Below are 45,121 nucleotides of genomic sequence, written 5' to 3' on the forward strand. Positions count from 1 at the left end.
TTTGCTGTCTGGAGTAAAGATAAAAGGGACAACAACTATTCAGGTTGCGAGAGATAGCGGCGTGAGAAAGACTGTTATCAACTGGGTCAAAGGTGAAACTGGCATACAGCTTGATCCCTCAAAAGAACTTCAATTGGTGACTTCAATAGACACAATGAGAGTGCTTTTTGCTCAAATTTCACCTGACATGTTAGAATATCCAAAGGCCCTCCAGGGAGAATACCACATAGTCTTCGAAATTAAGACTCCCGGGAATACCTCTGTGGATCTCTCAAATGCAAAATTAATTCTACCGGGAAGAACATACGGATATCTTGGAACAGATGATAAAGGTAGAGACCTTTTCGCAGGAATAGTATGGGGTTCTAGAGTGTCTCTAACCATTGGTGTTGCAACAGCAGTGCTTACAGTTCTGGTTGGTATATTCTACGGTGTAGCTGCAGCATACTTTGGAGGATGGACCGATGAAATCATGATGAGATTCCAGGAGTTCATGGCGTCAATACCAACACTACCAATCCTAATCCTCCTGGGTACTTACTTTGGAGGACACATTCAGCTCTGGCAAATTGTATTACTGCTGACGGTTTTTGGATGGGTTGGAGTTGCGAGAGTTGCGAGAAGTATGGCCTACCAGATTAAGGAGCAAACCTATGTTGAGGCTGCAATAGCTTTAGGTGCTGGAAGTGGAAGAATAATCTTCAAGCACATGATGCCACAGCTCTTGCCATACGCATTTGCTCAGATGGCACTTAGCGTTCCAGGTGCAGTTCTAGCTGAAGCTTCACTTAGCTTCCTAGGTCTTGGTGATCCAACCCAGGTGACATGGGGACAGATACTTCACGATGCCCAGAACGCGAATGCAGCGGTCAACGGTTACTGGTGGTGGGTCATTCCACCAGGACTTGCAATAGCACTAGTTGCATTCACATTCGTACTGTTAGGTACTGCATTGGATAGGATATTGAACCCAAGACTCAGGAGATTGTGAGGTGGTTTACATGGCTAAGAAGATACTTGAGGTTAAGAATCTTAAGATGTATTACTTCACTTCGAGAGGTCCAGTTAAGGCAGTTGACGATGTCACCTTTGACTTAGAAAAGGGAGAAGTCCTTGGCCTAGCTGGAGAGAGCGGATGTGGAAAGTCATCTATTGGATTTACACTAATGGGAATGCCTCAACCCCCAGGAAGAATAGTGGGGGGAAGCATAAAGATTGATGGCAGGGAAATAGTTGGTTTGCCAGAAGATGTCTTGAGAAAGGAAATAAGGTGGCAGAAGATTTCAATGATATTCCAGGGTGCAATGAACGCCCTTAACCCAGTATATACCGTTGGTTACCAAATGATTGAACCTCTAATATACCACAAGGGAATGGAGAGGGAGGAAGCTCTTGACAGGGCAATGAAGTACCTTGAAATGGTTGGTCTCGACCCAGAGGTAGTTTACAGGTATCCACACGAACTTTCAGGTGGAATGAAGCAGAGAGTAGTCATAGCAATGGCCCTCCTCCTAGAACCAGATATAGTAATTGCCGACGAGCCTACAACAGCCTTAGACGTAGTAGTCCAAGCTCAGATCATAAACCTGATGAAGAGGCTAAAGAAGAAGCTGGGACTTTCAATGATATTCATTACCCACGATTTGAGCATTCTTGCAGAGATTAGCGATAGGGTGGCGATAATGTACGCTGGAAAGATAGTGGAGATTGGGCCGAGCGAGAAGATCTACTATGAGCCAGCACACCCATACACTCAAAAACTCCTGGCCGCAATTCCAAGGTTACATGAGGACGTGGAAAAGCTTGAATTTATCCCAGGGAGCCCACCAAACTTGATTAACCCACCCAGCGGCTGTAGGTTCCACCCGAGATGTCCATACGTCATGGATAGGTGTAAGCAGGAAGAGCCTAAGCTAATTGAGGTGGACAAAGACCACTATGCAGCATGCTGGTTGTTGTGAGGTGGTAGAAATGGCCGAGCCAATCCTAAAGGTTGAAAACCTCAAGAAGTACTTCCCCGTAAGAAGAGGGCTCCTAGGAGCACTTAGAGGGGAGCCTCAAAGGTTCGTAAGAGCTGTTGATGGAGTGAGCTTTGAAGTTTACAAGCAGCAGGTTTTCGCTTTAGTTGGAGAGAGTGGGTGTGGAAAAACAACAACAGGAAAGTTGGTGATGAAGCTTCTAGAGCCAACTGATGGTAAGATTTATCTTGAGGGGCAGGATGTTACCGAACTTAGGACAAAGGAGGAGATCAAGGCTTACAGAAGAAGAGTTCAGATGATATTCCAGGATCCATTCAGCTCTATGAATCCTAGGTTTAGGATATATGATATTCTTGAGGAGCCCCTCTTGATCCACGGAATTGGTGAGACTAGGGCTGAGAGGGAAGAGCTAATTTACAAGGCTCTAGAGATGGTTAAGATAACTCCACCTGAAGACTATGTAAATAGATTCCCACACATGCTCTCTGGTGGCCAGAGGCAGAGAGTTGCAATTGCTAGGGCATTAATCCTTAATCCCACATTCGTAGTTGCAGATGAGCCAGTCTCAATGCTTGACGTTTCGATCAGAGCTGAGATTCTAGAATTAATGAAGGAGCTTAAGGAGAAAATGGGTGTTACATACCTCTACATTACCCACGACCTCTCTACAGCAAGATACTTTGCTGACTGGATTGCAGTGATGTACCTGGGAAGAATAGTTGAGATGGGACCGGCTAAGGAAGTAATTGACAATCCACTTCATCCATACACAAGAGCATTACTGGCGGCTGTTCCAGAACCAATTCCAGAGAGAAAAGATGTAATTAAAGAAATCCCAATTAAAGGTGAGGTACCAAGCGCTGTAAATGTTCCACCAGGCTGTAGGTTCCACCCGAGATGTGTGTACTTCAAGGAAGGACTGTGTGACAAGAAGGAGCCTCAGTTAGTTGAGTATTCCCACAACCACTGGGTTGAGTGCCACTTGGCAGGAAAAATCTGAAGGGGCAAAAAATGGGGCTAAAGAAAGGTATAACTTATCCCCCTCTCTTTGTTGGTCTTTTACTTCTTTTGACTTCCCTTATTTTGGCGTATTTTTCAATGTATTCTACATTTACTAAGGAGAAATTTGAAGGAACACTTGAACCGGGGGAATCTTTACTTGGTCAGGCATCTTCAATAGTTCAGATAGTAGATGGAAACCTTACCCTCTTTTCAGAAGATGCGAAAGTAACCGTATCTTGGGGGCGTAAATACGAGTCGCTTGAGCTGAAAAACAATAGTGTTACGTTAACAAATATCACTGATTTCCCCAGGGTTATTACTGATTCCCAGGTTACTTATACACTTGAAATATCTGGTTACTCCTATCCTTACTCTTGGATATCTCTTATTGCCTTTGTCACAATGATAACTGGAAGCATGCTTTCACTCTTAGGCTTTGCAAGTTATCTCCAGGGTGAGATAGAAAAAGTCAAAAAGGAGAAAAAGAAAGACACCACTGGTGGTGACGATGTATAAGGAACCTTTTGGAGTGAAGGTAGACTTTGAGACTGGAATAATTGAGGGGGCAAAGAAATCTGTAAGAAGGCTAAGCGACATGGAGGGGTACTTTGTTGATGAAAGGGCATGGAAAGAGCTTGTGGAGAAGGAGGATCCTGTAGTTTATGAGGTTTATGCAGTGGAGCAGGAAGAGAAAGAGGGAGACTTAAACTTTGCAACTACAGTTTTATACCCAGGAAAAGTAGGGAAGGAATTCTTCTTTACCAAGGGTCATTTCCACGCAAAGCTGGACAGGGCTGAGGTTTATGTGGCCTTAAAAGGCAAGGGGGGAATGCTTCTTCAAACTCCCGAGGGAGATGCTAAGTGGATATCAATGGAACCTGGAACAGTAGTTTATGTTCCCCCCTATTGGGCTCATAGGACGGTAAATATTGGTGATGAACCATTCATATTCTTGGCAATTTATCCAGCTGATGCCGGACATGACTATGGAACGATAGCTGAGAAGGGGTTCAGCAAGATTGTCATCGAGGAGAATGGAGAAGTTAAGGTTGTTGATAATCCCAGGTGGAAAAAGTAGTTAACATAAAAATGTTAAAATAATGTTTTTAAACCTCTGCTTTTTTACATTTTCTTGGTAATGAAAGATGAGATGGAGGGTTAGGGTTCTTGTTAGATTGAAGGAAGGACTCAACGATCCAGAGGGAAGAGTCATCGGAAATGCCCTCAGGAATCTCGGCTACAGGGTTGAGGAGTTAAGAGTACCGAAGTGCTTCGAGTTCATTCTTGAGAGTGACAATCCAGAAAAAGACGTTGAGGAGATGTGTAGGAGGTTGTTAGCCAACCCTTTAATTCACACTTGGGAATACACCATTGAAGAATGGTGAGAATTATGGTAAAATTTGCCGTAGTGGTGTTTCCTGGGACTAATTGCGATTTTGAAACTGTCGAGGCAATAAAAAGAGCTGGTGGGAAAGCTGAGAGAGTTTGGTATAAAGATAGCATAAAAGATTATGATGGAGTTGTTATTCCGGGAGGATTTAGTTACGCTGATTATTTGAGAGCTGGAGCAATAGCTGCTAGGCAAAGGATAATGGAGGAAATAAGAGAGCTCGCCGAAGAAGGGAGACCTATACTCGGAATATGCAATGGTTTTCAGATTCTAACTGAGGCAGGCCTTCTTCCTGGGGCTCTTAGACCAAATAAAATACCAAGGTTTTTATGCAAGTGGGTCCACTTGAAAGTTGTTGATGTTAGGACTCCTTTTACGTACCTTTACGAGGAAGGAGAAGTAGTGAGGATGCCAATAGCACATGCAGAGGGCAATTACTACATCGATGATCCCTCAAAAGTTAGGATAGTGTTTCAGTACAGTGATGAGAAGGGAAGTATTACAGAGGAAGCTAATCCCAACGGTTCTGTGTTGAATATAGCCGGAGTTGCAAATATGGAGGGAAATATTCTTGGAATGATGCCACATCCAGAAAGAGCTAGTCACTACTTCCTGGGAAGTGAAGATGGGTTAAAAGTGTTTAAGGGCATGGTTGAGTGGGTTAGGAGTTGATATTTTTCTCGCCCTGAAGGAGGCTTTTAGATTTTAACATTTTTAAGTCAAAACAAATCTTAAAAATTTAAAATTTTTACATTTTTCTGACAATAAGGAGGTGTCAAGATGTTTCCCCATGAGGAAAAGTTAATTCGTGAGAAGCTTGGAAGAGAGCCTAACGATCTCGAAAAAGCCATGCTCGAGGTCATGTGGAGTGAGCATGTCTCCTATAAGTCGAGCAGAAAATGGTTGAAGCTGTTACCCACAAAAAATGAGCACGTCATTTTGGGCCCGGGAGAAGATGCTGGAATAATTAAATTTGACGATAAAACTTGGATCGTAATTGGAATAGAGAGTCACAATCACCCTTCCGCAGTTGAACCTTACGGTGGTGCTGCTACTGGGGTTGGTGGAATAGTTAGGGATATTTTATGTATGGGGGCCAGGCCAATAGCTCTTCTTGACCCGATAAGGTTTGGCCCCTTGGAGAAGGAGAAGAACAGATATCTCTTTGAATACGTGGTTAAGGGAATAGCTGATTATGGAAATAGAATAGGTGTCCCCACTGTGGGGGGAGAAACTGAATTTGATGAAAGCTTAGATAACTACACTTTAGTTAACGTTGCTTGTATTGGAATAATGAGACCCGAGCATCTCGTTCATAGCTATGTAACTGAGCCTGGTTTAAAGCTGGTTATAGTTGGGAATAGGACTGGTAGAGATGGTATTCACGGGGTCACATTTGCTAGCGAAGAGTTGGGTGAAAATGCTGAAGAGGAGGATAGGTCAGCCGTTCAGATTCCAGATCCATTCACTGAGAAACTCTTAATTGAAGCAACGCTTGAAGCCGTTTACACTGGAAAGGTCAAAGCTCTTAAGGACTTAGGTGGGGGAGGATTGACCTGTGCCGCTTCAGAAATGGTTGGCAAGAGAGGCTTTGGTGCAATAATATATGCTGACAAAGTGCCCCTTAGAGAACCCGGGATGACTCCTCTTGAGGTAATGATTTCTGAAAGCCAGGAGAGAATGCTCTTCGCCATTAAACCTGAGGACGTTGAAGAGTTGGGGAAGATATTTGAGAAGTATGAGCTAGAATGGAGTGTTGTCGGGGAGGTTATAGAGGAGCCTAAGTTTATAGTTTATTGGAAGGGGAGAAAAGTTGCAGAGCTCCCAATAGAGCTTCTAACAAATGTACCGACTATTGAATGGCCGATGAAAGAATATAGAATCGAAGAAGACGTTGAAACTCCTCAAATCTCCCTAGAAGAAGCCTTCGAAAAAGTTTGGAGAAGTCCCAATGTAGTATCAAAGAGATGGGTTTGGGAGCAGTATGATCATGAAGTTCAAGGTAGAACTGTTATAAAGCCGGGGTTTGACTCGGCAGTTTTGAAGATAAACGAAGAGTACGGTCTAGCAATTACAGCTGATGGAAATCCGACTCACTGCTATCTAAATCCCTATCACGGTGCAATGGGAGTTGTAGTTGAGGTAGTTAGGAATCTTGTTAGTGTAGGTGCAAAACCTTTAGCCCTTGTAGACAATCTAAATTTCGCTTCTCCAGAGAGACCTGAAGTTTATTGGAGCTTCGTCGAGACGATAAAAGGTCTAGCAGACGCAGCTAAAGCTTTTGGATTGGCATATGTTAGTGGGAATGTCAGCTTTTACAACGAGGTCGTAAATAAACCTGTAAAGCCAACCCCTGTAGTTGCGGGTGTTGGAAAGGTAAAGCTTGAAAAGATTCCGAGGGGGCCTAGAGAGGGAGATTTGATTGGTTTAATAGGGGAGACCAGAAAGGAATTAGGAGGCTCAGAGCTATACAGAGTTTTGGGGGTATCTAAAGGAATTGCTCCTAGGGTGGACTTGGAGGTTGAGAAGAGAAATGCAGAAAGTGTTCTTAAATTGATTGAAGAGGGTTTAGTGAGCTTTGTTCATGATGTTTCACGTGGTGGGGTAGCAGTTGCTTTGGCAGAGCTTTCTACATGGTTTAATGTAGGAATAAAATCCGAGATAACAACATCTCTCCTTCCACTGGACTTTGCCTTCAGCGAGAGCCATGGAAGGTATATAGTGACTTTTCCAGAAGAGAACCTTGAGGCTGTGAAGAAAATAGCTCCAATAACCCTCCTGGGAAGAATTGGAGGAGAGAAGTTTGAATTGAAGATAAATGGTGAAAAAGTTAGTAAGACAGTAAAGTGGCTGTCCGATGTGCACTGGAATGAGCTGTATAGGATTATGGATTGAGTCTCTCGTGCCATCTAAGAATCAAGAACAGAAAAATGAAGAATATTACAATGTAGTAGCTCAGTTCATAGGGGAGATATCCGAGGATTCCCAGGGTGTAGACTATCGTAAGGATTAGCACAATAACTAGGAGCAATCTGTACAGCTTTTTCTTTTCCATATTTCACATCTCCAAGATCTTCTTTAGTGCTATTGGTATCTTCTCTGCTACATCGGATGCTACAAAACTCTCCCCCTTCTCCTGGGCAACTAAGTCTCCAGCGAAACCTACGAGGAATGCTCCTGCAGCTGCACTCCTTAATAAAGAGTTCTTCAAGGCTAAGAATGCTCCGACAGTTCCCGCTAATACATCTCCTGTGCCTCCTGTTGTCATTCCCCTGTTCCCTGTTTTGTTATAGAGCCACACTTCTCCATCGCTGATTATGTCATACTTTCCCTTCAGAAGAACTACTCCCCCAATTTCTCTTGCTTTTTCAATTACAATCTTGGCCTTCTCTCTGAGCCCTCCTTCTGGTTTAACCCCAAAGAGTGTCTTAAATTCCCCTGCATGCGGAGTCAAGACAAATTCCTTTCCTTTCAGAATATCCAAGTTTTCACTTACTATCTTTAGTCCATCTGCATCTATTACCAATGGTTTTGAGACTCTCTTAACAAATTCTTTTACAAAGTCCTTTGTTTCCTCCTTAATCCCTAATCCTGGGCCAAGGACAACTGCATCTACTCTTTCTGAAAGCTCGAGAGCTTTATCTATGCTCTCCAAACTCAAGTTTTCTCCTTTCACTTCCCTAACAATTAAGTTGGGATCGCTTATCTTTTTGGCAACTCTTTCGGGGGTTAGGAGATATACTAAGTCAACGAGATAACTTGCTGATTTTGCAGCTAAGTAGGGAGCGCCGTAGTAGTTCTCGCTTCCCCCTATTATGAGGAGCTTTCCATTTTGTCCCTTATGCTCTCCCCTTCTCTGAAATGCGAATTTTACGTGAGCTGGTCCAGCCAAGTGGTAGAGTTCTCTTGGATATCCGATCTTCACCACTATCCTTTCAAAGCCTGAGTATTCTTCTTTATCCCATTGGAAAGTTACGGCAAAGTCAGCTTTTACCCTTAAATTGCTTGGATACCCTGAGGGTAGGTCTATACTAACTATCTTTGCTTTTCCAGCATACTCGTTGATTTTTTCTATGGCTGACTTTATGGGTTCCTTCGGCTCGCCCCTAGTTCCAGCCCCCAGGAGGGCATCAATTATCACGTCAAATTCTTCAAGATTTAGCTCCTTTATTTGGCTGGAGTCTTTTAGAATCTCGATTTTTATAAAATCAAGATTCTTTAGTATGTTCCAATTTAGTTTTGCCTCTTCGCTTCTGATTTTACTTTCATCACCTATTAGGAATACTGTAACATCGTTCTCAAAGCTCAAATGCCTTGCAGCAACAAACCCATCTCCCCCGTTGTTTCCAGTTCCACAGAAAACAGCTATCCTTAAGTTCTTTCCAAACTTTTCCTCTATTGTTTTTGCTACACCAGCCCCAGCGTTTTCCATGAGCTGATAGGGAGTAATTCCGAGCCACTTAGCATTTATATCCCAAATGTAAACATCCTCTATCTTCATATCACACACCAAAAATAAAATAGAAGTTAGGGTTTAGAAGTCTTAGCCCAACAGTTCTAACGCATACTTAAGTATTCCTCCATGCCTTATGTATTCCACCTCTATTGGTGTCTCCACTCTAGCAATTGTCTCAAACTCTATAACTTCTCCATTCGGCTTCCTCGCTATAACCTTGATTGTTTTTCCTGGGTACAAGTCTTTCAGCCCAATTATATCGTATACCTCCTCCCCAGTTAGCCTCTTCCTAACCTCTGGATCTTTGAATTGAAGTGGCACAATTCCCATTCCAACTAAATTGCTTCTGTGTATTCTTTCGAAACTCTCTGCAATTACGGCCTTAACGCCTAAAAGAGCTGGTCCTTTGGCGGCCCAATCTCGACTGCTTCCCACCCCATACTGCTTTCCAGCTATTATTATGAGGGGGATGCCTCTCTCTTTATATCTCATGGCAGCTTCATATACACTCATTTCTTCTCCTGTGGGCCAATAGATCATCTTAAATCTGGCAAATGTGCCCCTCATCATGACTTCATGGTTTCCTCTTCTGGCTCCATATGTGTGAAGCTCTTCTGGTTTCACCCCTAGGGAGAGGAGATACCTGCCAGCAGGACTCTCTGGGTCTATTTTTCCTGCAGGACTTATGTCATCTGTGCTAATTCTATCTCCCAGGACTATTAAGGCTCTTGCTCCTTTAATATCATCAGTTATGGGGGTTAAATCAAAGAAGGGTGGTTTTCTAACATATGTGGATTTTTCATCCCACTTAAACAGTGGGCTCTCTTCGGTCTCTATGTCTTTCCATATAGAGTCCTCGAATAAGCTTGAATAGGCCTCTTTGTAGAGTTCTTCTCCTATAACTTCTTCAAGCTTTTTGACTTCTTCTTTGGTTGGGAGAATGTCCGTAAGATATACAGGCTTGCCATTGGGGTCATAGGCTAAGGGCTCGCTTGGATCAATTGTTATTTTACCCGCTATGGCAAATACAACGACCAAAGGTGGGCTAGCGAGATAGGTGTAGTCGATTTTTGAGTTTACTCTCCTCCTAAAGTTTCTGTTCCCACTGATTACCGCAGCTACTTTTATTCCTTTATCTATAACTTCCTCTACTTCCCTTTTTAGTGGACCACTGTTCCCTATACAGCTTGCACATGCATATCCATTGACATGAAATCCGAGGGCTTCGAGGTAGCTTAGCAACCCAAGCTTTTCCAAGTACTTAACAACTACTCTACTTCCTGGGGTAAATGTGGTCTTAACCCATGGTTTGGTTCTCAGCCCGAGTTCAACGGCTTTTTTGGCAACTAATGCCGCAGCTAAGATGTTATAGGGGTTTGAGGTGTTTGTACAACTTGCAATTGCAGCCAACCCAATTATTCCGTCTTCAATCTCTACTTCTCCACCATTTATTCTAATTTTTGTTTTTTTCTCAACTTTAAATGAGTTTTTAAGATCTTTGAGTCTTATCCTGTCTTCTGGATGAAATGGGCCTGCCACAGAAGGCTCGACCTTTGAGAGGTCAATCTTAACAGTTTTGTCAAATTCGGGAGTTTCTTCTCTATAGAGCATGTTGAGTTTTGCATACTTCTCAACAAGCTTTGCTTTGCTCTCCCCTCTAGTCAATCTTATGAATTTTATTGTTTCTTCGTCAATTGGGAAGTATCCCACTGTGGCTCCATTTTCTGGTGTCATATTAGCTATAACAGTTCTGTCGAATGCTGATAATGCCTCGACATTTCCAGTATACTCAAGGAATTTCCCAACCACTCCCACTTTTCTAAGCTTTTCAGTTATCGTGAGAACGATATCCGTAGGTGTTATCTCAGGACTTGGTTCTCCTTCAAGAACGACTCCAACGACCTCTGGGACTTTCATAAAATACGGTAACCCTAAGAGAGCGGCCTCGGCCTCTATCCCTCCAACACCCCATCCCAGAACTCCAATTCCATTAACCATTGGTGTGTGACTGTCCGTTCCTAGGACTGTGTCTGGATATGCAATTCCCTCTTCTAAAAACACTATTCTAGCGAGGTGTTCAACATTTATCTGGTGGATAATTCCCTTTCCAGGAGGGATGATCTTTAGATTTTCAAAAGCTTTAGATGCCCACTTTAGAAGGGAATATCTCTCCCTATTTGCTTTTAGTTCCTCCTTCATGTTTTCATAGAGGGAGTACTTGGTTCCGTGATAGAGGACTATTAGGGAGTGATCCACAACAAGTTCTACAGGAATTTTTGGGTTTACTCTACTTGGATCTTTCCCCTTTTCTTTGATGTAATCTCTCATTGCGGCCAGATCAACTATTGCTGGCACTCCTGTATAGTCCTGCATTATTATGCGGGCGGGGTAGAAGGGAATATCCCCCTTTCTCTCAAAGATGTTTTCTATATGTTCATAACTTACCACTCCATTGTTGAGATGTCTGAGAATATTTTCAGCAAGAATTCTGAGAGAATAGGGAAGGGAATGAACATCAAACCCTTCCTTTTCCAACTTATTTAAGCTGTAAAATTTTATTCCATCCTTCTCTTCTAAATACATCTACTTATTCCCCCTCAATTTCTTTTATGACTTCCTGAATGAATTCTTCCGTTGAAAGAGCTTTTTCTCCTCTCGCTAGGTCGGGAGTTACTTTACCCTTCTCTATCGTTTTCCTTAGAGAAGCTCTAATTAACTCAGCCGCTTCTACCCAGCCGAGATATTCGAGAAGAAGTGCTGCACTTAAAATGGCCGCTGAGGGGTTTGCTATTCCTTTTCCAGCGATGTCTGGGGCCGTGCCGTGGACTGGTTCTGCTATTGCTATGTAATCTCCAACATTTATCCCAGCTGCCATTCCAACTCCTCCAACTAAGGCCGCAGCAGCATCACTGAGGTAATCTCCGTTTAAGTTTGGAGTCACTATAATGTCATACTCCCAGGGTCTGAGAATTATCTGTTGGAGCATATTATCTGCTATCTTGTCATCAACTAGAATTTTGCCTTCTTCTGGTTTGCCTATGCTTACGTATTCGGAAAACTCCTTTTCAGCAACTTCAAATGCCCAGTTTCTGAATGCTCCTTCTGTAAACTTCATTACATTTCCTTTATGCATTATTGTAACTCTCTTTCTTCCCTTTTCTATGGCCCATTTTATTGCTTTTCTCACTATTCTTTGAGTTGCAAACTTGGAAATTGGTTTTAGTGTAATTCCAGAGTCCTCTCTTATCTCTATTCCAAATTCATTTTTTAGGAACTCCCTGAGTTTTTGAGCCTCTCTACTATAAGCCTCCCATTCTATTCCAGCATAAACATCTTCCGTGTTCTCCCTAAATATTATTAAGTCCACTTTGTCGGCATATGGATAGACAGTTGGGACTCCATAGTATTTGATTGGTCTTATGTTTGCATAAAGATCGAACATCTTCCTTAATGCCACGTTTATACTCCTATGTCCCGTCCCTATTGGTGTCTCCATGGGTCCTTTGAGTGCGACCTTTACCTCCGCGATCCCTTTTACCGTTTCTTCAGGAAGAAGTTTTCTAACTTTCTGGAGGGCTTCTTTTCCAGCAAGTAACTTCCACCAAACAATTCTTCTCTTTCCTTTGTATGCAGTTTCGACGGCCTTGTCAACTACTTTAATCGCTGCTGGGATAACTTCTCTCCCAATTCCATCACCTTCTATATAGGCAACTATGGGCTCATTAGGGATCTTTAGAGAGCCGTTGACAACTTCAATAACTTTTCCTTCTTGTGGAAGTCTAATGCTCATTTTATCTACCTCCTTAATTCTATGGGTAGGTACTTCTTTCCTATTTCTCCTACATACTGCAACCTGGGTCTAATAATTCTATTGTGAGAAACATACTCAGCTAAATGAGCAGTCCATCCCGCAATTCTACCCATTGCAAATATTGTTGTGTAAAGCTCTATTGGAATCTTCATTCCATAGAAAACTAATCCTGACCAGTAGTCAACATTTATACTAATTCCTTTTTTGCTTAGGTATTCTTCTACTAACCTCTCTAATCTTTCAGCTATCTCGAAGAGCTTTTTATCTCCTAATTTGGAGGCATATTTTTTAAATATTCTAGCCCTTGGATCATAGGTTTTATACACCCTATGACCAGCACCCATTATTTTTCTCTTCTGCTGAAGAGCCTTAAAGAACCATTCTTCTACTTTCTCGGGAGATCCTATTTCCATAAACTGTTTTATGGCCTCCTCTACTGCACCTCCATGGATTGGGCCCTTTAAAGCTCCTATTCCCGCGAGGATGGCTGAATAGTAGTCGCTAAGAGTAGAGCCAACGGTCATTACTGCTAAAGTCGATGCGTTAATTTCATGTTCAGCATATAGAATTAGGGCCACATCCATGGCTTTCTCCCATTCTTTGGGGGGTTCTTCACCGTGGAGCATGTATAGGAAATTTGCTGCATGACTAAGTTTTTCTTTTGGAGGAACATATTCGAGACCATTCTTAATTCTATACCAATTAGCTACTATTGTTGGTATCTTTGCAGTTACACTAATTCCTATCCTGTAAACTTCTTCAGGGGTTACTGGAATGTCTCCACTATCGTCAATGTTTCCTAGATATGAGATTATGGTTCTTAAAGCGCCCATTGGGTGAGTATTTTTAGGTAGTGCTTCCATTATTTCTATAACTTCTTTTGGAAGGCCTCTACTTTTTGCTAGCTCTTTTTTGAAATTCTCTAGTTCACTTAGGGATGGTAATTTTCCCCACCAGAGGAGATACACCACTTCCTCAAACGTGCTTAACTCTGCTAGCTCTTCTACACTGTATCCTCTGTAGTATAGCTTTCCCTCTTTTCCATCGATATAGCATATATTTGTTTGATCTATGTAGACATCTTCTAGACCTTTAGCAAGGTATTTTTCCGTATTCATCACCTCTGAAAATGTTTCGTAGAGATATTATTTATAATGATATTGCAAAAATATCGGGACAATGTTCAACATTTGTGGACATATGTAAAACAAAATTTTGAATATGTGATAACTATTATGAGAAAACGATGAACAAATTTATTATTCGTTTTGATCTAAGTATATAGAAAATTTTTTGAAATTATGATGATTTTTTCTAAAAATTTTCGATATAGATGAACATATATTTGCTCAATGTATATGTATGAATAAAAGTGTAATTTTCCTAAAATATTTCAACATTATATAGAAAAACATAAAAGCACGTATGTATGCATTAGTGAGTTGGGACAAGGTAAGGGGGAGGGGATTTCTAGATGCTCAAATATAGAGATGAAAAGGACATCTCCGCCTGTGGAATATTTGGAATTATGGATAGGAAAGGGAGAAGGTTTAATGGCAAGTTGGTTATAGAGGCCATGTCTCAGATGAAAGTTAGGGGAAATGGGTTGGGAGCTGGTTTTGCTGTTTATGGATTGTATAAAAAGTTCAAGGAGTATTATGCTTTTCATGTAATGATTTATGACAAAGATGGGAGAGAGAAATTGGAAAAATTTCTCTCTACGAACTTTGATATTGTATACGTTGATGAAATTCCTGTAAATGATAAGGCAAAAGTAATTGATCCTCCTAAATTTATGAGATATTTTGTAGCTCCTAGAAAGAAGGGAACTGAAAAAGTCCTCAACGATGATGATTTTGTTGTCAAAAAGGTTATGTACATAAACAGGGCGATTCCTGGGGTTTATGTAATATCATCAGGGAAAAACATGGGAGTTTTTAAGGGAGTTGGATTTCCCGAAGATATAGCCGATTATTTCATGATCGAAGAATATAAGGGATATATTTGGACAGCTCATACTCGTTTTCCCACTAATACTCCCGGATGGTGGGGTGGGGCTCACCCATTTAGCATATTGGATTGGAGTGTAGTTCACAATGGAGAAATTAGCTCTTATGGAACTAACAAGAGATATTTAGAAATGTATGGTTATTACAGCACTTTGCAAACTGATACGGAGGTCATAACTTATATCTTTGATCTCCTAGTTAGGAGGCAAGGCCTTCCTATTGAAGTTGTTTCTAAAATCTTAGCTCCTCCAATGTGGGAAGAAATCGATAGAATGCCAGAGAAAGAGAAAAAATTCTACAAGGCACTTAGAATGGTATATTCTCCTATACTTCTCAATGGCCCCTGGGCGATAATAGTAGCGAGGCACGGGGAAATGATAGGACTTACCGACAGGATTAGACTTAGGCCTCTTACTGTGGCTGAGAAAAAGAGCTTTTTGATAATCTCTTCAGAAGAAGCCCCGATAAGGTATCTGTTTAGAGATGTTGACAGGATTTACACTCCCTATGGAGGTGAACTAGTAGTAGGTAAGCTAGAGGAAGACATTAAAAAATTTGTGGGGGAGAGCCAATGAGAACCCATGTTCTCCCAGAATTTCTGGTTGAAAGAGATGACAAGAGGTGTATAAAGTGTGGTGCGTGTATATACCAATGCCCCTTTGGAGTTTACAAATGGAATGCTGATAAAAGTGATATTACAATTGACTATACAAAGTGTGTTGGTTGTCAAAGATGCGTTGTGTTCTGTCCCACAGATGCTTTAATTGTGAGACCTTATCCGGGCTCTTATAAACCCAATGCGTATTGGAATAGAGAGGTTATATCTGATATAAAGAGACAGGCTGAGGGAGGAGGAGTTTTATTAACTGGGACAGGTAATGATAAACCTTACAAAGTCTATTTTGACCACATACTTCTTAATGCTTCTCAAGTTACCAATCCTCCTATAGATCCGCTAAGAGAACCTATTGAACTCAGAACGTTTATTGGGGGCAAGCCAGAAAAATTAGAAGTGGATTTAGAAAATATCGAGATAAAAACAGAAATTCCTCCTAACATAGAAATAGAGGTTCCAATTATGTTTGCAGGCATGAGCTACGGTGCTTTAAGCTACAACGCTTTTCTTGCAATAGCTATGGCTGCTAAGGAATTTGGAACTATGTTTAGTACAGGAGAAGGTGGTTTGCCCAGGGAGCTTAGGAGGAAATATGGTGATCATGCAATAGTTCAAGTTGCAAGTGGAAGGTTTGGGGTTGATCCTGATTACCTAAATTCGGCTGCAGCAATTGAGATAAAAATTGGCCAGGGAGCAAAGCCAGGAATAGGTGGTCATCTTCCTGGGGAAAAAGTTACAGAAGGAATAGCTAGAACACGTATGATACCTCCTGGGACTGATGCAATATCTCCAGCTCCCCATCATGATATATACTCAATTGAAGACTTAGCTACGTTGATACACGCAATAAAAGAAGCAACAAATTATGAAAAGCCGGTATTTGTTAAAGTTGCTGCAGTTCACAATATAGCAGCAATAGCAAGTGGAATAGCAAGGGCTGGAGCTGATGCGATAGTTATAGATGGATTTAGAGGAGGCACTGGGGCGGCACCAAAGAGAATTAGAGACAACGTTGGGATACCAATTGAGCTGGCCTTAGCTTCCGTGGATAGGAGATTGAGAGAGGAAGGAATTAGGAATAGGGTATCGTTAATAGTTTCTGGGGGAATTAGAAACGCTGCCGACGTTGTCAAAGCTATAGCACTTGGAGCGGATGCAGTGTACATTGGAACTGCAGCTTTGATTGCAATCGGATGTACAATGTGTCAGAAGTGCTATACGGGGAAATGTCCTTGGGGAATAACAACTCAAGATCCTATTCTTTCGAGAAGATTGGATCCAAATGAGGCCTCAAAGAGACTAATTAATCTTTTGAAGGCCTGGAGTTTGGAAATAAAAGAAATGCTTGGGGCTATGGGCATAAATGCCATAGAAAGTTTGAGAGGAAATAGGGAACATCTAAGAGGAATTGGGTTGGAGAAATGGGAGCTTGAAGTATTAGGAATTAAGGGGGCGGGAGAATGAGCACGGCCGAAGTTTTGAACCCTTATATATTTGGAGTTAGACCTATAGAGGTTCTTAAAAGACAGGTAAAGGTTGAAGGAGAAAGAGCAACTATTGATGCAAAAGGATTGAACCATAAAGAAATTAACGACTTGATAAGAGAGTGTGCAATTAGTGGGATTAAGGAGATAGTATTAAAAAACGTTTATGGACAGAGGTTCATTGGGACTAGAGTAAGCTTAAATGAATTTAGGCTAAGAATACTCATACATGGGTTCCCTGGGAATGATTTGGGAGCATTTTTAGCTAAACATGAAATAATAGTGTATGGTAATGCCCAGGATGGCGTTGGGAATACAATGGATAGTGGAAGAATAATAATTCATGGGAGGGCTGGAGACGTTTTGGGATTGGGCATGAGAGGAGGAGAAATATTTGTCAGGGATGAAGTTGGGTACAGGGCTGCGATACACATGAAAGGATATGAAGACAAGATTCCAACAATTGTCATTGGAAAAACAGCTCAGGATTTCTTGGGAGAATATATGGCTGGTGGAAGAGTAATAGTGTTAGGGTTGGGAGTAGAGAAGCATAGAATGAGGTACATTGGGACAGGAATGCATGGAGGGAAAATATACATAAGGGGAAAGGTTGAAAAACATCAGCTAGCAAAGGAAGTTACTTTTGGAGAAATAACTGATGAGGACTTAGAAATATTGGAAAAATACGTTACTGAATTCTGTAACATCTTTGGTTGTGAACAAGATGAAATACTTGGAGATAGCTTTACCCTCATCGTTCCGAAAAGCAAGAGGCCCTATGGAAATTTGTATTCTGGAGATTAGTTTCATTTGCAACTAATTTTTAATTTCTTGAAACATTAATTACAAAACAATTAAAAGACTGTTCTTAATGGATCCACTTGGTGATAAATGTGAGAATAGTGTTGGCTTATTCAGGTGGATTGGATACTTCGGTGATACTAAAACTAATGCAGGAAAAGCTGGGAGCTGAAGTAATAACTGTTACTGTTGATGTTGGGCAGAAGGATGACTTCGAAAAAATAGAAGAGAAGGCCTACAAGTTTGGTGCCGTGAAGCACTACTACATAGATGCCAAGGAGGAATTCGCCGAGAACTATGTTTGTAAAGCTATAAAAGCAAATGCTCTTTACGAAAATGCGTATCCTCTTTCAACGGCCCTAGCTAGGCCTCTTATAGTAGAAAAGTTAGTTGAGGTTGCAAAGAAGGAGGGGGCTGGAATAATAGCTCATGGTTGTACAGGAAAGGGAAATGATCAGGTGCGCTTTAACCTAGGAATTAAGGCCTTGATGCCTGAGGCTGAAATTCTCCAGCCAGTAGCTGAGTGGAACCTTACAAGGGATTGGGAAATGGAGTATGCAAAGAAGCATGGAATTCCTGTAAGTGACAAGATATATAGCATAGATGAAAACATCTGGGGAAGGAGCATTGAAGGTGGGGTACTTGAAGATCCATCAATAGAACCTCCAGAAGAGGTCTTTGAATGGACAGTATCTATAGAAAAAGCTCCAGACAAACCAGAATATGTGACTATTGGCTTTGAAAATGGAGTTCCAGTTTCACTTAATGGGGAAAAAATGAAGCTTCTCGAGCTAATTCTAAAGCTCAACGAAATCGCTGGTAAGCATGGGGTTGGAAGGATTGACCATATTGAGGATAGGAGTGTTGGGATTAAGAGCAGGGAGGTTTATGAAGCCCCTGCGGCTGTTACTCTAATAAAGGCTCATCAGGACTTAGAAAAGTTAACTTTAACAAAGTGGGTTATAGAATTCAAGAGTATAGTGGACTCTAAGTGGTCTTGGCTTGTATATAATGGCCTATGGTATGAACCACTTAGGTTAGCCTTAGAAGGGTTCATAGATGAAGCTGAAAAGGCTGTCAACGGCGAAGTTACAGTCAAGCTGTGGAAAGGAAATGCAATTGTCGTTGGAAGGAAATCGGACAATGCCCTCTACGATGTAAAGATGGCAACTTATGAAAAGTTCAGCACATTTGATCAGAAGCTTGCAAAGGGATTCATAGAGCTCTTTGGAATGCAGAGTGTTCTAGCTTATAATATGCTTCATGGAGTCCACTCCACCTCAAATATTTCGGAAATTAAAGAGGCAATAAAGACTTTGGAGTGACATGGTGGGAAATATGTACAGAAAGGCCTTGTTAGGGTCTACTAGGCTTGACATTCTCTCTTACATTTCTTCCATGGAGGAGGATAGGGAGATTGTTGAGGAGGTTATAGAGTGCCTTATTGCCCACGTTAAAGGTTTAATTCATTCAAAATTAATTCCCGAAGAAGAAGGAGAGAAAATTCTAAAGGCATTGGAGGAGTTGAGAGCTTCAAAAGAAGCTTTATTTTCAATCGAAGCAGAAGATATTCATGAAGCCATAGAGATTTACCTCAAGGAAAAGCTAGGAAAAACGGGAGGATACCTGCCCCTGGGAAGGAGCAGGAATGACCATGTGGTATGCGCTTTAAGGCTAAAAGCAAAGAAGGCTCTTGTGGAGGAAATTGGCTTAATTTTAGAGCTTAGGAAGGCCTTAATTAAGAAGGCGGAGGAAAACGTTTATACACTTATGCCACTCTTCACTCACCTTCAACCAGCTCAACCCTCAACTTTTGCTCACTATCTCTCAGCCATAATAGAAGAACTAGAAGATATCACAAAGATCTTGTTTAGTGGATTGGGGATTGTAGACAAATCCTCCTTGGGAGCTGGAGCCATTGGGGGAACTTCGGTTCTGTTAGATAGGGGGTATATGGGTGGAATTCTATTTTCCGATATTATCACTAATTCTCTCTATGCAACCAGTAGCAGGACATTTTTACTATATTCATGCTTTCTAAGTGTTCTTATCTCCATTGCTCTATCAAGGATAGCGGAAGATTTCGTAATATTCTCAACTCCAAACTTTGGCTACATAAAGCTTCCTAATGAGCATCTTTCGACAAGTAGTATGATGCCTCAAAAGAAGAACCCAGTAACTATGGAGGTTGCTAGGGCATGGGCAGGCGAGGCTATTGGTCATTTAGTGGCTATGATGAGCATATTAAAAGCCTTGCCTAGTGGATATAACTTGGATATGCAAGAAGTAAATAAGCACGCTTTTGCATTATTCAGCGGGACTATAAAAACCCTCAAAATCTTTGTTGATGCAATGAAAAGGGTTGAAGTTAATAAAGAAAACATGAAAAAGGACTGTGACATCTTTCCAATTTTAGCCACAGATTATGCAGAAAAAATTGCAATGAACACTGGAAGGCCCTATAGGGAGGTATACATGGAAGTTGCCTCGATAATTGGGGAACATGAGAGCACGGAAAAAATATATTCTGAGCTGTCTTCGAAATATGGCATCTCAATCTCCCTTGAAGAGGGAATAAAGAAGCCTGTTGTTGGTTCGCCGAATCCTGAAGATGTTCTTGAATTCTTAGAAAAAGCGAAAAAGAACGTTGAAAAAGATGAGAAAAAGCTTGAGGAGTTGAGGCAGAATGAAAATAGGGATAACGTTTACAATCCTTAGAAAAGAGGAGCTTATGTTGAAGAATAAGGCTAAAGAATTTGGGGAAGTTGTAATGATAAATGATAGAGAAGTTGTCTTCCCAGGTAGATACGATGTTGATGTTGTTATAATAAGAGATATAAGCCATTTCAAAGCTCTCTATATTTCAAAGTTATTTGAAGAAGCAGGTGTTCCAGTTGTTAATCCGCACTGGGTAATTTATGAGGCTGGAGATAAGTTGCTGGCAACCTTAAGGTTGGAAAAGAAGGTTCCAGTTCCCAGGTGGGCCGTGGCTTTTGATAAAGACTCCGCAATAAGGGCAACAAAAGAGCTTGGATATCCTGTTGTTGTTAAACCAGTCTTTGGTAGCTGGGGAAGATTAGTGGCGAAAATTCAAGATGAATTCTCTGCAGAAGGAATATTTGAGCATAGGGAGTGGATGGGGAATCCTCTCTACAAGATATACTACATCCAGAAATATGTCGAAAAACCTGGAAGGGACATTAGAGCAATTGTAATAGGAGGAGAGTTTATAACCGCTATATACAGGTATTCTGATCACTGGATTACAAATGCTGCAAGAGGAGCAAAGGCAGAACCCTGTAATGATGAAGAAGTTATGGATATAGCAGTTAAAGCCTGGGAAGCTTTTGGTGAAGGGGCTTTGGCGATAGACATATTTGAAAGTCCTGAGGGATTGTTGGTGAATGAAGTTAACCCAATCATGGAATTTAAGCTAGCTTACGAAACGACGAATGCTGATATTCCTGGGAAGTTAGTTGAGTATGCAGTTAACTATGCAAAGAGTTAGTATGCCTCGGCAAGTATTGGCCTTGTTGTCCATTTGTGCTCCTCTACTTCAATTCTAATGTCGAGAGGCTCGAGCTTTTTAACTTCGAATCCTCTCTTTTTCCCCCACTTCTCTATCTGCCTAAGCACGACCCTTACACCCAATCTTGCTAGTGGGTAAAACGGAATTAGGAATAAAGAACCTTTCATAACCTTTGGTAGTCCCTTAACTATTTCTCTAGCCATGTGTTTCCATGCGTAGTATAGGTGAAGGAACTGTCCATAAGTAATCATGTCTTCAACCCTATAGAATTCCTCTCCTTTTAGTACTCCCATTGGGACAAATGCGAGAGGGGTAACTGTGAAGTGAGCCCTGTTTCCAAGCTTTTCTTCTAGCTCCTTCTCCATGGTTATGATGAGTCTGGCTGTCATTATTTCAGCATCGTCATTATCTCCTGGGAGACCGAGAATTGTTGTGTATGCTGGGAACCAATAGTTTTTGTTAAATACATAAGTGGCATTTAATAATACCCAGGGCCACTCTTCTGGAGAGAATGGCTTCATTTTGTTGTTCATTAATTTTCCAATTATCTCTGGATCAGCTGTTTCCATTCCTACTTGAATTCCAATCCAATGGGTGTCACTTGCCTCGACAATTCTCGAGATCTCCTCGATCATTCCTGGGACTGCTAAAGCTCCTGAAGCTGTTCCGTGAGTTGGATTTACGTTTTTTGTATATTTCCTCGCCATTTCAAAAAGTTCGATTACAGCATCAGCATTCGGATAAAAGTTTTTCCTGTCCTCAACTTTGTAGAGAAAGATGTCCTCACTGTGGAGCCAGGCATGATCAATTCCAGCGTTTATGTTAATTTGAATTTCTTTTTCTATGTTTTCAATAGGAATGAATCTTGCCACTCTTAAGTTTGGCTCACAGAACCTGCAGCCTCTACCGCATCCTCTCATAACTTCTACCAGCCCTTTGTACGAAGGAGCAACTATAGTTGGAATTTCCTCTACTTTTGGCCAACCCTTAACGAAAATAGTGTCTTCTGCTTCTCCTTCCATAATCTTATTAACTAAATCACATATAACATGCTCAACTTCCCCAATTACTACATGATCTATCTTTAGCTTTTCTCTCTCTTCCCTCCTCATTTCTAATTGCCATGCTCCAGGTCCACCAACAACGATTTTGAAGTCTAACTTTTTCTTCTCTCTAATTTCGTTTATCTTACCGATTAGCTCCCTGAACTTAACTGATGTATAGTTCCTCCACTGTCCCCCATTAGTGAACATCATGCTAACGGGTCCTAGGCCTAGAGGATCCATTTCATAAAGTCCCACTATTTCTGTGTCTTTGTCCAAGAACATCTCAATCTTTCTGGGATGAGCTACAACAACCTCATTCCTGGGGAAGCATCTGAGTAGTGCCGCTTCTACTTTTCTCAACCCATATGGGGCTTGAGTGAGCACACCATTGTCGTCAGGTATTTGAGTGTCTAAAAGTCTGAACACCCACTTTGGAAGCTTATCATATGGAGCACAACCAAGGAAATCGAGGAGAGGAACGTTTCTGTATGTGCTCGTTAACGTTTCATCAGTTGTTAGCACAATCTTTGCCATCGTTATTACCTCCTCTATGAAAGAAAAATTTCATACTTAAAAACATTACGCTGGTAATGAAGTAAAAATGTCAAGAGTTGTCATAATTTGAGACAGTTATTTCTGTAAAAGTTAAAAAGAGACAAAACAATTTTTCATCTGTCATGAAGAAGAAGGAGCTTGAAATTATACTTTCCAGAGTTAAAGGATTCAAAAATCCCAAACCTTGGCTAGAGCAATACAAAACTCCCGGAAAGGTAGCATCTACTCTCCTTTGGCTTGCTTATACATTAGGAGATATCAAGGAAAAAATTGTAGCGGACTTGGGTGCGGGAACAGGGGTGTTATCCATTGGTGCGGCTCTGCTTGGAGCAAAAAAGATCTACGCTGTCGAAATTGACGAGGAGGCCGTTAAAATTCTTTTAGAAAATCTTGAAGAGTTCAAAGTTAGAAATGTTGTAGAAGTCAAAGTTTCAGATGTTTCTCAATTCTCTGAGAATGTTGATACTGTTGTTATGAATCCTCCCTTTGGCAGCCAGAGAAAGCATGCAGATAGACCATTTCTAACGAAGGCGTTTGAAGTGAGTGATGTTGTTTATTCTATTCACTTAGCAAAGCCTGAAGTTAGGGATTTTATTCGAAGATTCTCCCAAGAGCATGGGTTTTTAATTACCCATAAAATAACGGAAGAACTGGTAATTCCTGCTCAGTTCTTCTTTCATAGAAAAAGGTTAGAAAGAATAAAAGTTGATATCTATCGCTTTTCTAGGATTTTTTAATGTTAAGCCAGGAAGTTAGGCCGACTTGTCTTGTCTTTTGGTATCTGAGGTCTTCCTTTCTGTATCCAAATCCCTCCAATATCCTAAGTACCGCTGGAAGAACCTGGTTCTCAATGTAATATTCTGCGTCATACTTGTGCTTTTTGGGATCGTATTCCTCAGCTAGAATTGCCCTATTGCTAATTGGACCATCGCCTCTAAGTACTATGTATCCAATTACCATTCCTGGCTTTATTTTAACTCCTTTAGCAGCTAGTTTCTTTGCAACAGCTACGTGAGGACCTATCGCCTTATACTCATGTAATGGTCTTGTTATCTGCTCATATATTGCGAGCTTCTCTGGTGGAATTTCATAATTGGCAAGCTTTTGTATTACTTCTTTTACTATTCTCACAGCTTCTTCAACATCTCCGTGTTTTAGTATTGTCTCCAAAACTCTAGCTTGAGTTTCTTTTGCAATTTCACTCCAATCTCTCCTAACTATCTCTAAACCACGAGTAATGACTTTTCCTTCTTCATCTATTACTGCATACCTCTTCTTCGTAACGAAGAATCCCCTCTTATAAAACCCTTCATATTCAAGCTCTAGCAGTCCAGGGAGCTTTGAATTTATGTATTTTACAAATTCTAGAGCCTTTTTCTTTATTTCCTCACTTTCTCCTCCTGGGATAGTTGCATAGAGACCATCAGTGTCAATGTAGAGGACTTTAAATCCAAACTTTTCTTCGAGCTCCTTCCATACTAACTCGATGTACTTTCTTCCCCAGGCAGTAACGCTCTCAGCACACTCCTTACAGTACCATCTTGCTTTTGCATAGCCATAATATCCGTAGAAAGAATTTGCTAAGAGTTTTATCGCTTTTTGTCTATAGTCAAGGAGTATTTTTTCTATAGGATCTTGAGTTTCCTTCATTTTTGTCTTAATCTTTTGTCTTTCCTCTAACAAATGTCCCAAGAGACTTGGTATAAAACCAGGGATGTCCTTGCAGAACTTGTGGCCTACTTGAGGAGCGATATCATAGTTCTTGCATCCCTCAAGATTTAGAGTATCGGGAGAAACATTGTGGGTAATTATAATCGAGGGATATAGGGCTCTAAAATCTAGGTATACTATGTTTTCCCACAACCCCTTTTCTGGCTCTTTAACGAATCCACCTGTGTAGCTCTCCCTGAGCCTTCTTTGATACTCCTCTTCACTTGGCTTGTTTGGAGCTACTTCGTTTCTTTCGTAGGCTTTCCTAAGTAAGAACCACTCTACAAGGTTCCCTGTGCTTGACCTTGAAACATCCCATAAAGGTTGTCCAACTAATCTTGAAAGCTGAATTTCCATTGGAAGGAATTCTTTCCCGAGTTCATAAGTTGCCTTTGCATCTTCCATCGAGTATTTGGCAACTCTCTCAAGGTTCTCTCCACTTTCCCAGGCTTTTGCTATCTCGTCGGCGTATACCTTCTCCTTTGGCTTTCCAAAAATTGCTTCATATACAGCCTCTAGTGTGTATGTTGGGAGATTTATTGTCCTTGTTATTACATGATACAAGTCGAAATGTATTCTTCCCTTGACTTCTACAGCCGTCATATCGCCTATTCTCTGCATCTTGGGCTCGCTTCCATCTCTTCCAATGGTTAATTTAATCCCAAGTTTTTCTGCCCTTTTCGCTAAATATGGGAAGTCGAATGAGTCTCCATTATAAGTAACTATAATGTCAGGATCCTTCTCCCTGATAATCCTGAGAAATCTCTTTATCATCTCTCTCTCGCTTGATACAACCTCAACGTATGGAAGATCTATGTTTTTCCAAGTAATCACCTTTGCTTCATTTTCATCTGCATAACTAATCATTATAATTGGGCCTTTTCCAAACTCTTCTCCTTCGTGATAGAGGGTTTCTATATCGAAGGCAAGAATCTTTAGCTCTTCTTCCCCCTCCATTGGTATTAGGCCTTTGTCGATGAGGTATCTCTTTGCAAATGGAATATCGTATTCGAAGATGTCCACAACTGCTGGATGTTCTCTAACTTTTTCTCTAATAGTGGGAACATCTTGGGGATGTTCCAAATAAAGTTTCCACACGGTAATAGGCTTGCCGAGAAACTTTTTCTCAACCTTCTCTACATCAACAATTCTCACAATCTTTCCATGCCTTTCCCCCGTTATTTTCTTAACTTCTTCAATCTTTGAATCATCCCTGAGAAGAGCGTAAATGTATGGTCTAAAAGTTCTATCATGCTCTATCTTAAATTTTCCGTTCTCTTTTTTGAATAGCCTAATAACAGGTTTTCCTTCTTCAGTTATGTAATCCACATCTAAAATCATTATGCTCCCCACATATCTACTAACTCAGTTTGGAGTATAAAACCTTCTCTATAACTATACTTAAAAATCTCATAAGAGAGAAAATAGGGGAGGTGTAGAGTTGATAGAAATAACCTTCTTGGGCGGTGGTGGAGGAAGATTTGTCACTATAACCCAGGTTAGAGCGACTGGGGGATTCTTCATAAAGGCGAGTAAGAACATATATGTGGACCCAGGACCAGGGGCATTGGTTAGAATGTGGAGATACAAGATAGATCCACGGAAAGTTGATGTTCTCTTTATCTCCCATAGGCATACGGATCACTGCAATGATGCAGAAGTTCTTGTTGAGGGTATGACATATGGAGTTACAAAGAAGAGGGGAACTTTAATTGGGTCAAAGAGCGTTGTTCATGGTGATGAAAACCACACCCCTGCCCTAAGCAAGTATCACTTAGATGCTTTAGAGGAAGTTCATGCTCCAAATCCTGGGGATAGGTTCAAAATTGGGGAGGATGAAATGATAATAACTCCTTCACTTCACAGTGATCCAACTACGATAGGCTTTAGGTTAAAGACTTCTTATGGTGACATCTCCTACATCCCAGATACTGAGTACTTTGAGGAGTTGGTAAAGTGGCATGATGGAGCAAGAGTTATAATAGCAGCGGTCACAAGGCCAAGGGACATGAGAATTCCTTTCCACTTATCCTCTGAAGATGCAGTTTATCTACTTAAATCAATGAAGCAGAAGCCGGAAGTTTTCATCATGACCCATGCTGGAATGAAGATGCACTTTGCAGGGCCTTACAAAGAGGCTCAGTTTATTCAAAACTTAACAGGAGTTAAAACATATGTAGCGAAGGAAGGATTTAAGGTAAGTATTGGAAAAGAAATTAGCGTTAAGACCTTAAGGCCTGCGAGGTTTGTTTAGGCCCTTAAAATATCTATTATTAATTCCTTCGCAAATTCTTTTGGCAGTGCCCCTCCCCTAAGCTCTCTTAGAACTCTTTGGAGACCAAACTTCTTCAAGACTGGAGCTCTCTTGGCAGCTTCCTTCCAGAGGGGACAACCATATTTTAGCTCATATTTCTTCCATCCAAGTATCTCTAAGAGTTCTTTCTTGTCAAGAGCCAAAAAGGCAGGTAAATTAAGGATGACGATTCCATCTTTCTCGTATATTGACCCACTTCCCACCGTTAGCATGTCCCCACTTGCCACAATTTCGGCTCCCAACTCTCTTGCTCTTTCTTCTACTGCTCTCATGACCATTGAGTGACATCTTCCACAAATTGCAGTTCTCTTTCTTATTAAATCTTCCATCACTTCCATATATTCTGGAATTTCAACAAAAATAGCTCCTCCACTTTCTAATCTTTTTAGGACTTCATCTCTCATTTGGGGTAACTTTGCTGTAATTGGGTATACCTTGAAACCTGCCCAAGCTAGGATTTTATAAGTTGCTGAGCTGTCACTCCCTCCAGAAAATGCTACTGCAACTTTCGAGTTTAATTCTTTCTCCTCAATTTTTATTCCCTTTAATCTTATTAGAACAAGTTCTCTCAACCTTTCATAGCTCTCCTGGGAAAGAAAGTCTCTTACCCTCTCTAAAGCTCTTAAGCTACTTTCAAGCCTAAAGATCTTCTCAAACTTTTCAGCTTTTTTGAGCATGGTTAAGAAATAGTGAGAAAATTAAAAAGGTTAATGCTCAGAAGAAGACCTTCCTAAACCTCTTCCCAGCGTAGACTGCAACACCTTCAAGCTCTTCCTCAATTCTAATTAGCTGGTTGTACTTGGCATTTCTGTCGCTTCTGGCTGGGGCCCCCGTTTTTATTTGACCAGCATTTAATGCTACTGCTAAGTCGGCAATGGTAGCATCTTCCGTTTCTCCGGACCTGTGGGAGACTATTACCCCATATCCTGCTCTGAATGCTGTAAATGCGGCATCCATGGCCTCACTCAACGTCCCTATCTGGTTCACTTTGAGCAGGAGTGCGTTTGCAGCTCCAAGTTCAATTCCTTTTCTTAGTCTCTTTGGATTTGTGACGAAGAGGTCATCACCAACAATTTGAACCTTGTGCCCAAGTTCTTTAGTTATCATCACGAATCCTTCCCAGTCTTCTTCGTGGAATGGGTCTTCAATTGAGACAATTGGATATGTCGATGTTAGGTCTTTGTAAAGTTCGAGAAGCTCTCCTCTGTCGTATTCTTTCCCACCAACTACGTATTTTCCAGTCTCCTCGTTGAAGAGTTCGCTTGATGCAACGTCTAAGGCCAATGCAATCTCGTCTCCGGGTTTATATCCAGCTTCTTCTATTGCCTTAATAAGCACATCTAGGGGTTCGGTAACTTCCTTCATTGGAGGTGCAAATCCTCCCTCATCTCCAACGTTTACGGCATTCTTTCCGTACTTCTCCATAATGACTTTCTTAAGGACGTGGTAGGTCTCTGATACCCATCTAATTGCCTCTCTGAAGGAATCTGCCCCAATTGGCATTATCATAAATTCTTGGAAGTCTAAGTCATTTCCTGCGTGAACTCCTCCGTTTATAACGTTGCTAAGTGGGACTGGGAGAACGTAAGCGTTTACTCCTCCCAAGTATTGATAGAGTGGTAGTTCAAGGGAGTTCGCAGCGGCCTTTGCAACGGCAAGAGAGACTGCCAAAATGGCATTTGCACCCACGTTGCTCTTGTTTTCTGTTCCATCAAGCTCTAAGAGAAGAGCATCTATTTCTCTCTGCCATCTAACGTCCATTCCTATAAGCTCAGGAGCAATTATTTTGTTGACGTTTTCCACTGCCCTTCTAACTCCTTTTCCATGATACCTCTTTCCGCCATCCCTAAGCTCTAGGGCCTCATGAGTTCCTGTAGAAGCTCCACTTGGGACAGCGGCTCTGCCCATACCAACATGTGTATAAACGTCAACTTCTACTGTTGGATTTCCCCTGCTGTCTAGTATTTCTCTTGCCACTACACCAACAATTTCATAAGGGTTCTCCATTGTTAATCACCAGAGATGATAAGGGAGACGTTATTTAAAATATTCTCTTGAGTTTATGACCAAGCTCAATAAGTTTAATAATTACGATTATTGGAAGTCCCACTACGTTGTAATAATCTCCCTCAATATGTTCAACCAAGATTGCACCGAATCCTTGAATACCATACCCTCCTGCTTTATCTCTCCATTCTTGGGTTGATATGTACCACTCAATAAGATCATCTGAAAGTTCTCTAAATTTGACCTTGGTGATTTCTGCTCCTTCAATAATTTTATCACCAGATATTATACAATATCCAGTCACGACTTCGTGAGTTTTTCCACTTAATTGTTTTAGCATTTTTCTTGCTTCTTCAGAATCTTTGGGCTTTCCTAGGATTTTTCCGTTAAGTGTTACTATTGTATCTGCAGCTATGATTGTATCGGTAGGAAACTTCACTGCTAAATCAAATGCTTTCGCTTTAGCTATCTTAATCGCGGTTTCTGTGGGGTCTTTTTCTTTTATTTTATCCTCATTAACATTGCTGGGGTGGACTATTATGTCAAAGAACCTGCTTAAAATCTCCCTTCTTCTGGGGCTTGATGAAGCGAGGATTATTTTCTTCATGGTGGAAAAGTCCAACTAAAGATTTTTAAATATTCGATCTCCACAAACCAATGCAAAACCGATCATCAAGCATGGCTCGGGGGTGTCCGGATAGGAGCCCACCGGGCCCTGTAGGAGGGATGAAAATGAAGTATCCAAAGCAAATAAGGACTTATTGCCCGTTTTGTAAGAAACACACAATCCACAAGGTAGAAAGAGTAAAAAAGAGGCCGAGGAGTGAGCTTAGTGCAGGTCAGAGAAGGTTCAGGAGGATACTTAAGGGTTATGGAGGATTCCCAAGGCCCAAGCCAGAGGGCAGAGAAAAGCCAGTTAAAAAGCTAGACTTGAGATTCAGATGCACTGAGTGTGGAAAAGCTCACACTAGAGGAAGAGGATTTAGAGTAAAGAAGTTTGAGCTAGTGGAGGGATGAGCGAATGGCTAAGCCAATAATTCCAATGCCAAGATCAAGATTTCTAAGAGTGAAGTGCATTGACTGTGGAAATGAGCAGATAGTATTTAGCCATCCAGCAACTAAAGTAAGATGCCTAATTTGCGGAGCAACTCTTGTTGAGCCAACAGGTGGAAAGGGAATTGTAAAAGCTAAGATCCTTGAAGTTCTAGAGTGACCTCCGCATAACTTCTCGGGTCTTCCCAAACCCTAACCTTTATTTCATAAATGTTTTTGTCTGCTTTCTCTAATATTTTCTCTACAAACCATTCTGCTAGATATTCTGCAGTAACATTTGGTTTATCTATCACAACTACTTCACTCCTGGGAATCTCAAGTGTTTTTTGGTTTTTCTTAACGACTATAAATTCTTCTCTTTCCTCTATCCAATTTTTGCTAACTATAATCTTGTGATCTAACTCTTTTATAAGATCGCTTAAATGATTGAAATCAAAGATCATCCCTTGCTCGTTAATATCCCCATAAATCTCAATTTCAATCCTGTAGGTATGCCCATGAATTCTCTTGCACTTGCTTTCATATGGCAAGTCCAGTAGATGGCTACTATCAAATTCTTTGGTCCAGTAAATTTTTCTCTTTATTTTCATATTTATCCCCCTCTGATAATACTACAAATATAAAAACTTTAAAAGAGCACCCTCTAAAACAAAAACGGGTGTGTGTTATGATACTCCAAGTTGCACTTGATTTAACAGACATTGAGCAGGCTATTTCTATAGCAGAGAAAGCTGCACGTGGTGGCGCTCACTGGTTAGAAGTCGGGACTCCCTTAATTAAGAAAGAAGGAATGCGTGCGGTAGAACTAATGAAAAGGAGATTCCCAGACAGGAAAATTGTAGCAGATCTAAAGACCATGGATACTGGAGCCCTAGAAGTTGAGATGGCGGCGAGGTATGGTGCTGATATAGTTTCAATTCTTGGAGTTGCAGATGATAAAACAATAAAAGACGCCTTAGCTGTTGCAAGAAAATATGGTATAAAAGTAATGGTAGACTTAATCGGAGTGAAAGACAAAGTAAAGAGAGCAAAGGAACTCGAAGAGATGGGGGTTCATTATATTCTCGTTCACACGGGAATAGATGAGCAGGCCCAGGGAAAGAGCCCACTTGAGGATTTAGAAAAAGTGGTCAAAGCTGTTAAGATTCCAGTGGCCGTGGCTGGTGGGTTAAATCTCGAGACAATTCCGAAGGTAATAGAGCTAGGGGCCACAATAATAGTAGTTGGAAGTGCAATTACAAAGGCTAAGGATCCAGAAGAGGTTACTAGGAAAATTATAGATCTATTCTGGGATGAATACATGAGGACAATAAAAAAGGCCATGAAAGATATAACTGAACACATAAACGAAGTTGCAGATAAGCTAAAATTGGAAGAGGTTAGGGGATTAGTTGATGCAATGATTGGGGCCAACAAGATCTTCATATATGGAGCTGGAAGAAGTGGCCTTGTAGGCAAAGCCTTTGCAATGAGACTGATGCACCTCGACTTCAACGTCTATGTAGTTGGAGAAACAATAACGCCTGCATTTGAAGAAGGAGACCTGTTGATTGCTATTAGTGGTTCAGGTGAAACTAAGACTATCGTAGATGCCGCTGAGATTGCTAAGCAGCAAGGAGGAAAGGTAGTGGCAATAACATCTTATAGGGACTCAACACTTGGAAAATTGGCCGATGTCGTAGTTGAGATCCCAGGAAGAACTAAGACTGATGTTCCAACAGATTACATAGCTCGTCAAATGCTCACCCAATACAAGTGGACTGCTCCAATGGGAACTCTATTTGAGGACTCTACCATGGTATTTCTCGATGGCGTAATAGCCTTGCTAATGGCCACATTCCAAAAGACGGAGAAAGATATGAAAAGGAAGCACGCTACTCTCGAGTAGTTTCCTATTCCCAATTTTCCCCATTTTACTGGAGGTGGGACTATAAAAAGAATATACATTGGTATTGGGGGAGCCCCTAATAAGATAGTTATGTCTATAGGTGATGAACAGGGGAAACGTTTCTATATAAACCCAACTAGTTATGTTGTTGCTCGCTCTTTATTTATAAAGAAGTTAAAGGACATGTTCTCTACTTTAGATAGTGATTCTCACATCTGGACAATTTTAGAAAATCGAAAAGTAGATCTTGAGATTCTGGAAATTTTACTTGATATACTTCCTTCGAAAGCTCTTAAAATTGCTTATCTTCTAACACCTGGGAAAGAATTAGTTTTTGAAGAAAAGCCGGAATGGTCTAATGAGTTTGAGACAGTCTTTTACGACTCTCTCTGGGATTTTCTCGATGAGAAAAAACCTCTGTGGGAGGCCTATAACAAGGCTGCGTCTACAATAGGAGGCATGATATCTAGGCTCTATTACTATCTCGATAATCAAATGCTTGTTAACGTGGATTATGCCGACTTTCTTAACATTATAAGAGGGGGAAATGTGGGGATTTTGAGGAGTTTAAATAGTATAAATTTTGATTGGCACTGGGGCATTTGGGAGAGAGGCCTTATAACTATTCTAGCTGGAAATGATATGCCCTTGGAGGATGTAATTTCAATTCTTAAGAAGTTTCAGGAAGTATTAAAAGAGAAGGATATAATTTGGGGGATAATGTCGGACAATCGGGCTAAAAATATTGAAGTACTTGCGCTACTGGTGAGAAAATGGTGAGGGTAATATTCTTTGATATTGATGGAACATTGCTGACGGAATGGCCCCTTGTAAAGTTAATGTTGCCTCAAGTTTATGAAATGCTAGCAAAAAAGCTGGGCGTGTCTAAGAAAGAGGCAAGAGAAATATTTTTAGGAGAGATTGAAAAAAGGAAGGGGACTTATGAATGGTATGATTGGAATTTCTTCTTCTCTTACTTTAATCTACCTCTTCGTTATGAGGACTTCATTAGAAAGTATCCAGAGAAAATAGAACTTTACCCAGGAGTGAGGGAAGTTCTTAAAGAACTTTCCGGTAAATACAAGCTGGGAATAATTACAAGTGGCCCTCACTACCAGCTTCTCAAGCTCAAGGTTACGGATATAGATAAGTTCTTTGATGTCATAATAACGAGGGATGATGTTAAGGCAGTGAAGCCAAGCCCTAAAATTTTTCTTGCAGGATTGGAAAGAGTTAGAGCAAAGCCTACTGAAAGCTTGATGGTTGGGGATAGTTTGGAAAATGACATACTGGGGGCCAAGGCCCTCGGATTTAAGACCGTTTGGATAAATAGGGGAAGGGAGAAAGGTTTTAATTTACCCGACTTTGAAATCTATGAAATGAAGGAACTAATTAGAGTTGTGGAGGTGGCTGAAAATGAAAAAGATATTTGAAAAGGAGGGCATATTTGTCAACTATAAGGAGAAAGTTGTGAAGACAGCTAGAGATGATGTGTTAATTCATAGGGAAGAAAACCCTACAAGGCTGTGGTGGGAATTAAAAGAGGCCATTAAAGGTAAGAAAGTAAAAATAGTGGTATATGAGGTTGAAGATAAATGATAGAGCACCTCATTGCCACCGATGTTGGAAATAGAGGAGTTTCCAATTTCTATTTGAAGCTCAAGCATAACAATCCTAACTATTTTGACAATGCATTAAGTTTGATTGAGAAAAATAAGGAGAAAGTATTGATAGTTTCCGCTTTTCCTATCCCTCCTTTAATGATTCCTGAAACTGATGGTCCTCCAGGGGCTCTAGCTTTGGCTCTTGCCATAGAGGAAGTAGGGGGCAAGGCAATAATTCTAACAGAGGACATTGTGAAAGATGCCCTAAAATCTTTTTACAAAAATATAATAACAGAATTTCCTAAAGACCTAAACTATTCTCTTTTAATAAGCATTGAGACCCCTGGGAGGAATAAAGAGGGCAAATACTACTCCTTTTCTGGTTTAGAAGTTAATGTTAGACCTTACGATTCCCTCTTCATTGAAGGTAATAAGTTGGGAATACCGACAATCGGAATCGGCGATGGTGGAAATGAGATTGGGATGGGGAACTTGGAATTATCTGGGAAATATTATTCTGTAGTAAAGACTACAGAGCTAATAGTGGCAGGAGTGTCGAACTGGGGGGCTTATGGTTTGGTTGCAGCTCTTTCGATTATGGAAGGAAGAAACCTCCTAAGAGAATTTGACGAGGAGGAGGTTGTTAAGGCACTCGTAAATGAGGGCCTTATTGATGGGATAACAAAAAGGCGAGAGTTAAGTGTGGATGGCATTCCACTATCCTTTCATAAAAAATTCATGGAGCTTTTGAATGCCCTTATTGAGATTAAAATTAAATGAGTTCTTTCTTTAGTATATTTACAAACTCTTCTACAATTTTGTGCCTTTCCTGGGCAATCCTTTTCCCAGTCTCAGTGTACATTAAATCCTTAAGCCTTAGTATTTTCTCTTCGAAGTGTTTTATTGAATCTTCTATAGATCTCCCTTTTTCTCCAGCATACATAAATACACGGGCAATCCCAATGGCTCCTAGGGCGTCTATTTTGTCAGCATCGCTCAGAATCTTTGCCTCGAGAGTCCTTGGCTCTATATTAGTTGAAAACCGATGAGCTTCAATTGCATGGGCAACTTCATCAACGTGTGGATACCTAAGCTTTGAGAGAAAACTACGAACAATTCTTGCTCCCTCCTGAGCATGATCTTTTATCCTCCCCTTGTCCTCCAGCGGCCTAGCTATATCATGAAGGATAGCTGCCAGGGCTAAAACTTCTAGATTTGCTCCCTCCACTCTTCCAATTTGGAGGGCTAAATCTAGAACTCTTATCGTATGTGATAGTCCGTGGCTACCTTCTCCTAGCATTGATTCTGCAAGTTCACAGGCCTTTTCTATGATAAAGGGAACTTCAGCAAAATACCTTCTTAACACTTCTTCGCACCTTTTGTTCACATTGATTCCCTCCGATATTATTTTAAATATGAGTCAGGAGATTTCTCTGATGGTTGAGGTTAAAATTGAGAAGCTTAAAAATCTTGACGAGAAAACATTGAGGGAACTAATTGACGTTTATATGAGCGGATATAAGGGACTAGAAGAATATGGAGGAGAGGGCGAAGATTACGCTAGAGAATACATTCAGTGGTGCTGGAGAAGGGCTCAAGATGGTTTTTTGTTGCAAAGGTTGGTGATAAAATAGTGGGCTTCATAGTGTGTGACTGTGATTGGTATAGCAGATTTGAGGGTAAGATTGTGGGGGCAATCCATGAGTTTGTAATTGCTAAAGAGTGGCAGGGAAAAGGGATTGGAAAGAAGCTTTTGATGACATGTCTCGACTTCTTGGAGAAGTGTAGTGACACAATTGAGCTTTGGGTAGGGGAGAAGAATTTTGGGGCGATGAAACTCTATGAAAAGTTTGGGTTTGTACCAGTTGGTAAGAAGGGGATATGGGTTAGGATGGTGAGACGAAGACAAAATTTATAAATCCATCTAATAACCCATTTTCGGATGCGGGCCCGTAGCCTAGCAGGATAGGGCGCCGGCCTTCTAAGCCGGAGGTCCCGGGTTCGAATCCCGGCGGGCCCGCCAACTACTTTTGCTCTATTTTCAAGATATAGAATTCTTCCCATTGGAACACTATTATAAAATCATTTTCAAAATCTTCGACTGTGGCGTTGAAGCTCTTTTTAGTGTAGGGATCTAAAATTAAATACTTCAAGTTGTATTTTTCGATGATTTCCTTTCTCTTGAATTGGAATGAGCTCCTTGGGATTTGGGAACAGTTGAGATTTTAATAATAAGAAGGACACTGAACCTAGCAGAAGTCCCCCATATTTCTCATCTAGTTCTTCCCCGAGCTTATACCATGCAAAAACCATTAGCAGTGCGAAGACGAGAGAGGTTCAGATCATTAGGTTCCAAATTGAGAGGTGAGTTATTCTTGCCAAAAGGGCTATTAACGCGTGATACAAAAAAAGGGTACCAGTTTGGAGGGACATTGTAATGCTGATCTAGGAATGGATTCCTGCCAAGGTAAATTCCTCTAATCATGGCCATGTGAATTATCGTATCTCCTCCATTTCCTCCAACAGGGATTTTTCCTTCCATAAATAACTGAAAAATTTACGACAAAGGCAATCAATAGGAGCCAAAATAACTTTTTATTCATCCTGATTTCCCCTTTATTGGTGTATGTAATATTTAAGTTTACTCTCAAAATAGTCACATTTTCAACTTTATATACTGGCTCAGCAATGCAGGACATGTCTTTTACTTCCCATCGCTTGTATACAAAAGTATCAAGAACAATGTATTTAATTTTGTATTTGGAGATTATTTTTGCTTTTTCTTTGCAATCTGCAGTAAACAGTAGTTCTAAGTCTTTGCGCCGAATTTCATTGTCTAAAAATGTGTTACCATGACCGTAAAGAGTTGCCATGATTGGTCGTCCTGTTAAGGCATTAATCATCATTCCAGCTTCTTCACTGGTCGCAATAAGATTATCTCTCTCCGTATTTGCTTTTATCCACTCTGAAACTTCGATAAAGTGTTCTTCTGGGAAGTATTCCTTGAGTTCAAATTCAGAAACCCATATAAATGGATCTCTTTTAATGGCTTCCCAAAAATTTAGTGCTGAGGCTATTGGAATTAGGAATAAGAGTATTCCAAGGAAAATTGTCTTTATGTCTTTTGAGGTAATTTTAATTTCTGAAATTCCGTAGGCACTTAAGAGGAGATATATTGTAGGGAGAGGAACGGTAAACCTTGTGGACCATATTTGTATTCCAAATGGTTTTAATGATTCGGGAAGCAATCTCAAGCCCCATATCGTCACTACAGATAAAAACAATACTGTGCCTTCATAATCCCTGCGCTTATAGAATTTATATAGGGAAAGCAGCAGAAATGGGACCAAGTAAATAGGGGGAAGTAAGCTTAGAAGTTTCTTTTCTAGGGTGTCTGTTTTCCAGAAGGCGTATATATCCTCAACTTTTGGAATAATGTGATCCGCATGGGAAATTATGTTAATTGCAAATGGGAGGAAAACTATGGTTGATATTAAGAGAGGAGTTATAACTTCCTTTCTTCTTGTAAAAATGTAAACTGTTAAAGGTAGAACAAAAAGTGGAAACATTGAAGCGTAGTGAGACCAGAGCCCAAGTCCTAAGATAATGCCAGAAAGTACCCACCTCTCTTTTACGAAGTACAATATAAAAAGAGCTCCAAAGATAGGTATTAGTTCTTTTGGGTTTGGATAACGGTGAAAGGGCAAAAACATTAATGAAAATGCCATTGCCATTATACCAGCAGTGCTTCCCCAGAGATTTTTCGCAACATAAAAGAAGACGATACATCCAAGTATTGCAAGCGTTGCTTGCAGCAATAGCATAGCCCCTTCTATTGAAATTTGAAAGACTTTGGAAGTAACTGCAACTATTAAGTGGTATAGAAATGGGTACCAGCTTGGATACACATTGTATGTCTGATCTAGAAAGGGATTCCTACCGAGGTATATCCCCCTAGCAATTGCTGCATGAACAAGTGTGTCTCCTCCTATAATGTACCCAGGAAGGGTTTTCCTTGTTAGGAAATATGGAAGTGTAATAAGCATTGCAATGAGGATAAGGTAGATACTGATAATTTTTTCAGTCCCCTCCTTCATTCTTGTCCCTATTTGAGGCATTCATAGAAAAAGTTTTAACTTTCTTTGTAAACTTTAATCAGAACGTTAAAATATGGAGGGTGTAATGGAATGACTAAAAGGGTCAAGGTAATAACTGATCCTGAGGTTATAAAAGTAATGCTAGAAGATACTAGGAGAAAAATTCTCCAGCTGTTGAGGAACAGGGAAATGACGATTTCACAGCTCAGCGAAATCCTGGGAAAAACGCCACAGACTATTTACCACCATATTGAAAAGCTCAAGGAAGCTGGATTAGTTGAAGTGAAGAGAACAGAAATGAAAGGTAATTTAGTGGAGAAGTACTATGGAAGGACTGCAGACGTGTTTTACATAAACCTATACATGGGAGATGAGGAGCTAAGGTACTTAGCCCGTTCAAGATTAAAAACAAAGCTCGATATATTCAAAAAGCTCGGCTATAAGTTTGATGAAGAAGAGCTCTTGAATGTCATGGACAGAATTCTTGAAAAGGAGCATGAGGTAAAGGTTGAAATCTCTAAGGAAATAGAGAATGTCGAAGATTCTTTAAAAGAATTTTCAAACGAGGATATTATCCATGCAATCGAATGGCTTGCAATGGCAAGGCTTGCTCAGGATGAGGAGTACATCGAACTAGTTAAAAAGCTTGGTCAAATTTTGAAAAGGTGAGAGGAGAAATGGGCAAAGGAATAAGGTTGCTAGTGTTGGACGTTTTAAAACCTCACCAGCCCCTAGTTACTGAGTTAGCACTGGGGCTGAGTGAGTTAGAGGGTGTTGATGGAGTTAACATAACTTTGGTTGAGATTGACAAGGAGACTGAGAACGTTAAAGTCACAATAGTAGGAGACAATTTGAATTATGAAGAGATAGTTAGAACGATAGAAGAATTTGGAGGAGTTGTGCACAGTATTGACATGGTCGCCGCTGGTAAAAGGATAATTGAAGAGGGGGAAACTCCTCAAGATAAGTTGGAGGAGTACTAATGTGTAGAAAGGATGTAATGATAATTTCTGATCCCAAGCAGATTAAGGCTCTCTCTGATCCAACTAGAGTTAAGATACTTGAGCTTCTAAGGTACCATCCGATGACAGTCTCTGAAATCTCTAGGGTTATTGGGAAGGATAAATCGACCATTTATAGGCACATAAAGGCTTTAGAGGAAGCAGGTCTTGTAGAGGAAGTAGAAAAAATTGGAAATGAAACAGTTTATGGAAGGACAGCCTTGATATTTTTGGTAAGGATTGGATCTGGATTGGGGGAGGAGATGGAGCGGTTTAAAAAAGCATATTTCATGCAGAGTTCAGAAAAACTGGCGAAAGCGCTTGAAGAGAGTGGAATTAAAATTAAAGACAGGAATAAGTTTGTGGAAATCTTAGAGGAAGTTTTTACCTCCATAGATTCGGAGTCAGAGGAAATTATCAGCAAGCTATCTTCTTTAAATATAGATGAAGTTACCTTCATCCATCTTTTAAACTTCATAGTTTTCCTATACTCTCCAAAACACGTAGAGAAGGCGAAGCTTCTTAGAGAGCTGTTGGATATTTAATCCAACTTGGAAACCTTTATATATGTAAAGATTCTGGGAAATTTTAGGGTGATGAAACAATGACAGTTAACCTAGACTTTCTATTTTATCCAAAGAGCGTTGCAGTAATAGGAGCTTCTGCAACACCTGGGAAAGTGGGAAATGCAATAATGAAGTCTCTCGCAGCAAATTTCAATGGAAAAGTCTACCCAGTGAACGTGAAGGAAGGAGAAATTGAGATAAATGGAAAGAAGTTCAAGGTTTACAGAAGTATAAAGGAAATTCCAGATGAAGTCGATGTAGCTGTAATAGCTGTTCCAGCAAAGTTCGTTCCTGATGTAATTGATGAGTGTGGAGAAAAAGGAGTCAAAGGTGCCATTGTTATTTCAGCTGGATTTAAGGAGGCAGGAAGGGCAGATCTTGAGGAAGAGCTGGTAAAGAGGGCTAGAAAGTGGGGAATACGTGTAGTTGGTCCCAATTGTCTTGGGGTTACTAACTTGGAGAATGGGTTTGATTGTAATTTTAATCCTCCAGAAAGACAGGCAAGGCCAAAATTTGGCCCAATAGCGTTTATGAGCCAAAGTGGTGCTTTTGGGGCAGCCATACTTGACTGGGCTGCAAGGCATGAAGTCGGAATGAGCAAGTTCATTAGCCTGGGAAACATGGCAGATTTAGACGAGAGTGACTTTATGCTATATCTAAAGGATGATCCAAAAACCAAGGTAATAACAGCCTATATAGAGGGAGTAAAGGATGGAAGAAAGTTTTTCAATGCGGCTAAAGAGACTACAAAAGTCAAGCCCGTAATTATTCTTAAGGCTGGAAGGACTGAGGCTGGAGCCAAGGCTGCTGCTTCTCACACAGGCTCACTCGCTGGAAGTTACAAAATATATCAAGCAGCATTCGAGCAAACTGGTGTTCTTGCAGCTAAAAGCATGAGACAGCTCTTTAACTATGCGAAAGCCTTAGCGATGCAAAGTCCAGCCAAGGGAGATAGAGTTGCAATAGTGACTAATGGTGGTGGGGCTGGAGTAATGATGAGCGATGGTCTTCTAGAGGCAGGTCTAAAGTTGGCAGAATTCACGGAGGAAACTAAAGAAAAGTTCAGAAAGGCCATTGAAGAGGGACTATTGCCTGAGCACATGAGCTATAAGAATCCAGTTGATGTAATTGGGGATGCACCCTCAAGTAGATATGAGACTGCGATTAGATATGTTCTAGAGGATCCAAATGTTGACATAGTTGTTGTGATAGCGCTCTTCCAGAGTCCAGCTTTGGACGAAGGAATAGTGGACGTTATGGAGAGAGTTAAGGAGTACGGAAAGCCAATAGTCTTTGTGGCCCCAGGTGGTGAGTATCCAGAAAGAATGGCGAGAAAAATAGAGGAAAAGGGGATTCCAGTCTTTGAAACAGTTGAGGATGGGGTAGATGCAGTTTATGCCCTGATTAAGTATGGAAAGTATTTAGCTGAGCTCTAATTTCTTGAATTCTTTTTCTATTATCTTGATTTCCTCTTCCTTTAGTGCTCGTGGATCAAGAGTTAAAATAATAAACTTATTCTCTGCTAGGACGATGTCCTTGATATGTAGTAGAAACTTAGCTACAGACTTAAACCCATTTTCAATTACGAGAGCTTCTATCCCGTCAATATAGACCCCATCATACCCTAGTTTTAAGGCTTTTTTGACTAAATCTGGTAAAATTTCGAGCTTTGTTGGTGAAATAGCATATATATTTTCTCTAACTTCTCCTTCTTCCACCTTGGTAAGCCAGTAGATAAACCATGAGTTTGGAGTATTTTCTGGTATACTCCTTGTTATCGCTATTATGTTCATGGGAGATAACATTTCCAGTACTTTCTTAGGATTGTCACTCCAACATGCTCCTGGTTTCAATTGTGTAGGGGACTCTCTTCGGGAAGGCGATGGTGGGGCAAAGAAGACAAGCTTCACTATACCAATAGCCGATAGTACTCTAAGAATGCTTGCAGTAAGAAATGCAAAGCTTGCAAACCACTCTATGTTTCTGGTGAATGGATATGTTAGATTTAGGGCGCCTAACCCAATAAGTCCCAGGGGGAGTAAGATTTCCAATGATTTCGGATTTACTATATAGTTTAGAAAGATTAGGCCTAAATAAATCGTAGAGAGGCTGAAGACAATTGATGGAAATATTAGGGCACTGTCTCCCGTGATTATTTTAGTTGCAATCATAAATATCCATATGTAGGAAAGTAGAACAATCGTACTGAGAATAGCTTCATGCTTTAGGGTGATATCCTTTAACTTAATTAATAGCCCGCCTGCTAGGAAGAAAAATCCTACGTAAAACATTGAAACACTCTGGGAAATTGGAGAAAGTTCTGGGGCTACTTTTATTCCCAGGGGTTCTAATATGTACTCTTCAATGTCTAGAGCTGAAAGTGTGAAGCCTAGCGTAATTAGTCCCCATCCTTTATCTTTATTTTTTAATGTCTTATATAGGGAAGCTCCAGCTAATACCCATCTTGAAACAAAATTTAAAATTGGAATAATCATTTCTCAACCACCTTTTTCTCTTGCTTAACAGTAACAAGAACGTTTGGAGGAACGTTCTTATCAACTATAACTCCTGGACCTATGAAAGAGTTGCTACCAATTTTTCTCCCTGGGTAAATTGTAACGTTTATTCCCACTTTTACATTGTGCCCAATTATTGCACCGAGCTTTCTCCTCCCTGAATCCTCTAACTTTCCTTTAACTTCAACCTTGATAGTTCCCCTGTCATGCCTCAGGTTAGCTGTTATTGTTCCAGCTCCAAGATTTGTATTCTCCCCAATTATTGAATCTCCCACATAGTTTAGGTGGGGAGCATTTGAGTTATCCATTATTATGGAATTTTTAACTTCGACGGCATTTCCTATGTGGCAATTGTCACCTATGCTTGTACATGGTCTTATGAAGCAGTTTGGCCCAATTCTGCAGTTCTTTCCGATCTTAACGGGCCCGATTATGTAGCTTCCTGCCCTTACTATTGTTCCCTCTCCAATTTCCACAGGTGGGATTATTGTTGCTCCCTCTTCGACAACTCCTCTTATCTCGTGTTTTAGCTTAGTTTTTAGAATGTATTCATTCACTTCAAGTAAGTCCCATGGCCTTCCAATATCGCTCCAGAATCCTTCATAGTTGTAGTAAACCACACTTTTGCCATCTTTTATCATGAGGTTTATCGTGTCTGTAATCTCATATTCTCCCCTCTCACTTATTTCGGTGTTCTCTATGTAATCAAAGACATCTGACTTGAAAATGTATATTCCTAGGTTTGCATATCCTTTGACATTGCCTGGCTTTTCTATTATCCCTTTCACCTTACCGTTCTCTACCTCTACCATTCCATATTGACTGAGGTTTTCGAATTCCTTAACTACGATCCCTGCATCTCCTTTCTCTTTCTTGAAAACATGAAGAAGACCCTTTACTGCATCGGGCTCAAAATATAAATCCCCGTTGACAACAAAAAACTCTTCATTGGGTTCTATAAACTCTTTTACGGAATACACTGCTGCCGCTGTTCCCTCATTCTCTCCTTGCTCCACATAAGTTATTGGCTTTCCGTGAAATTCATCACCGAGCAAATCAATAACTTTCTCCTTCATGTACTTAACAACTATGATAAACTCATCCACAAATGGATTGATGTTTTCAAGAACATAGCTGATTATTGGTTTGTTGGCGATCTTTAGAACAACCTTTGGCCTATCATCAGTGAGTGGCCTAAGCCTTTCACCTTTTCCAGCGGCAAGTATTATAGCTTTCATACTAACTCCCCATTATTGATATTTAAATAAAAGATAGAAATAAGTTTCGCTACTATAGAAGGTTCAAGATCTCAGGAACTATGCTTATCTTTGACACTGGTGTTGGAATTGTATTCGTAACTGCCAGCTCATCAACCGCCTTACTTAACCTTTCAATAGCTCCCTCTGCAAAAACTCCATGAGTTGCTGCTACGAATACTTTTTCTGCTCCCAACTTTCTAAGTATCTCAGTAGCTTTTATCATAGTTCCTCCTGTGCTTATTATGTCGTCAACTATTAGGACGTTCTTCCCTTTTACATCAATATTCACAGGAGTCATCTGGACCTCTGTTGGTGATATTCTTTTCTTCTCAAAGTGGCTATATTCTAAGCCAAGAATCTCTGCAATTGCCTTTGCTCTTTCTAATGCCCCCTTATCTGGAGCTAAAATTATTCCTTCTCCAAGTTTATCACTAAAATACTCGGCAATTTCTTTTGAAGGTAAAATATTCTCTGCTCTCCCGGGGAAGAATTCTAGAGTTTTTGGATTGTGAATGTCCATGACATAGAGCTCATCATAGTAAAGACCAAGCATTTTTAGTACTGCCCTAATGCTTATAGGCTCTCCCTCTTTTGTCACTCGATCCTGTCGTGAATATGCCATGTATGGAATAACTATCTTTAGCTTCCTGTATCCATTCTCCCTTAGTGCATCTCCTAAGAGTAAGGCTTCAATCAAGAATTCATCTTGGGGTTTGTATGTGGACTGAACAACTATGGCTTTATCTCCCTTTTCTAGTATTCTTACGTACTTTTCTCCGTCTGGAAATTTTTTAATTTCAACGTTGGTAATTGGGGCTTTTTCTTTTATTTCCCCCTCTAGATGTTTTGCTCCACTCCCTATCACCAACATCTTTCCTACCCCCTACACTAAGAGCACGGCAAATAAACCGGAAAGATATATTCCATCAAAAGTTCCTGCACCTCCAATACTAACCATCTGTGCGCCTATATTTTTTAGCTTTCTCCAGTTCATAAGATCAGCTCCTATCAGCGTTCCTAAGGTTCCTGATATATATGCAATTGCAGGTTTGTTTGTGTCCAATATTAGGGCTAATAAAATCGCAACCAAGGGGGGAACAAAAGTTGGCACAGCTATTCCAAGCCCTTTAACTGGTCTTGAGACGGAGTTAATTACAAGAGAAGCCACAACTACCGCAATGATAGCTCTTAGTACTCCTTGAATTCCTACTGTCTTCATTATTGTCAAAAGAATGTACAAGGAAACGCTTAGGGGAATTAAGCATCCTCCAAGGTTTACAGCTACAACTGTTATATCTTCCGAGATATCCAAATAAGGAACCACATACCTAATGCCAAAAAAAGTTACTTCTGAGACCTTGATTGTTGGAACGTATGATTTTATTTCGGCAATTGGAATGTTGATAAAGCTACCGAAAAGGGAGGAGATGAATAAAAGGTAGGCAACTGAGGCTGGAATTCCAAGCTTAAGAAATGCAATCCTCACACTTTCTGCAAACATTAAAAATATTATAGGCATTAAGAGGGCAAGAACAAGAAGAATGATTGGGGAGATTGGAGGGATAAGAAATTTTTTCAAAGTGTGAACCCCCTCAGATTTACCCAGATTTGCGCTCCATTTGGTATCTCAACGTCTATTGGATTTTCAAACTTCTGAGGATTTGCCAGTACCCAAGCGTAAAGTTTTTTTCCGTTTGAGTATCTCTTTAAAAACTCATAACTTGCAAGATGCTTATTTTCGTGTTTGCTGAGCTCTTCTGGAGTAAAAGGGCCTAGGACATCAACAATCTCTACAGTGCCAAGAGCTTTTTTCTCAGAAATAATCACAATTTTTCCCCTTATTTTAGTTGGCATTTTTCTTATTTCCCAGCTTTTTTTACCCTCCACGATCCACTTAGCATAAGGTTGTCGAACTATTAACCCCTTCATACGACTCCCGAAATAAAAAAAGAAAAAAGATCTATATAAGTTCAACTCCATTCACTTAATTTGTTCTAATGCTCCCAAAACTTCCCAAATGATAGTTCTTGTGTGAAGAGGCATATTGGGGTCTTCACTAATTTCCTCAAGTATTGCAATTGCATCAGCGGCCCTAACCGCTGGTTCTTTCTCCTTGTTTTGTAAAGCCTCAATTGCTTGCTCGGCAGCTCTCCTAATATTTCTTGGAACAGCTGTGTCTTGAACAACTTGTTCTCTAAGAACCTGGATTATTTGATTAATTCTTTCCTCAATGTTTGTCATTACTACCACCTCCACAATCATTTACAATAGGTAACTAAATCCCTGTGTAGAATTAACTTAGATCATGCTAAAAATTTTTCCGTTGAAAAAAAGATACTGTTAGGATAAGCGGTAGGGCGTTAGGTTTAAGTTTCTGATAATTTTTCAGAAAAAGAAGGGAGAGAAATGAAGGCTGAGAGCATTCTAT

At 40.5% G+C, this 45,121-nt stretch carries 46 protein-coding genes, 1 tRNA gene and 1 pseudogene; 29 read left to right on the top strand and 19 right to left on the bottom strand.

The annotated features are described in order from the left end of the window. The 8 genes from PWP39_RS02215 to purL all read left to right on the top strand — a co-directional run. A partial coding sequence (locus PWP39_RS02215; protein WP_288072306.1) for an ABC transporter permease occupies nt 1–991 on the top strand: 991 nt, incomplete at its 5' end. A 10-nt stretch (nt 992–1,001) separates the two neighbouring features. After that, the gene (locus PWP39_RS02220) at nt 1,002–1,961 is read left to right on the top strand and encodes an ABC transporter ATP-binding protein (RefSeq protein WP_011011306.1); all 960 of its coding nucleotides are present in this window, start codon (nt 1,002–1,004) and stop codon (nt 1,959–1,961) included. 10 nt (nt 1,962–1,971) lie between these two features. Continuing rightward, nucleotides 1,972–2,979 (top strand): ABC transporter ATP-binding protein, encoded by a 1,008-nt coding sequence (locus PWP39_RS02225; protein WP_288072309.1) that lies wholly within the window; start codon nt 1,972–1,974, stop codon nt 2,977–2,979. An 11-nt stretch (nt 2,980–2,990) separates the two neighbouring features. Then, on the top strand, nt 2,991–3,497 hold the full coding sequence (locus PWP39_RS02230; protein WP_288072312.1) for a hypothetical protein: 507 nt from the start codon (nt 2,991–2,993) through the stop codon (nt 3,495–3,497). After that, nucleotides 3,490–4,059, top strand: a complete 570-nt coding sequence (gene pgiA, locus PWP39_RS02235) for a glucose-6-phosphate isomerase (RefSeq protein WP_011011309.1) — start codon at nt 3,490–3,492, stop codon at nt 4,057–4,059. Before PWP39_RS02230 ends, pgiA begins: the two co-directional genes overlap by 8 nt. A gap of 67 nt (nt 4,060–4,126) precedes the next feature. Next, nucleotides 4,127–4,366, top strand: coding sequence for a phosphoribosylformylglycinamidine synthase subunit PurS (gene purS / locus PWP39_RS02240; RefSeq protein WP_011011310.1), 240 nt, complete (start codon nt 4,127–4,129; stop codon nt 4,364–4,366). Between the two features lie 5 nt (nt 4,367–4,371). After that, entirely contained in the window at nt 4,372–5,043 is a 672-nt protein-coding gene (gene purQ / locus PWP39_RS02245) for a phosphoribosylformylglycinamidine synthase I (RefSeq protein ID WP_014835081.1), read from the top strand. 108 nt (nt 5,044–5,151) lie between these two features. Then, on the top strand, nt 5,152–7,266 hold the full coding sequence (purL, locus tag PWP39_RS02250; protein ID WP_288072318.1) for a phosphoribosylformylglycinamidine synthase subunit PurL: 2,115 nt from the start codon (nt 5,152–5,154) through the stop codon (nt 7,264–7,266). On the opposite strand, the gene PWP39_RS02255 is transcribed toward purL, so the two are convergent. Genes PWP39_RS02255 through gltA form a run of 5 tightly spaced genes read right to left on the bottom strand, consistent with a single transcriptional unit; the run spans nt 7,256 to nt 13,756 of the window. Then, entirely contained in the window at nt 7,256–7,426 is a 171-nt protein-coding gene (locus PWP39_RS02255; RefSeq protein WP_014835082.1) for a hypothetical protein, read from the bottom strand. The genes purL and PWP39_RS02255 overlap by 11 nt on opposite strands. 3 nt (nt 7,427–7,429) lie before the next feature. After that, on the bottom strand, nt 7,430–8,872 hold the full coding sequence (locus PWP39_RS02260) for a bifunctional ADP-dependent NAD(P)H-hydrate dehydratase/NAD(P)H-hydrate epimerase (protein ID WP_011011313.1): 1,443 nt from the start codon (nt 8,870–8,872) through the stop codon (nt 7,430–7,432). A gap of 42 nt (nt 8,873–8,914) precedes the next feature. Beyond that, entirely contained in the window at nt 8,915–11,410 is a 2,496-nt protein-coding gene (gene acnA / locus PWP39_RS02265; RefSeq protein ID WP_011011314.1) for an aconitate hydratase AcnA, read from the bottom strand. Between the two features lie 4 nt (nt 11,411–11,414). After that, nucleotides 11,415–12,617, bottom strand: a complete 1,203-nt coding sequence (locus tag PWP39_RS02270; RefSeq protein ID WP_288072323.1) for an NADP-dependent isocitrate dehydrogenase — start codon at nt 12,615–12,617, stop codon at nt 11,415–11,417. Between the two features lie 5 nt (nt 12,618–12,622). After that, nucleotides 12,623–13,756 carry a citrate synthase gene (gene gltA, locus PWP39_RS02275; RefSeq protein WP_011011316.1) on the bottom strand — a complete coding sequence of 378 codons (1,134 nt, stop codon included), beginning with the start codon at nt 13,754–13,756 and terminating at the stop codon, nt 12,623–12,625. A gap of 356 nt (nt 13,757–14,112) precedes the next feature. Here gltA and PWP39_RS02280 point away from each other — a divergent pair, with 356 nt between their 5' ends. The 6 genes from PWP39_RS02280 to lysX all read left to right on the top strand — a co-directional run bounded on the left by PWP39_RS02280 (nt 14,113) and on the right by lysX (nt 21,056). Next, entirely contained in the window at nt 14,113–15,222 is a 1,110-nt protein-coding gene (locus PWP39_RS02280) for a class II glutamine amidotransferase (protein WP_011011317.1), read from the top strand. Next, entirely contained in the window at nt 15,219–16,727 is a 1,509-nt protein-coding gene (locus PWP39_RS02285) for a glutamate synthase-related protein (RefSeq protein ID WP_011011318.1), read from the top strand. The genes PWP39_RS02280 and PWP39_RS02285 overlap by 4 nt, the downstream gene beginning before the upstream one ends. After that, nucleotides 16,724–17,551 (top strand): GltB/FmdC/FwdC-like GXGXG domain-containing protein, encoded by an 828-nt coding sequence (locus PWP39_RS02290; protein WP_011011319.1) that lies wholly within the window; start codon nt 16,724–16,726, stop codon nt 17,549–17,551. The genes PWP39_RS02285 and PWP39_RS02290 overlap by 4 nt, the downstream gene beginning before the upstream one ends. Nucleotides 17,552–17,640: 89 nt before the next feature. Next, nucleotides 17,641–18,873: an argininosuccinate synthase gene (locus PWP39_RS02295; RefSeq protein WP_011011320.1), complete on the top strand. Its 1,233-nt coding sequence runs from the start codon at nt 17,641–17,643 to the stop codon at nt 18,871–18,873. Nucleotides 18,874–18,886: 13 nt separating this feature from the next. Then, nucleotides 18,887–20,266, top strand: coding sequence for an argininosuccinate lyase (argH, locus tag PWP39_RS02300; protein WP_011011321.1), 1,380 nt, complete (start codon nt 18,887–18,889; stop codon nt 20,264–20,266). Then, entirely contained in the window at nt 20,235–21,056 is an 822-nt protein-coding gene (gene lysX / locus PWP39_RS02305) for a lysine biosynthesis protein LysX (protein WP_014835083.1), read from the top strand. The genes argH and lysX overlap by 32 nt, the downstream gene beginning before the upstream one ends. Here lysX and PWP39_RS02310 read toward each other — a convergent pair. Further along, on the bottom strand, nt 21,053–22,657 hold the full coding sequence (locus tag PWP39_RS02310; RefSeq protein WP_288072332.1) for a B12-binding domain-containing radical SAM protein: 1,605 nt from the start codon (nt 22,655–22,657) through the stop codon (nt 21,053–21,055). The genes lysX and PWP39_RS02310 overlap by 4 nt on opposite strands. A gap of 143 nt (nt 22,658–22,800) precedes the next feature. On the opposite strand from PWP39_RS02310, the gene PWP39_RS02315 reads away from it, so the two are divergent. After that, nucleotides 22,801–23,415 carry an METTL5 family protein gene (locus PWP39_RS02315; protein ID WP_011011324.1) on the top strand — a complete coding sequence of 205 codons (615 nt, stop codon included), beginning with the start codon at nt 22,801–22,803 and terminating at the stop codon, nt 23,413–23,415. Here the strand turns inward: PWP39_RS02315 and PWP39_RS02320 are convergent. Beyond that, nucleotides 23,402–25,729 carry a DNA polymerase gene (locus tag PWP39_RS02320; RefSeq protein WP_011011325.1) on the bottom strand — a complete coding sequence of 776 codons (2,328 nt, stop codon included), beginning with the start codon at nt 25,727–25,729 and terminating at the stop codon, nt 23,402–23,404. The two genes, PWP39_RS02315 and PWP39_RS02320, sit on opposite strands and share 14 nt — an antisense overlap. Nucleotides 25,730–25,829: 100 nt before the next feature. Here PWP39_RS02320 and PWP39_RS02325 point away from each other — a divergent pair, with 100 nt between their 5' ends. After that, the gene (locus tag PWP39_RS02325; RefSeq protein WP_011011326.1) at nt 25,830–26,642 is read left to right on the top strand and encodes an MBL fold metallo-hydrolase; all 813 of its coding nucleotides are present in this window, start codon (nt 25,830–25,832) and stop codon (nt 26,640–26,642) included. Here PWP39_RS02325 and PWP39_RS02330 read toward each other — a convergent pair. Genes PWP39_RS02330 through PWP39_RS02340 form a run of 3 tightly spaced genes read right to left on the bottom strand, consistent with a single transcriptional unit; the run spans nt 26,639 to nt 29,316 of the window. Further along, nucleotides 26,639–27,379 (bottom strand): n-type ATP pyrophosphatase, encoded by a 741-nt coding sequence (locus PWP39_RS02330; protein ID WP_011011327.1) that lies wholly within the window; start codon nt 27,377–27,379, stop codon nt 26,639–26,641. The two genes, PWP39_RS02325 and PWP39_RS02330, sit on opposite strands and share 4 nt — an antisense overlap. A 37-nt stretch (nt 27,380–27,416) precedes the next feature. After that, complete coding sequence (eno, locus tag PWP39_RS02335; protein WP_011011328.1) at nt 27,417–28,709, bottom strand: phosphopyruvate hydratase; 1,293 nt, start codon at nt 28,707–28,709, stop codon at nt 27,417–27,419. 34 nt (nt 28,710–28,743) lie between these two features. Next, nucleotides 28,744–29,316, bottom strand: a complete 573-nt coding sequence (locus tag PWP39_RS02340) for a Maf family nucleotide pyrophosphatase (protein WP_011011329.1) — start codon at nt 29,314–29,316, stop codon at nt 28,744–28,746. Between the two features lie 125 nt (nt 29,317–29,441). Between PWP39_RS02340 and PWP39_RS02345 the strand changes: the two genes are divergently transcribed. Continuing rightward, nucleotides 29,442–29,726, top strand: a complete 285-nt coding sequence (locus PWP39_RS02345) for a 50S ribosomal protein L44e (protein WP_011011330.1) — start codon at nt 29,442–29,444, stop codon at nt 29,724–29,726. A 4-nt stretch (nt 29,727–29,730) separates the two neighbouring features. Then, entirely contained in the window at nt 29,731–29,922 is a 192-nt protein-coding gene (locus tag PWP39_RS02350) for a 30S ribosomal protein S27e (protein ID WP_011011331.1), read from the top strand. Here PWP39_RS02350 and PWP39_RS02355 read toward each other — a convergent pair. After that, the gene (locus PWP39_RS02355; RefSeq protein WP_011011332.1) at nt 29,897–30,352 is read right to left on the bottom strand and encodes a 6-pyruvoyl trahydropterin synthase family protein; all 456 of its coding nucleotides are present in this window, start codon (nt 30,350–30,352) and stop codon (nt 29,897–29,899) included. The genes PWP39_RS02350 and PWP39_RS02355 overlap by 26 nt on opposite strands. A gap of 77 nt (nt 30,353–30,429) precedes the next feature. On the opposite strand from PWP39_RS02355, the gene hxlAB reads away from it, so the two are divergent. The 5 genes from hxlAB (at nt 30,430) to PWP39_RS02380 (ending at nt 34,034) form a co-directional block, all read left to right on the top strand. Then, nucleotides 30,430–31,650, top strand: coding sequence for a bifunctional 3-hexulose-6-phosphate synthase/6-phospho-3-hexuloisomerase (gene hxlAB / locus PWP39_RS02360; protein WP_288072351.1), 1,221 nt, complete (start codon nt 30,430–30,432; stop codon nt 31,648–31,650). Between the two features lie 90 nt (nt 31,651–31,740). After that, the gene (locus tag PWP39_RS02365; protein WP_011011334.1) at nt 31,741–32,430 is read left to right on the top strand and encodes an FtsZ/tubulin family protein; all 690 of its coding nucleotides are present in this window, start codon (nt 31,741–31,743) and stop codon (nt 32,428–32,430) included. Beyond that, nucleotides 32,424–33,083, top strand: a complete 660-nt coding sequence (locus PWP39_RS02370) for a TIGR02253 family HAD-type hydrolase (RefSeq protein WP_011011335.1) — start codon at nt 32,424–32,426, stop codon at nt 33,081–33,083. The genes PWP39_RS02365 and PWP39_RS02370 overlap by 7 nt, the downstream gene beginning before the upstream one ends. Next, nucleotides 33,067–33,249, top strand: coding sequence for a hypothetical protein (locus tag PWP39_RS02375; RefSeq protein WP_011011336.1), 183 nt, complete (start codon nt 33,067–33,069; stop codon nt 33,247–33,249). The genes PWP39_RS02370 and PWP39_RS02375 overlap by 17 nt, the downstream gene beginning before the upstream one ends. Beyond that, a complete protein-coding gene (locus tag PWP39_RS02380) occupies nt 33,246–34,034 on the top strand; it encodes a glutamate cyclase domain-containing protein (protein ID WP_011011337.1) in 789 nt (262 codons plus the stop codon). The genes PWP39_RS02375 and PWP39_RS02380 overlap by 4 nt, the downstream gene beginning before the upstream one ends. Here PWP39_RS02380 and PWP39_RS02385 read toward each other — a convergent pair. Continuing rightward, a complete protein-coding gene (locus tag PWP39_RS02385; protein WP_011011338.1) occupies nt 34,027–34,641 on the bottom strand; it encodes an HD domain-containing protein in 615 nt (204 codons plus the stop codon). The genes PWP39_RS02380 and PWP39_RS02385 overlap by 8 nt on opposite strands. A gap of 49 nt (nt 34,642–34,690) precedes the next feature. Here PWP39_RS02385 and PWP39_RS02390 point away from each other — a divergent pair. Beyond that, nucleotides 34,691–35,172: pseudogene (locus PWP39_RS02390) on the top strand (GNAT family N-acetyltransferase). Between the two features lie 28 nt (nt 35,173–35,200). Next, nucleotides 35,201–35,277, top strand: a tRNA-Arg gene (locus tag PWP39_RS02395). Nucleotides 35,278–35,731: 454 nt separating this feature from the next. Here the strand turns inward: PWP39_RS02395 and PWP39_RS02400 are convergent. Then, nucleotides 35,732–37,372, bottom strand: coding sequence for an ArnT family glycosyltransferase (locus tag PWP39_RS02400; protein WP_223208993.1), 1,641 nt, complete (start codon nt 37,370–37,372; stop codon nt 35,732–35,734). A gap of 69 nt (nt 37,373–37,441) precedes the next feature. Here PWP39_RS02400 and PWP39_RS02405 point away from each other — a divergent pair, with 69 nt between their 5' ends. The 4 genes from PWP39_RS02405 to PWP39_RS02420 are packed head-to-tail and all read left to right on the top strand — an operon-like array spanning nt 37,442 to nt 40,354. After that, nucleotides 37,442–38,020, top strand: coding sequence for a winged helix-turn-helix domain-containing protein (locus PWP39_RS02405; RefSeq protein ID WP_288072356.1), 579 nt, complete (start codon nt 37,442–37,444; stop codon nt 38,018–38,020). Nucleotides 38,021–38,028: 8 nt separating this feature from the next. Continuing rightward, nucleotides 38,029–38,334, top strand: a complete 306-nt coding sequence (locus PWP39_RS02410) for a DUF211 domain-containing protein (RefSeq protein ID WP_011011346.1) — start codon at nt 38,029–38,031, stop codon at nt 38,332–38,334. Then, nucleotides 38,334–38,897: a winged helix-turn-helix domain-containing protein gene (locus PWP39_RS02415; RefSeq protein WP_011011347.1), complete on the top strand. Its 564-nt coding sequence runs from the start codon at nt 38,334–38,336 to the stop codon at nt 38,895–38,897. Before PWP39_RS02410 ends, PWP39_RS02415 begins: the two co-directional genes overlap by 1 nt. Before the next feature lie 59 nt (nt 38,898–38,956). Further along, entirely contained in the window at nt 38,957–40,354 is a 1,398-nt protein-coding gene (locus PWP39_RS02420; protein WP_011011348.1) for an acetate--CoA ligase family protein, read from the top strand. Here PWP39_RS02420 and PWP39_RS02425 read toward each other — a convergent pair. From PWP39_RS02425 to PWP39_RS02450, 6 genes are read right to left on the bottom strand one after another with little or no spacing between them, the layout of a single operon-like run. Beyond that, the gene (locus PWP39_RS02425; RefSeq protein ID WP_288072360.1) at nt 40,340–41,413 is read right to left on the bottom strand and encodes a DUF835 domain-containing protein; all 1,074 of its coding nucleotides are present in this window, start codon (nt 41,411–41,413) and stop codon (nt 40,340–40,342) included. The two genes, PWP39_RS02420 and PWP39_RS02425, sit on opposite strands and share 15 nt — an antisense overlap. Continuing rightward, nucleotides 41,410–42,672 (bottom strand): bifunctional sugar-1-phosphate nucleotidylyltransferase/acetyltransferase, encoded by a 1,263-nt coding sequence (gene glmU / locus PWP39_RS02430; RefSeq protein WP_288072362.1) that lies wholly within the window; start codon nt 42,670–42,672, stop codon nt 41,410–41,412. Before glmU ends, PWP39_RS02425 begins: the two co-directional genes overlap by 4 nt. A gap of 52 nt (nt 42,673–42,724) precedes the next feature. Further along, a complete protein-coding gene (locus tag PWP39_RS02435; protein WP_011011351.1) occupies nt 42,725–43,564 on the bottom strand; it encodes a ribose-phosphate diphosphokinase in 840 nt (279 codons plus the stop codon). Between the two features lie 12 nt (nt 43,565–43,576). Beyond that, nucleotides 43,577–44,272: a DUF1614 domain-containing protein gene (locus PWP39_RS02440; RefSeq protein ID WP_011011352.1), complete on the bottom strand. Its 696-nt coding sequence runs from the start codon at nt 44,270–44,272 to the stop codon at nt 43,577–43,579. Beyond that, on the bottom strand, nt 44,269–44,622 hold the full coding sequence (locus tag PWP39_RS02445; RefSeq protein ID WP_014835089.1) for an ASCH domain-containing protein: 354 nt from the start codon (nt 44,620–44,622) through the stop codon (nt 44,269–44,271). The genes PWP39_RS02440 and PWP39_RS02445 overlap by 4 nt, the downstream gene beginning before the upstream one ends. Before the next feature lie 51 nt (nt 44,623–44,673). Further along, entirely contained in the window at nt 44,674–44,934 is a 261-nt protein-coding gene (locus PWP39_RS02450; protein WP_014835090.1) for a stationary phase-response protein, read from the bottom strand. Between the last annotated feature and the right edge of the window lie 187 nt (nt 44,935–45,121).

This window comes from Pyrococcus sp. (assembly GCF_030153625.1).
In the GTDB taxonomy this organism is placed as follows: domain Archaea; phylum Methanobacteriota_B; class Thermococci; order Thermococcales; family Thermococcaceae; genus Pyrococcus; species Pyrococcus furiosus.

Excerpts from the sequence above, each read along its gene's own strand:
- glmU (WP_288072362.1), bottom strand. The coding sequence starts at position 42,672 with ATGAAAGCTATAATACTTGCCGCTGGAAAAGGTGAAAGGCTTAGGCCA.
- PWP39_RS02340 (WP_011011329.1), bottom strand. The coding sequence starts at position 29,316 with ATGAAGAAAATAATCCTCGCTTCATCAAGCCCCAGAAGAAGGGAGATT.
- PWP39_RS02370 (WP_011011335.1), top strand. The coding sequence starts at position 32,424 with ATGGTGAGGGTAATATTCTTTGATATTGATGGAACATTGCTGACGGAA.
- PWP39_RS02260 (WP_011011313.1), bottom strand. The coding sequence starts at position 8,872 with ATGAAGATAGAGGATGTTTACATTTGGGATATAAATGCTAAGTGGCTC.
- eno (WP_011011328.1), bottom strand. The coding sequence starts at position 28,709 with ATGGAGAACCCTTATGAAATTGTTGGTGTAGTGGCAAGAGAAATACTA.
- PWP39_RS02380 (WP_011011337.1), top strand. The coding sequence starts at position 33,246 with ATGATAGAGCACCTCATTGCCACCGATGTTGGAAATAGAGGAGTTTCC.
- PWP39_RS02425 (WP_288072360.1), bottom strand. The coding sequence starts at position 41,413 with ATGATTATTCCAATTTTAAATTTTGTTTCAAGATGGGTATTAGCTGGA.
- PWP39_RS02270 (WP_288072323.1), bottom strand. The coding sequence starts at position 12,617 with ATGAGCATTAGACTTCCACAAGAAGGAAAAGTTATTGAAGTTGTCAAC.
- PWP39_RS02405 (WP_288072356.1), top strand. The coding sequence starts at position 37,442 with ATGACTAAAAGGGTCAAGGTAATAACTGATCCTGAGGTTATAAAAGTA.
- PWP39_RS02365 (WP_011011334.1), top strand. The coding sequence starts at position 31,741 with ATGTCTATAGGTGATGAACAGGGGAAACGTTTCTATATAAACCCAACT.
- PWP39_RS02445 (WP_014835089.1), bottom strand. The coding sequence starts at position 44,622 with ATGAAGGGGTTAATAGTTCGACAACCTTATGCTAAGTGGATCGTGGAG.
- PWP39_RS02285 (WP_011011318.1), top strand. The coding sequence starts at position 15,219 with ATGAGAACCCATGTTCTCCCAGAATTTCTGGTTGAAAGAGATGACAAG.
- PWP39_RS02230 (WP_288072312.1), top strand. The coding sequence starts at position 2,991 with ATGGGGCTAAAGAAAGGTATAACTTATCCCCCTCTCTTTGTTGGTCTT.
- PWP39_RS02410 (WP_011011346.1), top strand. The coding sequence starts at position 38,029 with ATGGGCAAAGGAATAAGGTTGCTAGTGTTGGACGTTTTAAAACCTCAC.
- gltA (WP_011011316.1), bottom strand. The coding sequence starts at position 13,756 with ATGAATACGGAAAAATACCTTGCTAAAGGTCTAGAAGATGTCTACATA.
- PWP39_RS02255 (WP_014835082.1), bottom strand. The coding sequence starts at position 7,426 with ATGGAAAAGAAAAAGCTGTACAGATTGCTCCTAGTTATTGTGCTAATC.
- PWP39_RS02400 (WP_223208993.1), bottom strand. The coding sequence starts at position 37,372 with ATGCCTCAAATAGGGACAAGAATGAAGGAGGGGACTGAAAAAATTATC.
- PWP39_RS02310 (WP_288072332.1), bottom strand. The coding sequence starts at position 22,657 with ATGGCAAAGATTGTGCTAACAACTGATGAAACGTTAACGAGCACATAC.
- purS (WP_011011310.1), top strand. The coding sequence starts at position 4,127 with ATGAGATGGAGGGTTAGGGTTCTTGTTAGATTGAAGGAAGGACTCAAC.
- purQ (WP_014835081.1), top strand. The coding sequence starts at position 4,372 with ATGGTAAAATTTGCCGTAGTGGTGTTTCCTGGGACTAATTGCGATTTT.
- PWP39_RS02315 (WP_011011324.1), top strand. The coding sequence starts at position 22,801 with ATGAAGAAGAAGGAGCTTGAAATTATACTTTCCAGAGTTAAAGGATTC.
- PWP39_RS02435 (WP_011011351.1), bottom strand. The coding sequence starts at position 43,564 with ATGTTGGTGATAGGGAGTGGAGCAAAACATCTAGAGGGGGAAATAAAA.
- PWP39_RS02320 (WP_011011325.1), bottom strand. The coding sequence starts at position 25,729 with ATGATTTTAGATGTGGATTACATAACTGAAGAAGGAAAACCTGTTATT.
- PWP39_RS02280 (WP_011011317.1), top strand. The coding sequence starts at position 14,113 with ATGCTCAAATATAGAGATGAAAAGGACATCTCCGCCTGTGGAATATTT.
- PWP39_RS02225 (WP_288072309.1), top strand. The coding sequence starts at position 1,972 with ATGGCCGAGCCAATCCTAAAGGTTGAAAACCTCAAGAAGTACTTCCCC.
- PWP39_RS02345 (WP_011011330.1), top strand. The coding sequence starts at position 29,442 with ATGAAGTATCCAAAGCAAATAAGGACTTATTGCCCGTTTTGTAAGAAA.
- PWP39_RS02415 (WP_011011347.1), top strand. The coding sequence starts at position 38,334 with ATGTGTAGAAAGGATGTAATGATAATTTCTGATCCCAAGCAGATTAAG.
- hxlAB (WP_288072351.1), top strand. The coding sequence starts at position 30,430 with ATGATACTCCAAGTTGCACTTGATTTAACAGACATTGAGCAGGCTATT.
- lysX (WP_014835083.1), top strand. The coding sequence starts at position 20,235 with ATGAAAATAGGGATAACGTTTACAATCCTTAGAAAAGAGGAGCTTATG.
- PWP39_RS02330 (WP_011011327.1), bottom strand. The coding sequence starts at position 27,379 with ATGCTCAAAAAAGCTGAAAAGTTTGAGAAGATCTTTAGGCTTGAAAGT.
- argH (WP_011011321.1), top strand. The coding sequence starts at position 18,887 with ATGTACAGAAAGGCCTTGTTAGGGTCTACTAGGCTTGACATTCTCTCT.
- purL (WP_288072318.1), top strand. The coding sequence starts at position 5,152 with ATGTTTCCCCATGAGGAAAAGTTAATTCGTGAGAAGCTTGGAAGAGAG.
- PWP39_RS02375 (WP_011011336.1), top strand. The coding sequence starts at position 33,067 with ATGAAAAAGATATTTGAAAAGGAGGGCATATTTGTCAACTATAAGGAG.
- pgiA (WP_011011309.1), top strand. The coding sequence starts at position 3,490 with ATGTATAAGGAACCTTTTGGAGTGAAGGTAGACTTTGAGACTGGAATA.
- PWP39_RS02220 (WP_011011306.1), top strand. The coding sequence starts at position 1,002 with ATGGCTAAGAAGATACTTGAGGTTAAGAATCTTAAGATGTATTACTTC.
- PWP39_RS02420 (WP_011011348.1), top strand. The coding sequence starts at position 38,957 with ATGACAGTTAACCTAGACTTTCTATTTTATCCAAAGAGCGTTGCAGTA.
- PWP39_RS02355 (WP_011011332.1), bottom strand. The coding sequence starts at position 30,352 with ATGAAAATAAAGAGAAAAATTTACTGGACCAAAGAATTTGATAGTAGC.
- PWP39_RS02450 (WP_014835090.1), bottom strand. The coding sequence starts at position 44,934 with ATGACAAACATTGAGGAAAGAATTAATCAAATAATCCAGGTTCTTAGA.
- PWP39_RS02290 (WP_011011319.1), top strand. The coding sequence starts at position 16,724 with ATGAGCACGGCCGAAGTTTTGAACCCTTATATATTTGGAGTTAGACCT.
- PWP39_RS02350 (WP_011011331.1), top strand. The coding sequence starts at position 29,731 with ATGGCTAAGCCAATAATTCCAATGCCAAGATCAAGATTTCTAAGAGTG.
- acnA (WP_011011314.1), bottom strand. The coding sequence starts at position 11,410 with ATGTATTTAGAAGAGAAGGATGGAATAAAATTTTACAGCTTAAATAAG.